Raw genomic sequence first — 56,330 nt, 5'->3', positions numbered from 1 at the left:
GTCTCCACGGTGACCGGTCCGAGGTGGCCGAGGTGGCTGAGCGTGCCGTCCAGGGCCACCAGTCGCAGGTACGGGCCGAGGTCGTGCGGGGTGGAGATGGTGTCGATGACGACGTCGAACCCGTCTCGCGCCCGGGCCAGATGGATCGGGTCCGTGGAGAGGACGAAGGCGTGGGCGCCGAGACGGCGTGCGTCGTCGGCCTTGCCGGGTGAGCGGCTGATGACCGAGGTGGTGGCGCCCAGAGCGACGGCCATCTTGACCGCGAGATGCCCCAGGCCGCCCAGCCCCGCCACGGCGACGCGGCTGCCGGGGCCCACTCCCAGGGCGTGCAGGGGCTCCCAGACGGTGACGCCGGCGCAGAGCAGCGGAGCGGCGGCGGCCGGGTCCAGACCCGGGGGAAGCGGGTAGGCGAACCGGTCGCGGACGACGTACTCGCGGGAGAATCCACCCAGGGTGGTGGATCCGTCCCGCCGGTCGGTGCCGCCGTAGGTCAGGGTCGGGAAGGCGTGGCAGAAGTTCTCCTGGCCGGCCCGGCACATGGGGCACTCGCCGCACGAGTCGACGATGTTGCCGACGGCGACCCGGTCACCGGCGGCGAAGCCGGCGACCGCGGGCCCGGTCTCGGTCACCACGCCGGTGAACTCGTGCCCCGGCACCAGGGGCCCCGCCGCGCTGTCGTGGTCGCGCAGCGCGTGCAGGTCGCTGTGGCACACGCCGCAGTAGTCGATCCGGATCGCGAGATCGTCGGGGCGCAGGTCGCGGCGCTTCAGCGGTGTGCGCCGCAGCGCCGCCGCCGGGCCGTCCGCCTGCCATCCGGTCGTGGTCCGCACGGCACTCCTCCTCAAACAGACTGTTCGGTTTATTTGATGGTAGGCGCAGCCTGGCGCGCAGAGCAAACCAACTGTTCTGTCTGGTAGCGTCGCGGGCATGGCGGACCAGCCCCTGACCTCGCGCGGAGCCGCGACGTACCAGCGCATCCTCGACGTGGCGACCCGGGAGTTCGCCGAGCACGGCATCGCCGGGGCGCGCATCGAGCGGATCGTGTCCGCCGCCCGCACCAACAAGGCCCAGCTCTACGCCTACTTCGGCAGCAAGGACAGGCTCTTCGACACGATCTTCTTCGGCTCGCTGGAGCGGATCGTGAACGTCGTCCCGATCGACGCCGACGACCTCGCGGACTGGGCCGTGCGCCTGTACGACGAGTACCTCCGCCGTCCCGACCTCATCCGGCTGGCCACCTGGGCGCGCCTGGAACGCCGGCCGGCCGGCCACCTCGTGGAGGGCCACGACCGCCTCGACGACCAGAAGCTGCGCGCCATCGCCGAGGCCCAGGCCGCCGGGCGGGTGCGCCAGGGAGACCCGTTCGACGTGATGGCCATCGTCATCGCCATGTCCATGGCCTGGTCACCGGTCAGCAACGTCTACGCGGCCACCGCCGAGGAGCCCGCCGAGGTACACGAACAGCGCCGCGCCCTGCTCCGCGACTGCGTCCGCCGCGCGGTCGCGGCCGATTGACGGCGTCGAACGGCACGCCCCCGCCGCCGATTGACCGCGTCGAACGGCGCTTCTCCCCGCCGCACCCGGTCAGGGAAGGACAACCTTCCCAACGTTCCGGACCTCCACTCCCCCGAGATCTTGCTCGCTGATCCGCGCGTTGTGAGGGTCGTTCCGGTGGCGGGATCCCGCCACCGGAAAAACCGCAAAAGGGGAGGCTCATGAAGGCGACGCTTTTCAAGCGGGCCATTGTCGTGGTCGTGCTCATCGCAGCGGGACTGCTCTCGACCGGGACCACCGCGAGCGCCGCGCCACCGGACGGCGGCGCGGCGCAGGAGGCCGGAGAGGTAGGGGTGGCCGGTGCCCTGGTGTCGGTGAGTCCCAGCGCCGAATACACGGAGGACCCGCTCGGAATGGGGCGCGCGGCCTGGACGAAGCGCTGCCCGGCGTACAGGTTCTGCACCACCCAGGTGGGCAGCGGCGGGCAGAGCATCGGCTTCCAGTTCTACAAGTGCACGACGTACGCGCTGACCAATTGGGGCGTCAATGGCGACGACTCCCACAGCCTGGTCTACAACCATCAGAACGTCACGGTGAAATATCTCGACCGACGGTACGCCGAGATCCAGTCGACCCCGCCGGGCTATTTCGAGATCATCGATTTCAAGCCGGTCTGGTACATCAGTCTCTGCAATTGACGTCAGTCGGTGGCCCGCGCCGGCCTGTACGGGCCGCCGACCTCATCTCCCGCCCCCCGTTCAGGACCGATCGCGATCATCGTCACTGGACGGCGGGATGGTGTGGTTGATGCGGAAAAGGTGGTCCGGGTCGTAGGTCGCCTTCAGGGCGGCGAGGCGGCGGTAGTCCGTCTCGGTGTAGGCCCGCCTGACCCGCTCGGGAGCGGAATCGGGGTCGAACAGGAACCCCGGAAGCATGGCGCCGGTGTCCCACCGCCGCAGCCGCTCCAGCGCGGCGTCGGCGACCTCGCGTACCGTGTCGGCCTGCTCGGCGGGAGCCGGCATCCGCAGCCACAGGTGGAAGGCCGCGTCCTGGGTGCTGACCGCGTGCGGGCGGGCGGGCGGCCGGTTCAGCGCCCCGCCCAGGTGGCGTAGCTCGATGCCGGGGAACGGCCCCCCGGGCGCCGACGGGTCGATGAACGAGACCAGCTCCCGCACCGCCTCCTCGTCCAGTTCGTGGAGCAACGCCCCGCGCAGGTGCACCCTGACCGGGTTCTTGGGGTCCTGGAAGATCTCGGTGATCTGCGCGTACGGCAGGGCGCCGCACGTGTCCTTGTCCGGGCCGAGCGCACGCAGCGGCTCCACCAGCCGCGCGCCCCGCTCCTCCTCCCCCACGTACACCACCCGGACCTGCACGAACGATCGACCGCGGAACTCCTCGGGCAGCTGCGGCGCGTCGGGGAAGCGCAGCAGCGACACGGACGACGACATCTCGTCCGGCTGCTCCTTGGTCCAGGCCAGGTAGGTGCCGAGCACGTGGGCGGCGGTCCGGGAGTCTCTGACCGGGAAGGACAGCTCGCCACCGTAGATCGTGCGCAGCGGCAGCAGCTCGATCTCGGCCGCGACCACCACCCCGAAGTTGCTCTTGCCGCCCCGTACCGCCCAGAACAGGTCGGGCTCCCGGGCCGGCGAGACGGTGCGGAGCCGGCCGTCGGCGGTGACGATGTCGAGCGAGCGGACGCGGTCGGCGGCGAAGCCGTACGTACGGCCGGCCAGCGGGAGCCCGCCGCCGGTCAGGAAGCCCATCACCCCGACCCGGCCCGAGGAGCCGCACAGCGGCGCGAGCCCGTGCTCGGCCGCCGCGGCGAGCACGTCGTCCCACCGCAGCCCGGCGCCGATCCGCGCGGTGCCGGCACCCGGGTCCACCGACAGCTCGCGCAACTGCCCGGTGGCGATGAACACGGCGCCGTCCGCGGGCACCGACGTGCCGTGCCCTGTCGACTGCACCGCGACAGGAAGCCCTGCCCGCCCCGCGAAGCGGACGGCGGCGGCCACGTCCTCGGCGTCGGCGGCGACCACGACCGCGGCGGGATGGTGCTCGACCGTCAGCAACCAGCCAGAGCAGGCCTCCTCGAATCCCTCGTCACCGGGGTGGAGCGTGCGTCCCCGGATCTCCGCGCCCAGGGTCACCACCTCGTGCCAGGCCGCCCGCCCGCCGGCGCGGCGCTCGGCGGTGAACGTCGCCGAGGTGGTGGTGTGCGGGAGAACGCCGTCGGGGGCGTACGTCTCGACGGTGCCGATCCCGTGATACGCGGCTCCCTCCAGGTGGGCATCCACGTGGATCTGCCGGCGGCCCGCCTGGTCCGCGGCCGGGGTGAACGTCTCGGTGAGGTCGTAGGAGAAACGGCCGGGCTCGCCCGCGCGCCAGGCCCCGGTGCCCACGCTGTGGGGTGAACGCAGGGCGATCGTGCCGTCGGGGGCGAACGACATCACGGTCTGGTTGTCGTGGTGCGCCGGACCGGCCCAGACGCCCGTGAGGGTCTGGAGCGGGCCGGCCGCGAGGTTCGTGTCAAGCATGTCGTCATTCACCCTTGCTGCAAATATGTTGGACGAACCAACGTTGGCAGGGCCAACACTAGCATCAGAATCATAGGTCCGGCCAACAGTCTGTGGAGCCGCCCAATCGGGGCGCAAACAGAACAGCGATTCTGTTATCTTCTTCCCCAAGAAGAATCATCATTCTTTTTGTGGAGGTGTGGTGCCGCGGCTCACCGACGCGCGCAAGGAACTCCGGCGTGCCCAGATCGCCGAGGCCGCCGTACGCTGCTTCGGCCGCAACGGGCTGGAGCGGACCTCGATCGCCGACATCACCGCCGAGTCCGGCCTCTCCGCCGGCTCCATCTACGCGCACTACCTCAACAAGGCCCACCTGGTCCGGGCCGCCGCCCGCGAGGTGCTCGCCGAGCGCGACGACGTCATCGGCGAGTACGCGGCGGACGACGCCCCGCCCGGCCCCGACGAACTGCTCGCCCGCCTGGTCGCCGCCATCGACCCGGCCGAGGCCCGGGTCGGCGTGCAGGTCTGGGGCGAGGCGACCACCGATCCGGCCATCCGCGACATCGTCGTCGACATGACCGGCCGGATGCGCGCGATGCTGCACGACTGCCTCACCGCCTGGCTCGTCAAGGTCGAGCACCACGAACCGGTCGAGGCCCGCGAGCGCGCCGCCTCGCTCGCCCACCGGGTCATGGCGCTGTACCAGGCCGAACTGCTGTACACCGCCTTGCGATCGGCGGCCGAGGAGCCGGCTTCATGACCGCCGCGTCGCCGGCCGGCCGCACCGTCGCCCGCCGGGAAACCCCTCCACCAGGCACAAGGAACGGATCATGAAGGCCATCATCTACCGCGACAACGGCGCTCCCGACGTCCTGCGGCTCGTCGAGCGTGACCTGCCCGAGCCCGGCCCCGGCGAGCTACGCGTCCGGGTCGCCGTGTCCGGGGTCAACCCGACCGACTGGCAGGCCCGCTCCGGCAACGCCCACCCCAAGCAGTTCCCCGAGGTCACCCCGCACCTCGACGGCGCCGGCACGATCGACGCCGTCGGTGAGGGGATCGACCGGAGCCGGGTCGGAGAGCGGGTCTGGCTGTTCATGGCCGCCGCCGGGCGGCCCACGGGCACCGCCGCCGAGTTCACCGTCGTACCCGCCGAACTCGCCGTGCCGCTGCCCGACGAGGCCGGCTTCGACGTCGGCGCCTCACTCGGCGTCCCCGCCCTCACCGCGCACCGCGCACTCACCGTCGCCGAGGACGGCCCGCGCCGGCTGCGGCCCGGCGCGCTCGACGGCAAGGTGGTGCTGGCCGCGGGCGGGGCCGGGGCGGTCGGGCACGCGGTGATCCAGCTCGCCCGATGGGCCGGCGCCACCGTCGTCAGCACGGTCAGCGGCCCGGAGAAGGCCCGGCTGGCCACCGCGGCCGGTGCCCACCACGTGGTCAACTATCGCGAGGGCGACCCGGCCGCCGAGATCCGCGCGTTCGCCCCCGGCGGCGTCGACATCGTCGCCGAAGTGGCGCTGGGCGCGAACCTCGCACTCGACCTGGCCGTCCTGCGGACGCGCGGCACGATCTCGACCTACGCCAACGACGGCGGCGCACCGGTCGACCTGAACGTGCTCCAGAACATGGTGCTGAACACCCGCCTGCAGTTCCTGGTGCTCTACACGGCCGGTCCTGAGGCGCGGGCCGCAGCCGTCGAGGACGTCGCCGCCGCGGTCCGCGACGGCGCGCTCCCGGTCGGCGAGGAGCACGGCCTGCCGCTGGTCCGCTTTCCGCTCGACCGCACGGCCGACGCGCATCGAGCGGTGGAGGGCGGCACGGTCGGCAAGGTCCTGGTGGACGTCACGTCGTGACGTCCGGCTTGCCGACCGGCGCATTCGGCGCTTCCGTTCGATTCAGGGCATGCCACACGCCGATCAGCCGGCGACCCGCGTGATCAGGTGGAGACGGCTCACCGGGTGTACATTCGCTTCTCATGCTGTTTCCCGACGCCGACCGCACCCTCGAACTGGTCCCCCATTGCTCGTCGGTCTCCCGGAACGGGTGGGTCGGCGATCATGACATCCGCCCGCTGTCGGATCACGGCCATCAGCAGGCGGATGCGCTGGTGGCGGCGCTGGGAACCGATGTCGACGCCATCTTCTCGAGCCCGGCACTGCGTTGCCGGCAAACCGTCGAACCACTGGCCCGCGCAGCGAACCGGCCCATCGAAACGCTGGAGGAGCTGGCTGAAGGTGATGGATTCCGCAAGCCGGAGGCCTGGACGGAGGGGCCGCTCGCCCCGATGGCAGGACCCGTCGCCGGAGCCTGGGCCGCGGGACGGATGCTCAGGGCACTGACGATCATGGTTGACCGCGGTGCGGGCGGACGCGTTGTCGCCTCCTCGCACGGCGACGTGATCCCCGTGCTCCTGGCAACGCTCTCCGGCATCTCCTCCACGCCACTTCCGCGGCTGGTCCCTCGTGGAGGGTGGTTCCGCATCCGCCTCGTTCAGGGCACGGTCGCCATCACCGCGCACGATGGAGTGTCGACGTACGCCTCGGGCTGAAGGAGCCCACTTCGGCGTTACGGGCTCGAACACCGGGCCTCCAGGACGCCCCGCTCTCACCACGATCCACCGGGCCGCCGACCTGGACACCGCGCCTTGCGGCTGTTCACTGAACGGGCGGGCGGCCGAGCTCGCCCCCGTTAATTGCGTGGCGCCGAGACGGGCACCAGTGCCACGATTCGGACACTCATCGTCTCGCCTCGCCGGGCCGGATCGAGTTCGGTGTGGGAGCTGCCACAGCCCTGCCCGAGCGTGACCAGGAATGCGAGGAGCCCGCGGTGCCCGCGGCTGCGTTGCCGCCGCTCGCGGGCCGGGAGTTCCCCGGGATGGGTGGAGTACCTGCAGCCGACCAGGAGGAACGATGCCAAGCGCCCAGGTACGGGGCACGATCGCCCGTACCCCCGACGACGGGGGGCGGGCGTGACCTCGGACGCGAGTCGGCTGCCTCCCCCGGCGACGCGGTGGGTGATACCCGCCCTGGTCGGCTACTCCTTCTCCGTGGCACCGGCCCTGACCACCTCGACCGCGCTCCTGGCCGTCCTCGCCGGTGCGGCCCCGGTCGGCATCACTCTGGGGATCGGCGGGCTGGTGGACGGGCTGACCTCGGCGATCGGCCAGGGGCTGGACACCCCGGCGGCGCGGGAGTGCTATCGCTGGGTCGTCCTCATCGTCGTGCTCCTCCTCTTCACTCATGTCACCGAGTCCGCACGGACGGCGCTGGGCCGGGCGCTCGGCCGCCGGGTCACCGGCCGGCTCAGCGAGCGGGTGATGACGGCCGCCTCCGAGCCGGCCACCATCGCCCACCTCGAGGACCCGGCCTACCTCGGCCGGCTCGAGCGGGCACGGGGCAACGGGACCATCGACATGCCGCCCGGGGAGGCGATCTTCGGCTTCTCCGCCAAGGCCTCGCTGTGGGTGACCAGCGTCGGCTCCGCGGCCCTGCTCACCCGGGTCACCTGGGGGCTGGGGCTCGTCGTCTTCGCCGTCTTCGTCGCGATCCACTCCCGGCTGGTCCGGAACTACCGGATCGCCGTCATCGAGACGGTGAGCCAGACGACGAAGCTCCGCCGTACGTCCTACTTGCGGGACGTGCCGACCACCCCGGATGCGGCCAGGGAAGTCCGGCTCTTCGGCCTCGCGGCCTTCTTCCGCGACGCCTACCAGTCGGAGTGGCTCGTGAACATGAGGGAGGTCTGGCGACGGCGGCGTGAGCACCGCCTCTTCGTCGTGGTGGTGGTCGTGAGCACGGGCGTCACGGTGGCCTCGGTCTTCTTCTACCTGGGGCACCGGGCGTCGACCGGAGAGTCGACGGTGGGCGATCTGGCGCTCGGTGGCCTTGCCGTACGGGCGCTCCTCCAGGTGCTCCGGGCGGACGAGGACGACCTCCGCATCGGCTTCGGCTCGAAGGCGGCCGCCGAGGCGTTCGCTTTCCCGGCCGTGGAGGCGCCGGCCGGGCCGGACACGGTTCCCCGGCCGGCGCCGGTCCGGCCGGACACGGGCCTGCGGCGGGCGCCGGTCGCGTCCCTCTCCTGCGAGAACCTGCGCTTCCGCTACGGCGGCGCCTCCGACGAGGTGCTCCACGGCATCGACCTGGACATCCCCGCAGGTCAGTCGCTCGCCATCGTCGGCCTCAACGGAGCCGGCAAGACGACGCTGGCCCGGCTCGTCGCCGGCCTGGACGCTCCGGGCGGAGGTTCCGTGCGCGTCGGCGCGACCCCGATCGAGGACGCCAACCGCCGGAGCTGGCAGCGTCAGGTGGTCGCCGTCTTCCAGGATTTCGCCCGCTACGAGCTGACCGTGCGCGACAACATCGCCTTCGGTTCGCTGGCCCACGCGGACGACGAGGCGGGCCTGCGCGCCGTCGCGCGCCAGGCCGGGCTCCTGGCGTTCATCGAGGGACTCCCGGACGGCTGGGACACGGTGATGTCCGGCGGCCACACGGGCGGGGTCGGCGCGTCGGGCGGCGAGTGGCAGCGCATCGCCATCGCCCGGGCGCTGTTCGGCCTGCGGCACGGCGCACAGCTGCTGATCATGGACGAGCCGGCCGCGAGCCTTGACGCCCGCTCCGAGGCCCGGCTCTACGACACGTTCCACGAGCTCACCGCGGGCGCGACCACCATCGCGATCTCGCATCGGTTCGCGACCGTGCGCAAGGCGGAGCGGGTGGTCGTCCTCGATCACGGCCGGATCATCGAGGACGGCACGCACGATGATCTGATCGCCGCCGGCGGCCGGTACGCCGAGCTGTTCCGCCTGCAGGCGAAGCGCTTCGAGGAGGCACCGTCTTGATCAGCGCGCTGCGCTTCGCCCTCACGACCGGACCCCGCATCGATCCGTTGCGCTCCCTGCTCGTGGTGGCGGTGGCGATTCTCGAGCAGGCCACCGGGATCGGCCTCGCCGTGCTGCTCGGGCTGTTCAGCGAGGCCGCGAGCCGGCACTCGACCGGCGGCGTGGTGGCGCTCGCACTCTGTACGGCGATCTTCGTGATGCTCACCCAGGGCACCTTCATCGCCGGCTATTTCACCCGCCTCCGCCTGCAGGAGGAGATCCAGAACGAGGTCGAGCGCCAGTTCGTCGACGTGGCCGGCATGACGCCGACGCTGGAGATCCACGAGCGTTCGAGCCGTTCCGACAGGGCGGCGGTGGTCCGTGCCGCGCGGGGCGACATCGGGCCGGCCTTCGACCGGCTGCTGTGGCTGGCCGGAGCCGCGCTGGCCCTGATCGCCTCGGCCGTCCTGATGGCGTCGGTCGTTCCCGTCCTCGCCGTACTGCCGCTCTTCGCCGTCCCCGCGGTGCTGGCCACCCAGGCGGCGGACAGGAAGCGCGGCCAGGCCGTGCAGCGCGCCACGCCCCTGACCCGGCTGGCCGGTCATCTGTTCACGCTCGCGACCACGGCCGCGCCCGGTCGCGAGACCCGCCTGTTCGGGCTGGCGAGCGAGCTGCGGCGAAGGCACCGCGAGGTGTGGGATGCCGGAGGCCGGGACATCGCCCGGACCGATGGGCGGGCCCGGGTGCCGGTCGCGCTGGCCTGGCTGTTCTTCGTGCTGGCGTACGCGACCGCCATCGTGCTGATGGTGCGGGCCGGCCTGGCCGGCGACGCGTCGCTGGGCCTCATCGTCGCGGCCGTCGCCGTCACCAGCCAGATCACCGGGCAGGTGCAGGGCCTGCTGACCCTGACCTTCTGGACGCTGGAGTCGCTTCGGGCGACCCGGGCGTTCCTCGACGTCGTGGAGGACGGCGCCGCCGAGCGGGCCACCGTCGTGCCGGCCACGCCGGTCACCGTGCCGGCTCGCCTGGACGGCGGCATCAAGGTGGAGGGGCTCGGCTTCCGGTACTGGAACCGCGATCGGCCTTCACTGATCGACATCGACCTCGAACTCCCCGCCGGCGCCGTGGTGGCCCTGGTCGGCGAGAACGGCGCGGGGAAGTCGACGTTCGTCAAGATGCTCTGCGGCCTCTACCGGCCGAGCGCGGGGCGCATCCTGGTGGACGGGGCCGATCTCGCACACTTCACGCCGGAGGACTGGCGCGCCCGCATCACGGCGGCATTCCAGGACCCCGTCCACATCGAGATGTCCCTGAAGGACACGATCGGGCTGGGCCGGCTGGAGCATCGCGACGACCCCGACCGGATCCTCGAGGCGCTGCGGACGGCCGGCGGCGACCAGCTCCTCGCCTCGCTGCCCGAGGGCCTGGAGACCCGGCTCGGGCGGAAATCGTGGGACGGCAAGGGGCTGTCGGGGGGCCAGTGGCAGACGGTGGCCAACGCCCGGGCGGCGATGCGGCCGGCGCCGCTGCTGCGGGTCCTGGACGAGCCCACCGCCAGTCTCGACGCACGGGCCGAGGAGCGGCTGTTCCAGCGGTACGCCGGCTTGGGCCGCCTGGAGGGCGGCGTGACCATCCTCGTCACGCACCGCCTGACCAGTGCCCGGGCGGCGGATCTGATTGTGGTCCTGGACGGCGGCCGGGTCGCCGAGGTCGGCACCCACGACACGCTGAGCGGGGCCGACGGGCTTTACGCCGAGCTGTTCCGCCTGCAGGCCCGGTACTTCGTCTGAGTGAGCGGCGTCCTCGATCGGATGTCGTTTCCGTCCAAGACGGCCACCGTGGCCGTGACCTAGCGTGGACCCGGCAGCCCGCCCGAGCTTGAGGAGACGGCACAGTGCGTACGTTGGTCTACACCGGTTTCATGTCGCTCGACGGCATCGTCGACTCGCCTGGCGGGCCGGGGGAAGGACACCGCAGCGGTGGGTGGGTGGTCAAGGACCTCGAGTTCGTCCCCGAAGCCTGGTCGCTGAAGGGTGAGGAGCTCGCCGACACGACGGCGCTGATGTTCGGCCGTCGCAGCTACGAGGCGTTCGCGCCGATCTGGCCCGGCTCGGAGGACCACGCCGCCTACAAGGAGCTGCCCAAGTACGTGGTGTCGACCACGCTGCCTGACGACGCCGTCGTCGACGGGTGGGGGCCGACCACGATCCTGCGCTCGGACAAGGACGTCGCCGCACTCAAGGAGAGCGAGGGCGGCTCGATCTACATCCACGGGAGCGCGGAGCTGGCTCGGCGGCTGTCGGACGCGGGTCTGATCGACCAGTACAACCTGCTCGTCTTTCCCGTGCTGCTCGGTGCCGGCAAGAGCCTGTTCGGCCGGGCCGACCGGGACAAGCACATGCTCACACTGCGGGAATCAGAGAGCTACTCGAACGGGATCCTGAAGCTGGTTTACGACGTCAGGCGCTGATCCAGGTCGAGGGCGATCGCGCCGCCCGCGCCCTCGCGCAGCTGCCTGACGGTGCGTCCGACGTAGGAGCGCAATGCGCGCGCCAGGTGCGGCTCGTCGAAGTAGCCCAGCTTGGCGACGACGTCGGCGGCCGGCGCCCCGGCGGCCAGCAGCTGCGCCGCCGTGCGGGCGCGCTCGATCTGCCGGACGGTGCCCTGCGTCAGCCCGGTCGCGGCGCGGAACCGGCGTTCGACCGTACGCCCCGAGACGGCCGGGCGGTGGCCCCGCAGCACCTCGACGAGAAGCCGGTCGCGGACCACGATCCCGGCCCGCACGAGACGCTCGACCAGAGCCTCGGCGTCGTCGGGGCCGGGCGTCTCCCAGCGCGCGCCGTCCAGCCGGAACGTCCGGCGCGTGGTGTCGGGGAGCCCGATGCCGCCGTCGACCAGTGCCGGAGTGGGCACGGCCCGCAACGAGGTGCCGACGGCGAACTCGATGCCGGTGAAGGTCGCGCCCTCCGGCACCGGCGCCGTGCCGGTCCGGGTCTCGGGACCGGTGATGGCCGCGTACGCCCGTCCGGCCTGTTCCCAGAACACCAGCCCCCAGCGCACCCCTGCGACGGACGTCATCGCGGTGACCTGCTCGCTCGTGCATGTCCACACGGTGTCGACCCACGCCGAGTCCGACTCGCGCGTCGTGAACCGCAGTTTCATGGGCGAAGAATACGTCGCTCCGCGTTCTCCGTGGCTTGCCCGGCCATGCGGCGACGCGGGCGCAGCCCGTTCAGAGCGGTCTCGACGATGCTGTCGGCATAGTCGGCGGTGAGCGCTCCGGTGCGCTGCAGCCATCGGTTGAGCAGAGGCCCCCAGAGCATGTCGACGGCCACATCGAGGTCGAGGTCCCCGGCCAGCTGTCCGGCCCGCTGGGCGCTGCGCAGTCGTTGCTTCTTCAGCTCTCTCATCGGGCCGTCCAGCCGTTCCGCGTAGAGAGCGGCGAGCGCCGGATCATGGGTGATCTCGGTGTTCAGGGCGCGCATCGGCTCGTCGTAGCGCGGATCGTTGAGCTCTTCGACCGTGGCCCGGAGCACCGCCTTGAGGTCTGCCTCCAGGTCGCCGGTGTCGGGCAGGCCGGTCCCTTCGCCGTCGGATTGCTCGGCGAGCATGAGGAAGGCGTCGAAGAGGACCGCTCCCTTGGAGGGCCACCAGCGGTAGATCGTCTGCTTGCCGACACCGGCCCGGGCCGCGATGCCCTCGATGCTCAGCTTGGCGTACCCCACCTCCTGCACCAGCTCGAAGGCCGCGGTGAGGATGGCGCGCCGGGAGGCCTCGTTCCGGCGGGTCGTACTGGAGAGGGACTTGCGCGGTGTCGTCATGCCGTAAACCTAACAAACAAACTAGACGAGACGGTCCGTCTTGACGCGGCAGCGGGGGCTCGATACTGTCACACCCATCGAGACGAGACGGATCGTCTCGTCTGAGTATGACCGACAGGAGCCCGCATATGCGTACCCCGGATACCGTTTCTCCCCGCACCTGGTTCATCACGGGAGCCAGCCGCGGCCTCGGCCGCGCGTTCGCTCTCGCCGCGCTCGAACGCGGCGATCAGGTGGCCGCGGCCGCCCGTACGATCGAGCGGGCGGACTTCGACGAGCAGTACGGAGATCGGCTGCTCGCCCTTCCGCTGGACGTGACCGACCGCGACGCGGTGTCCGCCGCCGTGGACACCGCCGTCGAGCACTTCGGCCGGCTCGACATCGTGGTGAACAACGCGGGGACCATGTCATCGGGCATGGTCGAGGAGTTCACCGAGGCCGAGGCGCGCGCCCAGCTGGAGGTCAACTTCTTCGGGGCGATGTGGGTCTGCCAGGCCGTCCTGCCGCACCTGCGCGCTCAGGCGTCCGGGCACATCGTGCAGATCTCCAGCATCGCCGCCCTGGGCGGCTTCCCGAGCACAGGCATGTACAGCGCGAGCAAGTTCGCGCTGGAGGGCATGAGCGAAGCGCTGGCGATGGAGGCCGCGCCGTTCGGCGTCAAGCTCAGCATCGTCCAGCCCGGAGGCTACTGGACCGACCTGTACACCAGCATGACCACGACGTCGCCGTTGCCCGCGTACGACGCGTTGCGTGCGGAGCTGGAGAGGCAGTGGACGGAGGGCTCGATCGACAGCGAGCCGCGCCTGGCCGCCGGGGCGCTGCTGAAGCTGGTCGACAGCGAGAACCCGCCGCTGCGGCTGCTGCTCGGCAGCATGGTCTACGACCTGGCCTTCGACATCTCCCGGGGGCGCATGGAGACCTGGGCCGGCTGGGAGCAGGTCAGCCGCGCCGCCGAACACGCCGTACCCGCCCCTCGAACCGCCGGGTGAACCGGCGGACCGGCCCTGGAGGCGTTCGCGTACGCGTTGGCTGCGGCACAGCCCTCGACGTTCAATGTCGGATTGCCCCCGTCATTCGAGTAGGGGGCTACTCATGTGCCGGGGGCCTTGGGTGGTCACACTCTCTGGGGGCGGAGGTGGATCATGCGATATCGACTCGATCCGGCGGACGAGGCCGAGGCGGCGCGCGGCAACCTGCTGGGCGGCCTCTACACCGGCGGCGTGGCCGCACTCGCCCACGCCTACAGGAGCGGCTGGGGCCCCGAGCTGAACGGTTACGTGGAGATTCCCCGCGACTCGGACCTGTTCCCCCTGCTGTCCGCGGGCGCCGGCCTGATCTGCGCGCTGTTCACCGTCGCTCTGACCGTGCGCGTGGTCCGCTGGCAGATCGCGCTGTCGCAGCGGCGGCAGGCGCGTGATCCGGTCAAGGCGCTGCTGCTGCCGCCCTCGGCCGGGCACGGCGCCGCCCTGCGGAGGTCGAGGCCGGGCCGGGCCACGCTGAGCGCCGTCCTGACGCTGGGCGTGTCGTGGGTGGCCTTCCCGCTGGTGATCGTGGGACTGGGAATCCTGCTCACGCCCGAGCGGATGGGGCCGCGCCAGGAGGAGGCGATCGTGTTCGCCTCCGTGAGCACCGTGGCGGGGCTGGTCCTGCTGGTCGTGGTCGGCGCCGACGTCGCGCGCCGGCGGCTGCTGGCCGGGCAGGTGCGCAGGCTCTCGCAGGACCCGGCCTTCGCCGAGCTGATGCCGCCCACCACCGCCGCCCTGTCCCGCTATCACGCGCCGGTCATCCCCGAACTGAAGATCACCCACTACGCGCCGCCCAACGACATCATCTTCGGCCTGCCCAAGGTCAGCACCACCCGCAACATCTTCGGCCGGCCGCCGCTGAACATCGCCTACTTCCGGCTGTTCGAGAACGAGTTACGGATGCGTGACTTCGTCAAAGGGGCCTTCCGCCGCTGCGGGTACGTGCACCTGCTGCGCAGCGCCGCCTCCGTACGCCAGTCCGAGCTGGTGCGGATGCGGCGCGCCGGGACGCTCGGGAAGCTGTTCGTCGCCTCCGACCAGCGCATGCGGCGCGAACTCGACGCGCGGTCCTTCGAGGCGCTGCCGCGCGGGTTCCGCATCGTCAGGGAGACCGGCGGCAGAGGCCTGCCCGTCTGGGATCTCAAAGGCGGCTATCCCATGTCCGCCTACCTGTGCCATGGCGCCTACTGGAAACGCGCCGTCGACACCCTGCTCGATCTGGCCGACCTCGTCGTCATCGACCTGTCGGGCTTCCAGAAGGAGAACATCGGCACCGGTTACGAGCTGCAGCGCGTCATCGACCGCTACCCCGTCCACCGCGTCGTCGTCCTCGCCGACACCGGCAGCGACACCGACTACCTGGCCACGCACATCAGGCACGCCTGGTCGAGGATGGCGCCCGGCTCGCCCAACGCCGGCCGCGGCACCAGAACCCTGCTGGTCGGCCGGGTTCCCGTCGGCGGCCACAGAGCCACGTACCACATCGTCTCCTACGCGCACAAACGACTGACGCGCTGATGGACGGCGACCGCCCCGCGCGCCGAGGGTGTTCGCGCTGGTCGGCGTGGAGCCGTCGGAAACATGGCGCGTGCGGCCGTTCGGGGTCGTGGCGGGCCGCTACGCCGACCCCGGCGGCACCGGACGGATCGTGCCCGGCGTGTCCGTGATGCCGCATCTGCTGCCGCCGGCGGGCAGACTCCTGGCATGAGCTATCTGGACGCGGACGCGCACCTGATCCGAAGCCTGCTGCCGGCCCAGGCCGCGCCGCCGGACGACGCCGCCGGACTGTTCGTCCTGTACGCGGTGCTGCTGCGGGCCAAGGGCGAGGAGGTGAGCGCCGAGGACGTCCACGATGCCTGGTCGGCGTGGATGAGCACGCGCGATCCCGGCCACCCGGCGCTCGTCCCCTTCGCCGACCTGCCAATCTCGACCCGGGCGGCCGACGAGCCGTACGTCGTGGCCATCCGCGCGGCCGCCTCCCAGCGCCGCCGGTGACACCGGCCGCCGTCCCGCGGCAGTCGGGCCCCGCGCCCGGAGCCCGATCGACCGGCTGATCGCCCGCCGCGGCGCGCGTCCGGGAGAGGGCTCTCGACCGGCTCCCGCATGAGACGGCCGCACGGGCCGGAAGCAGATTTTCTGATTTCCGTGCGTTCCGGGTGTCGAGAACGCGTCGGTGGCTCCGTCCTAGGTACACCAGTGGCCACGACGGGCCGCGCGATGAAGGAGGAGACCCACCATGACGATCAAGCGGATGGACAACATCGGCATCGTCGTCGACGACCTCGACGCTGTGATCGCGTTCTTCGTGGAACTCGGCATGGAGGTGGAGGGCAAGGCGCTGATCGAGGGGCCGTGGGCGGCACGTCTCGTCGGGCTCGACGACCAACGGGTCGAGGTGGCGATGATGCGGACCCCGGACGGCCATGGACGGATCGAGCTGGCGAAGTACCACGCGCCGGAGGCCGTCAGCGGCGTGCCGCAGGACGCCCCGGCGAACACGCTGGGCATTCGCCGCATCATGTTCGCGGTCGACGACATCGACGACGTCATCGCCCGCCTGCGCACCCACGGCGCCGAACTCGCCGGCGAGGTGGTGCGGTACAAGGACCTCTACCGGCTCTGCTACCTCCGCGGCCCCGAGGGCATCGTCGTCGCGCTGGCCGAGGAGCTCCGCTGACGCTCCGTCGCGGCCGGCCCGCGACCGGCCAGAACGATCCCCTCGATCGACCGACAACCACAACGGGAGAGGCAACCGTGGAACCGAACGAGATCACCGAGGTCCTGAACCGCCCGCTCAGCCAGGAGATGCTGGCTCGCGACGTGGCCCGCCTGGCCTACGTCGCCAAGGACGGCACACCTCGCAACATCCCGATCATCTTCGCCTGGAACGGCTCGGAGATCGTCATGTGCACGCCGAAGAACGCTCCGAAGCTGCGGGCCCTGCGCGCGAACCCGATGGTCGCCCTGACGATCGACACCGAGGTGCACCCGCCCAAGATCTTGCTCATCCGGGGCCGGGCCGAGCTGGACTACGTCGACGACATCCCGGACGAGTACCTCCAGACGACCAGCACGTACCAGATGACGCCCGAGCAGCGGGTCGAGTGGGAGGCAGAGGTGCGTTCCCTCTACCACGACGGCATGGTAAGGATCGTCGTGACCCCGAGCTGGGCGAAGCTGATCGACTTCGAGACGACTCTGCCGAGCCCGGTCGAGGAGCTGATCCAGCGGCGTGAGGAGCGCCGGCACGCCTGAACGGAGCCAGGTCGCTCGCCCGCGGATCGCCCCCCGAAATCTGTGACATCGATCGGAAAATGCCGCGAAAGGATGTCGAGAACCCGCACGCGGCTCCGTCCCCGCAGTGAAGACCGCCACAATGAGCCCACAGCACACCAAGGAGAGACACGATGGCCAAGTACCTGCTGCTCAAGCACTACCGGGGCGCGCCGGCACCGGTCAACGACGTACCGATGGAGCAGTGGACGCCGGAGGAGCTCACGGCCCACGTCCAGTACATGCGTGACTTCGCCGCCCGGCTCGAGAGCACCGGCGAGTACGTCGACAGCCAGGAGCTCTCCCCTGAGGGCACGTTCGTCCGCTTCGACGGGGAGGGACGGCCGCCGGCCACCGACGGCCCGTTCGCGGAGACCAAGGACCTGATCGCCGGCTGGATGGTGATCGACGTCGAGACGTACGAGCGCGCGCTGGAGCTGGCCGCCGAGCTGTCCGCGGCTCCGGGCGCGGGCGGCAAGCCGATCCATGAATGGCTCGAAGTCCGGCCCTTCCTGGGCGGGGCGTGCACGGTGACCGAGTGAACGAGCTGCTGCTGCGGGAGCTGGTGCCCGCAGTGATCGGTGTCCTCGTCCGCCGCGGAGCCGACTTCGCGGCCGCCGAGGACGCCGTACAGGACGCCCTGGTCGAGGCCGTACGCGTGTGGCCGGACGACGCGCCGCGAGACCCCAAGGGCTGGCTGGTCACCGTGGCCTGGCGCAAGTTCCTCGACTCCGCCCGCGCCGACACCTCGCGGCGGCACCGCGAGGTACGCGTCGAGGCAGAGCCCGTGCCCGGTCCGGTCGAGGGGGCGGACGACACGCTCCGGCTGTACTTCCTGTGCGCGCACCCGTCCCTGACCCCGGCCTCGGCCGTCGCGCTGACGCTGCGCGCGGTCGGCGGTCTGACCACGCGCCAGATCGCGCAGGCCTACCTCGTGCCGGAGGCGACCATGGCCCAGCGCATCAGCCGGGCCAAGCGGACCGTCTCGGGCGTGCGGTTCAACCAGCCCGGCGACGTCGCCACCGTGCTGCGCGTGCTCTACCTCGTCTTCAACGAGGGTTACTCCGGCGACATCGACCTCGCCGCCGAGGCGATCCGGCTCACCCGCCAGCTCGCGGCCAGGATCAAGCACGAGGAGGTGGCGGGCCTGCTCGCGCTCATGCTGCTCCACCACGCGCGGCGCCCGGCACGCACGACCCCCGACGGCAGGCTCGTCCCCCTGGCCGAGCAGGACCGCGGCCTGTGGGACACCCGCATGATCGCCGAGGGCGTCGACGTGCTGCAGGCCGCGCTCGCCCGCGACCGGCTGGGCGAGTTCCAGGCCCAGGCCGCCATCGCCGCCCTCCACGCCGACGCCCAAACGGCCGAGGAGACCGACTGGGTGCAGATCGTCGAGTGGTACGACGAGCTGGTGCGCCTCACCGGCAGCCCGGTGGCCCGCCTCAACCGCGCCGTCGCGGTCGGCGAGGCCGACGGCCCGCGGGCCGGCCTGGCCGCCCTGGCGGAACTCGACCCCTCGCTGCCCCGCCACACCGCCGCCGCGGCGTACCTGCACGAGCGTGACGGTGACCCGGTGACCGCGGCGCGGCTCTACGCCGAAGCCGCCCGGGCAGCGCCCAGCCTCCCCGAACGCGACCACCTCACGCGACAGGCCGCCCGGCTCAACGCGCGACTGCGCGGCTGACCCGACCGCATCAGCCCGGCGTGACCAGGTAATCGCCGTGCTCCAGGTCTTCGAGCAGTGTCGGGTGTGCGGGTGACCAGCCGAGCAGCTCCTGGGTGTAGGAGCTGGAGACAGGCCCGTCGAAGCCGTAGGCGATGGCCATGAACGGGCTGACGAAGTGCGTGGCGGCCTCGTCCGGGGTCAGCGAGACCGTGGGCACGTCCAGGCCCCGGGCGATCACCTCTGCGATGCTCTTCAAAGTGACGCCGCTTTCGGCCACTCCGTGCAGCACGCTGCCCGCGGGTGCCTGCTCCACTGCCAGACGGAACAGGACCGCCGCGTCGAGCCGGTGCACCGCAGGCCATCGGTTGGTGCCGTCTCCCACGTAGGCCGAGACGCCGGTCTTTCGCGCGGTGGCGATGAGCATGGGGATGAAACCGTGGTCTTCGGGACCGTGGACGGTGGGAGCCAGGCGCACCACACTGGCACGCACTCCCCGGGTGGCGAAGTCCAGGCAGGCTCGCTCACCGGCGACGCGGAAGGCGGCGATCCCGGTCGCGTCGGGCTCGTCCTTCTCGGTGCTCTCCCGGCCGGCGGGCATGACCAGAGTGCCCGAGGTGACGACGAGCGGCTTGCCCGAGTGTTCCAGCGGCCGGCCGAGCGTCTCGATCGCCGTCCGGTCGCGCCTCATCATGTCGTCGAGGTCGGAAAAATCGCCGCCGTAGGCCATGTGCAGAACTCCGTCGGCGGCTTCGGCGCCGCTGCGCAGACTGTCGAGGTCGTCCAGGGAGCCGCGATGTGGTGAGGCCCCCAGCGACTTCAGCCGGGCGGCCGCGGCATCTGAGCGCGCCAGACCCGTGACGGCGTGGCCGGCCGCGATCAGCTCGGCGACGACCGCGGGGCCGGTCTGGCCGGAACCCCCCGTGACAAAGACATGCATGAAACTCCTCCACTTAACGTCAGTGACTGGCACTACATCGCGCCAGTGCCGACTGTAGGTAGCGCCAGTCACTGGCGTCAAGTAGCGCCAGTAGCTGACATATGCGGTATCCTGCGGAGCGTGCCACGGAACGGAGCAGAAGCGCGCCGCCGCCTTCAGCAGGCGGCCCTGGAGCTGTACCGGGAACGCGGGTTCGACCGGACCACCACGGCCGAGATCGCCGCCCGGGCCGGCCTCAACGAACGCACCTTCTTCCGGCACTTCCCGGACAAGCGCGAGGTGCTCTTCCACGGCGAATCCGACCTGCGCGCGGTCCTGACGCAGGCGGTGGCCGAAGCACCCGGCGGTCTCCAGCCGCTCGACCTCCTGCTGTACGCCTTCCGCAAGGTCGAACACATCCTTGAGGACAATCGGCCCTTTGTGGAACCACGCCTACAAGTCATCGCGGCGACGCCGGCGCTCCGCGAGAGAGAACTGGCCAAGAGCGCGTCGATCACCGCTGCCGCAGCGGAGGCGCTGCGGCAGCGGGGTGTCGCCGACCGGCTGGCCGGCCTGGCCGCCCAAACCGGGTGGGCCGCCTTCCACCAAGCGGCCCAAGCCTGGATCGACGACCCCTCGCAGAGCCTGGACGCACACCTCCTCCAGGCCTTCGACGACCTGCGCACCCTCTCTGCGACCGCCCTGGCCGGCGACTCCGGCCGATAGAGCACTCCGCCGGTGTCCGGCCCGCCTCTGATCGGATCTGCGGACGGTGTCAGGCCCCAATTACGAGGTGGTGATGATCGCCCGCATCGTCACCGCGATCGGGGCCGGGATCGTCACCTCCGCCGCCTCCAGCTCGGAATCGTCGTCGGCCTACCCGGCGTGAGACTCCCCGCATAAGCGCACCACGTCCACCGCAGCCGCCGGGCGTATCGGACGACCCATCGCCCACCCCGACGAGGCGATCGAACACCCGGCCCAGGACCTTGACCGAGCACCCGGCCCAGGACCCTGACCGCACACCCAGCCCGAGACCCGACCGCACACCCAGCCCGAGACCCTGACCGCACACCCAGCCCGAGACCCGACCGCACACCCGGCCCGGGACTTTGACCGAACACCCCACCCGGGACCTCACGACGGCGAACGCAGCTCCGCGGCCACCGCCCGCTCCCGCAACTGCGCCGCCTCCGCCCGTACCGCCTCCAGCTCGGCCCGCAGGTCCTCCAGCCGTACCCGCTCCAACCTCAACTCCCCCAGCGCGCGATCGCGCTCCTTCACCGCGGCGTCAGCACGCGACTTCTCCCGCGAGACCAGCCTCCGCTCCTTGGACGAGGTCGCCGAGGCCTCAGCCAGCCTCCCCTCCAGCCGCGTCACCTCGGCCGCCGCCCGCGCCGCATCCTTGAGCGCGACCGCCCGATCCCGCTCCGCCCCGGCCGCCGCCCGCTCGGCGGTGACGGCCCGCTCCAGGGCGCGGTCCCGTTCCTGCGCCGCCGCCTCGGCGCGGGCCTGCGCTCCCACGACCTCCCGCTCAGCCAGCTCGCGTGCCCGTACGGCCGCTGCCGTCTCCTCCCGGGCGCGATCACGTTCGGCCCGCGCCAGGTCGGCGTCCTCCCGAGCCTGTACGGCCTGCGCGCCCCCCTCAGCGGTACGCCGCTCCGCGAGCTCCACCCGCTCGGCCAGCTCCTGAACGGCTTGATCCCGCACCCGCTCCGCCAGCTCCACCCGGTGGAGCGCCTCCTCGGCCCGCCGCTCGGCCGCGTCCGCGCGCCGCTGCGCTTCCTCGGCGCTCTGCAACGCCTGCCGTTCGGTGCTGGCCGCCTCCCGCAGCGCGGCGAGCGCCTGCTCCCGCGCCCGCTCCGCATCGCCGAGCGCCGTCTCGCGCTCGCTTTCCGCCTCCTCCAGCCGCGCCCGCATCTCGGCCGTCTGCCTGCGGGCGTGCTCGGCGGCCTCGCGCGCCAGCCGTACCTGCTCGAATGCCTGCTCCCGCTCGGTACGCGCGATCGCCACCCGCGTATGCGCCTCTGCCTGCACTGCGCTCAGCTTCGCCTCGACCCCGGCCGGGCTCAGCTCCTCGGCCAGCGCCCGCGCCAGCGGCTCGATGGCCGCGGCCAGCCCGCTCTCCATCCGCTCGTACAACTGCTCGGCCCTGGCCAGCGCCCCCTCCAGCCCCGGGGTTGCCCGCCGCAGCTCCCGCTCCCGCTTGGCCGCCGCCTGACAACCCTTCTCCGGACAGTACGCCTTGGGCCGCCCTCTCCCCCGCCGCTGCTCGATCGGCGCTCCGCAGTGCTGACAAGGCGTCACCAGGCTGGCCTCTGTAGTCACAGCGGCAGCCTAACATTTATGATTTTCCAGAAAATAGAAACCAGAAATAGCTGATCCTTGCGTTCCGTGCGAGGTCAGCACCCCTTCGAGGAGGCACCCTTCCCGAAGGATCAAGGGTGTACCGGCGGTTGGCCCTTCGGCCCGGTCCCATCCTGACGTCGGGGTGGGCGACGAGCCCGGCGAAGGCCGTGATCGGCGGGTCCCGTCCATTCGGGCATGTCTGCCTGTTCGGGCAGATGTCGCGACCGTTCAGGGCATGTCCCGGGCCGTTCGGGCATGTGTAGCGACCGTTCAGGGCATGTTCCCGCCGTTCGGGTACAAGCCCCGCACCGTGGATCCGGCCGGCAACCGTCCCCCGCACACGGCGCACCTTCGGACCTTGCCCACCACACCGGTCATCCTCCGCCCAAACCCTCGGCGACGGCCAAGGGCAGCGGATTCCGAGGGAGCTGACTTGACTACTCGGCAAGAGCGACGCCGCGGCCGCCGGGTACGCGGTTCCTCAAACTTTGAGCAGCCCCGACGGGGGCACACGGCAGATGGATGCAGGATGCGCCCCTGGTCATCGAAGCCGTGTGTCGCTCGACCGAGGCAGGAACTGCGGGGTGTGCATCGTCGCCGCCGTACCACTGACCGGATCCTTCGCTCGCGGCATGCGACCTCGTGCCGCACCTTGTCATTGCGGGCGGCGCAGCCCGTCCAGCACGAGGGTGATGACGTCGTCGGCCTCGGCCCGCCAGTTGGGGCGGTCATGGGCCGCGCCGATGCCGTGCAGCGCCATCATCACGGCACCGGCGTCCACGTCGTCGCGAACTGCGCCCTCCTGTACGGCGGCGGCCACCAGGTCGGTGACCGCCTGCTCCAGCGCCCGGCTGCCCTCGGCGGGGGCACCCGAGCGATCGGCCCAGAGCGTGGCCAGCGTCCGGGCCAGGCCCTCGTGGGCAGCTATGTGGTCGACCATGCCGCGCAGGAAGGTCGCCAACGCCTCCGCCGCGGGCAGCGTGGCCTGTAGCCGGTGGGCGCGGTCGCACAGCGCGGCGACCTCGCCGTGGTAGACCGCCTCGGCCAGCGCCTCCCGGGTGGGGAAATGGCGATACAGCGTGCCCGTACCCACCCCGGCCAGGCGGGCGAAGTCATCGAAGCGCAGGTCGAAGAAGCCTCCGGCGTCGAAGACCTCCCGGGCCGTGGCGAGCAGGGCCTCGCGCTTGCGTTGGGCGTCGGCCCGCAGCGGCTTGTCGGTGGTCATGCGCTACTCCCGTTGACAAAATGGAGATGATCTCCATATTTTTGAAAGTGGAGATGACCTCCAAATCGATCGTACCCCACGAGGTGCAGCGTGAAGATCCTGATGTTCGGCCGAGGCGTGATCGCCACCATCTATGGCTGGGCCCTGGAACGGGCCGGGCATGATGTCGAGTTCTACGTCCGGCCGGGTCGCGCGGAGACGTACGGGGACGCGGTGGACCTCGACCTGTTCGATATGCGGCGCCGGGTGTGGGGGCAGCGCGTCGTCGAGAAGTGGCCGGTGCGCTACCGCGAGGCGCTGGAACCGGACCACGACTTCGACCTGATCATGCTCAGCGTGCCCCACCACCGCCTCCCGGGCGCGACGGCCTTCCTGGCCCCGCGTGTCGGCCAGGCCACGGTGCTGATCTTCGGCAACCTCTGGACCGAGCCGCTCGCCGCCATCGGCACGCTCCCCGCCGACCAGATCGCCTGGGGTTTCCCCCAGGCCGGTGGCGGTTTCGGCGCGGACGGCGTACTCCACGGGGCACTGCTGCCGTCGGTCATCTTCGGCACCCTCGACCGGCCCCCGACCGACCGGGAACGGGCCGTGCGCCAGGCGTTTCGCGAGGCCGGGCTCCGGATCAAGGAGCGGCCCGACTTCCGCGGCTGGCTGTGGGTCCATTTCGCGTCGGATGCCGGCATGTTCTCGCAGGGCCTGCGGCTGGGATCCCTGTCCCAACTGGCCGGGGCAACGGGCGACCTGCGCGAGGCGCTGCTGGCCGGCCGCGAACTGCTGCCACTCCTCCAGGCGCGCGGCATTGACCTGCGACGTCACCGGGGCGGTGTGCTGCCGTTCCGGGCGCCCTGGCTGACGGCACCCGTGCTCGCCTGGCTGTCCGCTCATGTCGCGCCCGCGCGCGTGAGCCTCACGGCGCACTCCGACCCCGACGCCGAGGAGCCCCGTGAGGTCTGCCGGGACGCCCTGGCCGAAGCACGACGGCTGGGCATCTCGGTACCACGACTGGAAGCGGCGGAACCGCACTTCGCCCGTGAGGGGACGAGTCGAGTCTGAATCCACCGATGTTGTCGGTCCCGGCGGTCCATTGCGCGGCTCCTTGGTCCGTCGCATCCCAGAGCCAAACCCGGTCGCACCGGTCGACCAACTGCCGTACGCGACGGCGATCAAGCAGGGCACCGCCTCCACCGAGGCGATCCTGCGCCGGTTCACCGAGTCCGCCGCCCATCCGACCTACCAGGCCATGCTGGAGGTCGGCCGGGCACAGAAAACAATCTTCGTCGCCCGCTATCTGCGGCTGCGTGAGATCCAGGAAGGGCTCAACGTGGTGGAGTCCTCCAACGGAGCGAACTCGGCCATCTTCTACGGCAAGGGCGGCGACATCGCCAAGCGGCTGCCCCTCGGCGGAGACTCGGTTTCGGGCCGGTCCGAAGGAGATCAGGATCGTGCTTGAGATGAGCGATGGGCCCGAACGCGGCAGTTGGTGTCGACGCAGGAGGCGAGCTCGGTCTCGATGGTTGGCACGTCGAGGGCCTGTTAGCGAGAGCAGGGTCCGGCCTGGTCGAGGACGGTGAGCCAGTCGCGCCAGGCGACCACGGGGTCGGTGAGCGGGTGGGTGCCGCGCGGGATGGCGATGGTCTCGCCGACCGAGTCCTTGTCGGTCTTGGAGGTGCGGATGGTCACCTCGAGCCCGTCGGGCACCTCGCGCACGTCCTCCCGCTGCAGGGCGACGAGCTCGCTGCGGCGGCCCATCAAGGCCAGGCCGAGCACGAGCAGGAGCCGGTCGCGCCGCCCGATCGGGGTGTCGAGGTCGCAGGCGGACACCATGGCGCGTAGCGCGTCGATGGTGATGGGCGCGGCCTCTCGCTGGCCACGGCCCCCGGCTTCGGCACGTTGGCGTTTGTAGGCGCGCAGGGCCAGGCGGGCGGATTCGGTAGCAGGCTGTCCGGTGTGGCCGGCCAGGCGATGCATGGTGCGCACCGCGGCGATGGCTTGTTCGATGCTGGCCGGGGCCTGGCCCGCTTCGCACAGCTGAGAGGTGTACTCGGCCAGTGTGTGTGCGGTGGCGGGCAGCGCGATGCCGGGGTTGGGGAACCGGCGGACAGCCGTTATCGATGAGAACGATCTTGCTGGGGCGCCGAAGAGCAGAAGCGGGATGCGGGTGGGGTAGTTGCTAATCAGTGTCCCGCGAGTACCGCGTAGGCGGTGGAGCGGCCAATTTTGAGGGTGCGGGCAGCCTCGGTGACCGAGACACCGTCGTCGACCAGGCGGCGTAGTGTGGCCAGCTCGGCGGGGCCGATGACGCGCGGTCGGCCGGTCTTCTTCTTGCCGGGCAGCATGGCGCCGGTGGCTTCGCGGCGCCTGGCGGCCGCGATTCCCTCGGCCTGGCGCTCGGCGCGCAGCTCCAACTCGTACTCCGCGGCCGCGGCCAGGACCGCGAACATGAAACGGCCCTCCTTGGTGCCCAGATCAAAGTTCTCCGTCAGCGACACCACGGTGATGCCGCGGTCGCGGAGCTCGTTGACGGTGGTCAGCACGTGTCCCGCTGAGCGGCCCCACCGGTCGGACTTCCAGAACTTCAGCGTGTCGCCCACCTTGGGCAGTGCCATGAGCGCCTCCCAGGCCGGCCGCGCAACGCCACGCTTGCCCGACTCCTTCTCCATGACCAGTTCGTCGTAGCCGCTGGCCGCCAGGGCGTCGAGCTGGAGCTGCGGGTTCTGATCTCGCGTCGAGACCCGTGCGTACGCCCAAACTGTCACCGGCTACCTCAGCAGCGTCCAGAAACGTCTACCTTTTTGGACACTCTAGTGACCAGGCACGATGTCGTCCAGAAACCTCCATCCAGAAAGTCGCAGCGGCGCGCTGGCGGCCGGTAAGAGATTTGGGCCGGGAATCCGGCGTTAACGCGGTTTCCGCTGCTCCCTAGGCTCTGCTTTGGGGCAGCCAAGATAAGTCCGAAAGGGGAATGCCCAGGTTAGAGAGGGCCTTGGCTGGTGAGACTGGCGGCGTACGTTCCCGTTCCATCGTACGGTGACCCCGATTCCCGAACTCTGTCACCCAAAGGCGCCTCCCAGGCGGTAGTTCCGGAGAGAGCGTCGTAAAGGGAGTGGGAGATGGTGGACGGGTTTGCTTGGTATGTCGAGCAGCGGCATGAGCGGCTGTGCCGTACGGCGTTCCTGCTCACCAGGGACTGGGCGGCGGCGGAAGATGTGGTGCAGACCTCGCTGATCAAGGCGTGGGGAGCCTGGCGCAAGATCGAGAGCAACCCAGATCCATATGTGTACCGGATCATCGTCAACACGCACGCCTCCTGGTGGCGGCGCCGATGGCGGGGTGAAGTGCCCACCGAAACGATGCCGGAGGGACCCGAGCAGCGGGACATAGCCGGGACGGTGGCCGACCGCGCCGCCTTGTGGGCGGCGACCGGCGCCCTCCCGGCTCGGCAGCGAGCGGTCGTCGTCCTGCACTACTTCGCCGATCTGCCGCATGAGCAGATCGCCGACGTCCTCGGATGCTCACTCGGAACGGTAAAGAAGCAGCTCAGCCGGGCGTTGGCGCGGCTTCGTGTGGATCCGGCGCTGCGCGAACTTAATGTGGAGGCGAAGCAATGACTCAGTACACCGAAAGTGACCTGCGCGCGGTGTTCGAGGAGTACAGCACCGAGGGGCCGAGTGGACCCGCGCACCTGCAGGAGATCACCCGGCGGGGACGGGTCGCCCGCCTGCGTAAAAGGGGGATGGCCGGGGCGGTGCTGGTCGGGGCCGCCGCGGCGACCGTCGGTGTCGTCGCGGCCTTCGGACCGTACGGCGGTGCGTCCGCGCCGGGCCCAGCCTCCGCGGTGCGGGTGACGAACGGCGTCGATCTGCCCGGGACAGCCGTCGGCATGAACGGAGACACACTGGAGTTGATTTACTCCGAGAACCACTCGACGGTCGGCGAAGGGGTGAAGGTGACCTTCCAGCCGACCACCTACAACACCGGCTACTCCATCCGCTGCGCCGATCCCAACGTCTGGGTGCTGGTGAGGCAGGGCAACGAAACGGGCTTCGACCGGTGCGGGGATCGTCATGGAGACCGTCTCGACGCCCAGTACGACTGGCAGTCCGCCGGCCCGGGATGGCTCGGCAAACCTCAGCACCTGGAGATCTGGATCTTCCCTTCCGACGCCCCCCTCGGCCAGAAAATCGAGGACGGCAGCGGCACCTACGACATGGATACGATCGTCACGAAGCCGGAACGCCTTGCCAAGGTAGTGAACCAGCGTCCCAGCGAGTGGACGATCGGTGTCTACGACAAGCCGGCCCCACAGTAACCAACGTCACTCAACGCGCGTGCGAGGAAGGCTTCGACCCGGCTGGGGACCGGCGCGCCGACCGCTGCGCCCAAGATCACTGTACGGATCCCTGCGGGTTTACACGCCGTCCTCGTCCACAACGGCGGAAGATGCGTCCTGGGGCAGCGCCGCCACTCCGAGCGGCCGCAGGCCCTTGTCCGGGGCCGAGGAAGCGATCGCGTAGCGGCCCAGGCAGTTGAGGTTGGCGTGGCCCAGCGGGCTGAGCCGGGCCACATCCTCGTCCTTGACCGGCACGCCCTGGGCACGCAACTGGTCCAGGATCGCCGACAAATACTTCGAATTCCACAAAACCACAGCATTGAGAACCAGCCCTAACGCCGCTAACTGATCTTCCTGGCCCTCCCGGTAGGCCTGCCGAATCTTCCCGGCGTTGCCGTGGCAGAGCTTGCGCGCCAGGCGGTGCCGGGACTCCTGGACCGACAACTGCTTGCCCAGGCTCCGGCGGTAGCTGGAATCGATCGGGGTCCAGCATGCTGAGCAGGTGCAACGTCTTGTCGATGCGGCCGTACTCGGCGAACGCCTGCCCCAGCGGGGTCGGATGGCCCTGGCGGGCGAACATGCGCAGCAGGTCGTAGGCGCGCACCTGGTTGGTCACCAGCGACCCGGCGACCCGCACCATGTCCGGCCACTGCGTGAGCACCTTCTTGATGTTCACCTTGTTCCGGGCGATCGCCTCCAGCACCCCGTACGCGCCAGTGCTGCCGTCGGGCAGATCGGCCCGCCAGAACCGCTGGTCGCCCAGGTCGGCGAAGCGGGGCGCGAACCGGTAGCCGAGCATGGAGAAGATCCCAAACACCATGTCGCTGTCACTGGCCTGGTCTGTCGTGACCACCTCGGGTTTCGGCCCGGCGTCCAGGTTGATCAGGCAGTCCAGGATGTAGAGGGAGTCGCGGGGCGTGCCCGGCACCACCATCTGCCCGATCCCCGCCACTTGATCATTAACCGCGTTGAGCCAGGTCAGACCTCTTTTGTAGCCGTAGTACTTGGGTGAGGGCCCGGCGTTGATCGTCTTGACCGGGACGACGAACCGCAGCCCGTCCACCGAGGCCAGCAGCCCGCCGCCCCACGCCGCGACGATCAGTACCCGGCCCTGGTGCTCGATCAGGATCGCGTTGGCCGCGGCGTGCGTCTCGCCGCGCACATAGTTCTGGTCCACGTGCGAGAGCCGACCACGGGTCAGCGCCTCATCCCCGGCCTTGATCACCGGCGTCAATCCGACGTTGCACGCCTCGCTGACCAGCAGCGCCACCACCGATCTCGGCAGGTCGTTCATGCGGGTGGAGATGTCGGCCAGGTGCACGTAGGCGTCCAGGAACCCGGTCCAGGCATACACCTCCAGCAGCAGCTCGGGCAGGTCGATACGGGGCAGCATCGCCTGGCAGGCGGCCCGAAGCCACGCCAGGGACTCGCTCTCGCCGAGCGCGCCGAGTTTCTCCACCGACAGCCGAGCCCGCCCTCCGCCGGCCGGGGTCACCACCGAGACCAACGCGTCCTCGCCCGCCTCCTCCAGCCGGGCGGCCATCTGCCGCCAGGCCGCGTCCAGGGCCATGACCTTGCCGTTCAGATGCTGCTCGACCGGGTCGGTGAGCGACAGGGAGGCCAGCACATCCTCGGCGATCGCCTCCCACTGCGAGCCGGCCAGCAGATGCGCGCGCGGGTCGGCCCAGCGCAGCGACGGCGAGGCGAACACATCCCGGACCGTCAGGGCCCGCATCAGGTGCTCCAGCACGCACACGACATACGCGTCGCGATCCACCGCCCCCTGCGCCAGGTCCGGGTTGGCATACACCGCCCGCTTCCACGACGCGCTCACCAGCGCGGCGTCGATCTCCTTGGGCAGCAGCGGCTTCTTGCTCACCTGCCGTCGCGACAGCTCCGGCAGCCCGCGTACCGCGGCCAGCACCCGGCGCCCGCCCGGTGCCGCCGACAGCGCCTTGGACTCGCCCAGCAGCCGTAGGAACGGGCGCACGGTGTGGTACTTCTCCACCAGCGCGGCGCGCATCGCCGCCTCGGCCGCGCCGTCGTCCTCGGGGACCAGTTCCTCCACCATGTCCAGCGCCGCGCGGACCTGCTCCTTGCTGACGCCGGCGATGTCGGCCACCGCGGCCCACATCGCCGCCACATCGAGGTCGGCCCCCTCCTGATCAACCAGGTCGAGCTGGTCGACCAGGACGCGGCCCACCTTGGCCACCAGCTTGGAGGCCCGCTCCAGCCGGGGCAACATCCGCAGCCGCTCACCGGCGGACTTGCGGCGGGCCGGGCTGATCAACCTGGTCGCCATCAGCAGCGCGAACAGATCCAAAGCGTCGTCGATCGCCTCGGCCTCCAGGCTCCGGGTGACCGCCAGCAGCGTCGCCGTCCGGCGAGGCTCGACCAGCCGGTCCAGCGCCGGCGCCTTGCTGCCCGCCCCGTACTTGGCCAAGATCTTCATCCGCCGCACCGGCACCTTCGACACCGCAACCCGGCCCAGCCCGAAGCCGGCCAGATTGTCCACCCGCTGCAGCGCCCGCACCATCTCCGTCCCCGACGTGCGCTTGGGCGCCTGCCGCAACTTCTCCAACTCCGAGACGCGCGAGCCCTCCGGCACCACCAGCAGACCCGACAACGCGGCCGGCAGGCCGGGATAGGCACGGCGCACCTGCTTGGCCACCACGGTGTACATGCGGACGTCGGCCTGTTCCCGCACGCTGCCCACCAGCCGCTCCAACACGGTCACCCCGGGCAACAGCACCCGATGCCGCCGCAGCCACGCCACCGACTGCTCGAACAACGCCACCGGCCCCTCAGCATGCGTCCACGCCCGGCCATGCAGGAAGGTCCGAAACTGGCGCGTCAGTTGCCGCCCCTTCCAGCTGTCCCGGTCGTCGAAGGTATGGAAGCCGTAAGTGTCCCGGATCACCCACGCGTGGTCATAGGCCGTCTGCGCACGAACGGCGTACTTCTTGACCTGCGACGCATCACCGATCCCCAGCTGCTCGGCCAGGTAGTCCACCACCGGCCAGGGCACCGCCAGCGGATCCTCCAGGAACAACCCCTTGTAGTGCACGGTCCCGATCTGGACAGCGACGCCTAGCCGATGCGAATCGGCCCTCGACTGTGCGATCACGTTCCGGTCGAAGCTGTCGAGGAAGAAGAACTTCTCCAGATCTGACAGCGACGGCATCTCGGCGAACGATGCGTAGGCCGCTCTCTGCTCAGCAGACAGGAATTCCGCAGGCATGCCAGCAAAGTAGGCCCAGCCCACCCGCAATCAACTCACAGCGATCAACCTGTTACAAAAGCGAGCGTTCCAATCTTCCGCAGTTCCATGATCGATCTCACCGATAACGGCTGTCCGTCGGTTCCCCAACCCCGGATGCGGCCGTGCGCGGTGCACCAGGCGGTGAACAGCGCCCACTGGCGGGCGCAGGCGCCCCGCGTGTTCGCCCGGCACGCCGTCGGCGATCCGCTGCTGGGCGGCCGCGCTGAGCGTGTAGTCCGCGGCGGTATGCCCGCTTTCGTGCGCCGTATTTTCTGGCAGCGCGTAAATCGACAGCCGCTCCCCCGCCGCTGGTGCCGGCAGCGCCTCCCGCTCGTCGTGCACGCCCGTCTCCCGCCTGCTCCCGCGCCCGTCCGGCACCCGGCCCGGCACCGTCACTGACCCGCGATAAGGGAGCAGGGCGTCCGTGCCTTCCCTGCGCCATTCGACGATCGCGCCCCGGCATGGCCTCGCTTCTCCGCCGGTTTCGTCATGACATCGGGCGGGCGGCAAGTCCGGCGAATGGCGTGATTGGCGGGCCCTGGCTGTTAGGGAGGGGATCATAAGCTCCGGGCCTCGCCTCTGTTTCACGCGTCCCGGGGCACCGCTATGTTGACCGTGCGCTGTTGGCATCGGTTGTCTTCGCTCTCGCGGCCTGACGCGTTTACGCACGTCGAAGGCCCCGTGGCGCGCATGGCATGGACGCGCCCTCAGGCGGGTGGTGGGGCGGTGACGGCCTGGAGGGCGGCGCTCAGTGCTCGGGCCTGTGCCGGCGACTGCGAGGTGTCGCCGAGGGGGATGGCGCTGTCGTCGCGGTGCAGCGTCACCACGCCGTCCTGCAGGGTGACAGCGTCGAAGGCCCCGCCGGGCAGCCGCACGCCGGGCCGGCCGTCGACGTCGGCCAGCGGCGGCACCACCAGGCCGGTGGCCGCCTGGGCGGCGGCGAGCTGACGGCGCAGCGTCTGCAGCTCGCGTTCGGCCATCTCCAGTCGGGCTTCCGCGGTGGCCTGGCTCAGACGGGCCTCGTCCCGTTGGGTCTGTAGCTGGTCGCGTTGTTCGTCGAATCGGCGCTGCTGACCGGCCAGATCGCCGCGCACCGCGCGGGTTTCGGCACGGGCTTCCTCGGCGGCGGTGGTGGCCTCGTGAAGCTGTTGCCGGGTGGTGGTCAGGTGCGCGGCGGCCTGCTCCAGGTGCTCCTGCAGGCTGCGGACCTCGGCGCGAACCTCGTGCAACTGGGTCTCGCGCTCGGCCAAGGCGGCCGCCCGTTCCTCGGCCAGGCCGGTGGTGCGGGAGAGGTCGGCGCCCAGGGCTCCCAGTTGCTCGGCTTGGCGCTTGGTCAGGCCTTGCTCGTCGTGCAGCTGGGCGGTGAGCTGGCCGATCTGCACACCGAGGCGTTCGGCGTTGGCGCGGGCTTCGTTGTGGATGCGGTCGCGGTGCTCTTCGGCCTGGCGCTGGGCGTGGAGGGCCTCCTGCTGGTGGCGCAGGGCCGCATCCCGTTCCTGTTCGGCCGTCTGGCGCGCGGTGTGGGCGGCGCGCATCGAGGTACGGGCCTGCTCAGCGTCGGATTCGGCCTGCTGCGTGCCCCTCTCGGCCTGGGCCAGCTGGGTGGTGATGGCCTCCCATACCTGCGTGAGGCGCTCATCCAGCTGGTGCAGGTCCTCGCGTTCGGCGGCCAACTGGGCGTCGCGCTGGTGCAGCCGGGCGCGAATCTGGCCGGCCTCGGCGGTGAAGGCGCTGACGGCGGTGTGCGTGGCCACCGCGGCGGGGGCGCTGTCGGCGGCCCGGCTGGCCTCGTTGGCGCACAGCTTGCAGCAGTACTTGCTGGGACGGCCGCCCTTGCCGGGCTCGCGTTCGTGCTTCGCGCGGTCGCAGCCGGGCCGGGCGCATTGGCGCAGCGGGTCGTCGGTGTCGAGAGCGAGGCAGTCGCGGGTGTGGCCCCGGCCGCCGCGGGGCGGCTCCTCCTCGCTCGGCCCCATGCTCGGGCCTGAGTGCGCCGGGGCCTCTTCCCGTTCGATGTGGAGCCCGGCCGGCGTCAGCGGTTGGGAGGCCGGTGCGGCGGGGTGGTCCTGGTTCGGGGCGGGGCGCGGCTCGCTGGGGTCGAGGCTGATCTCCGTCACCGAACGAATTTAGCATCAGCACATGCTGTACTTCTGTCGATTAAGCATATCGCTCATGCGTTTCTTTTATGATCACTGAGAACTGAACTTCTCAAAGATCATCTCTGTTAGGGTGGATCCGTGATCGACGCCGACCTGGCCCCAGGGCCGGAATCTCGCCCGCTCCCCGCAGCCGCCTTCCCCGCCTCCGCCGCCGGATTGACGCCGGGTGCCGCCGCGGCGGTCGCGCCCGCCCGGGACCCGTACCTGCTCTATCTGGGGCGCCTCGGCAGCGCCGACTCCCGCCGCGCCATGCAGATCTGCCTGGACCACATCACCCGCATGCTCACCGGCGACCGACTCGACGACGCCACCGTCACCGGCCAGGGCCAGCCCTGGCACCACCTGCGCTACGAGCACACCGCATGGATCCGCGAGCAGATCGACCAGATGGACTGGTCGCCCGCCTACCGCAACAAGCACCTGGCCGCGCTGCGCGGCGTACTCAAGGAGGCCTGGAAACTCGGCCTGCTCAGCACCGACGACCACCAGCGCGCCGTCGCCCTGACCTCCTTCACCGGCCACCGCGAGCCGGCCGGCCAGCACGTCCCCGACACCGTCATCGGCGCCCTCATCGCCGCCTGCGACGCCGACCGCTCCCCCACCGGCACCATCACCGGCGCCGGACTGCGGGACGCGGCCGTCATCGCCGTGCTGGACGCCTGCGGCCTGCGCCGCGCCGAACTGGTCGCCCTGCAGTACGCCGACTACGACCGGGCCCGGCGCATGCTCACCGTCATCGGCAAGGGCGACAAACAACGCCGCATCCCCGTCAACACCTTCGCCGCACGCCGCCTGGAGGCCTGGCTCGCCCACCGCGGCACCCACCGCGGCCCGCTGTTCCCCCGCCTGACCCGCGGCGGCGCCCTCCGCACCACCCCCGATGGCCGCCCCTGGCAGATGAACCCCCAGGCGGTACGCGACATCCTCGCCAAACGCACCGAACAGGCCGCCACCACCCCGGTCCGGCCGCACGACCTGCGCCGCACCTTCATCTCCAACCTCCTGCCACAGGCCGACGCGATCATGACCGCCCGCCTGGCCGGCCACGCCAGCCCCAGCACCACCCTCGGCTACGACGTGCGCCCCGACGAAGAAGCACGCGACGCCGTCGAACGACTCCGCGTCCCCACCGTCGCGCCCCTGCTGTCCGAGACCTCCGCTGACCATCGGCCTCCCGCCGCGCCCTGACACGGACACCGCGTCAGGCCCGGCATCCGCCCGCCCGCCATCCCGGTCGTAGCGCTTCGCGAGGTGCCGCCGATAGGACGGCCGGCGTGCCGGGGCCGTCGGCTCACGCCTGCGGTGACTCTTTCAACCAGCAGCGGGCCTGCACGTGCCAGCCCTCCAGGCCAGGTGCGAGCATGGCCGGTCGGAGCCGTAGCCCGCATTGCCGGGCGGTGTCGGCCAGGATCTGGCCGGTCCGCCCGATGCCCCGGCTCAGCAGAGGGCCATCGCCAGGGTGGTGGCCGGCAGCGTGGACACGCGCGGCGGCAAACAGGTCCCGGCCCCACTCCGGAACGAGATAATCGATCCGGAACGGCAGATAGCTGCTCAGCATGGCAGCATCTGGCGCCAGGTTGGACAGCCGCATCAAGCCCAGCAGGGCAGGCCGCAGGCCGGTCACCAAAAGCGCCGCCACGGCGCACGCGTGCACCGGGTCGACGACCCGGCTCCGGATCTGCTCAGCTAACGGGGACGTGACCGGAGGGTCCGTGAAACCCGGCCCACTCCACCGCTCAGGTCGCCCTGGCAGCCGCAGATGAAGGCCATGCCGCAGCAAGCCCGCCTGCGCGCCGCGCAGCACCGCCAAGCTGTGCGCCCTCGACGACATGCCAGCAACCAGCCCGACCAGGAAGCGCACCAGCGACCTCCGGTCGCACTCCTGAACCTGCGGCGAGGCTGCCGGCTCCGGCGGGCTCAGCAGCGCGGCCCAGCGCGCTCGCACCCTCTCCCAGCTCGGCACCTCCCACAGCCCGGGCTCGCGCGCCGTCGCCCGGCTCGTTGGGCCGCCTTCCGCGAGCCTGGCTTCGTCTCGAGCCCGGAACTGACGGCAGCACTCGGCCAGCGGCCGATCCAACTGCCCTGCGACGGCCGACGCGAAGGCACAGACCGCGTCTCCGCCGTAGTCGTACAGCACCTCCGCGCGGCAAAAATCCTCGCGCTGCAGCAGCCGCTGAGCATCCGCGCAAAACCACGGGGCCTCGCTGTCGGGCAGCGAGGGCAAGGCTTGCGAAAGTACGTGGCTGAGCGCTTGGTCCTTCTGCTCACGCCGCTCACCGGTCACCACCGGCGCCGCACCCGGTCCCGGCCGCCGTGCCACCGCGACCGCCTCGGCCACCTGCCGCGACAGGCAGATAGTGGCCGCCGGCAGGGCCGTCTCCCACGACGGCGGTGGTGGCGCGTGCCACACCACCGTGAGCGCCACGCGGGCGTCGGCGGCGAGCTGCGGCAGCCGGGCCAGCGCGCGCTGCGGCAGCCGGTGCGCACGTAGCACCACCAGGCGCCCGATGCCCGCCGCGGCGAGCCAGGCGGTGGCCGCCTGCCACATCGCCGCAGTGCCGATGCGGCTGCTGACCACGGCGGCGGGCTGTTTGCCCAGAGCAACCAGAATGTCCCGGGCCAACGACACCACCGCCGTGGTCCCCACTGAGGCGCCACGATGATTCCGGACGGCTGTCTTATGGGCGTAGCCTATGCTGCTGTTTGTGATGAAAGGGACTCGTTGAGTACTTCCAGGGGTGGCCGGTAGCCCAGCGCGGAGTGCAGGCGCCGGCGGTTGTAGAACCCTTCGATGTAGCGGATGACCTGCCGTTTCGCTTTTGCTCGGGTGGTGAAGACGAAGCGGTGCAGCCATTCATTCTTGATCGCGCTGAAGAACGATTCGGCCATCGTGTTGTCGTAGCAGATGCCGGTGCGGCCGACCGAGCGGCGGATCTGCAGGTTGGTCAGGAAGCGGCCGAAATCGTCGCTGGTGTCGTTCGAGCCGCGGTCGGTGTGGAACACGGCGCCGGGCTGGAGCAGGCCGGTACCGGCGGCCATCCGGATCGCGTCCTTGACCAGGCCGGTGCGGTAGTGATCGGCCATCGCCCAGCCCAGGACCGCCTTGCTGTGGCAGTCGATGACCGTGGCCAGATACAGGAAGCCCTCCCACGTGCGGACGTAGGTGATGTCGCCGACCAGCTTGGTGCCCGGCCGCTCGGCGGTGAAGTCGCGGCCGACCAGGTCGGGGATGCCGCGAAAGTCGCCCTGCACCGTGGTGACCGGCCGGAACGCCCGTACCTGGGCTGGGGTCAGGCCCTGTTCACGCATCAAGGCGCGCACCAGTTCGGCCGAGCAGTGCTCGCCACGGCGCAGCAATGCGGTGTGCACCCGCCGGTAGCCGTAGGTTTCGTGCGAGTCGGTGAAGATCTCGGCGACCAGCCCGGCGAGCATGGCCCGGCGTTGTGCGGTGGCCGAGGCCGGTCGCTCGCGCCAGTCGTCGTAGCCGGAGCGGGACACGCCCATCCAGGCACGCATCTTCAGCTGGCGTTGATCCCGAACTCCCGCGCCACCGACGCGACCGTCCGCTCGCCCTCCAGCACCATCCGGACAGCTTCTTCCTTGAACTCCGGCGAGAACTGCCTGCGACGCCTCGTCACGTACCTACCTCTTCCAGACTTCCGTCAGCTTATGTAGCCAACTGTCCGGAATCTGCGAGGAGCCTCAGAGGGCCGGTGGCGAGGTGGCCGCCAGCGGCTCCTTCGCTCGTCCCATCCGTCCCGCCTGGCCGGGCCAGGACGGCTTCACCGGCCAGGTGCTGCACGTGGCCGACTATCGCGATCCCAAGGACCTGGCCGGGCTGCGTGTCGTGGTGGTGGGGCGTGGCAACTCGGCCGTCCAGGTGGCCTACGAGTTGGGCGAGGTCGCGCAGGTGAGCATCGCCTCGCGTCGGCCGCTGGCGTTCCTGCCGCAGCGGCGCGACGGGCACGACGTGCATCACTGGCTGGCCAGCAGCGGTTTTGACGACCTGCCGCCTGAATGGCTGATCCACAGCGTGCAGCAGACGCTGGTGGTGGACACCGGCGACTACCGCGCCGCGCTCGAGTCCGGCCGGCTGCAGCGGCGGGAGATGTTCACCGGTTTCGACGGCGACGCCGTCGTCTGGCCTGGCGGTGAGCGCGAACCGGTGGACGTCGTCCTGCTGGCCACCGGCTACCTGCCGAGCCTGGACTACCTGCGTCCGCTCGGCGCTCTCACCCCCGAAGGTCTGCCCTTGCACCAGGGCGGCGTCTCCACCGTGTTGCCTGGGCTGGTCTATCTGGGGCTGGAGTTCCAGCGCTCGTTCGCTTCCAACACGTTGCGCGGCGTGAGCCGGGATGCCGCCTATGTCGTCGGCCCGCTGGCCGCTCACATGCGGGACGCCCATGCACAGGTCGGCCTCTGATCAGCTATTTCGATACTCGGCTAATTTGACAAATATCTAAGCAGTGCTGCATGATGGCCACTGCTTAGATGGACTTCTATTCAAGAGGCGGGCGATGCGTGCTCTGTTCACCCGCCTGCGCCGGCCCGCTTCGCCCACTTCGGACGTCACCTTCGACGAGGGGTCCGCTCAGGTGTGCGGCACCGCCTGCCGAGCCAGCGCCGCCATCGAGTGCGCCCGCACCTTCAGCCTGTCGCACCATTAACCCACCCGCCCACCTGGAGAGCAGTCATGAGTGACAGTTGCTGCGGCACCACTGCCATCGAGATCGAGCAGTTCACCACCACCCAACAGGCCAGCGCGCTGCCGGTCGTCGTAATCGGCGCCGGACCGGTCGGGCTGGCCGCTGCCGCCCACCTGGCCGAACGCGGCATCGACTTCACGCTCCTGGAGGCCGGCGACCGGGTCGCCGCCTCGGTGGCACAGTGGGGCCACGTGCGAGTTTTCAGCCCGTGGAAGTACAACGTCGACGCCGCCGCCCGCCGCCTGCTGGAGGCCGACGGATGGATGGCCCCGGACGCCGATTGGCTGCCGACCGGCGCCGAGCTCATCGACGACTACCTGGCCCCGCTGGCCAAGCTGTTCGGCGGCAAGATCCGGTTCGGCGCGAAGGTGAGCGCGATCAGCCGCCTCGGCTATGACCGGGTCCGTACGGCCGGCCGCGAGCAGGCCCCGTTCCTGATCCGGCTCGACGACGGCACCGAGCTGCAGGCGCGGGCGATCATCGACGCCTCCGGCACCTACACCAGCCCGAACGTGCTGGGCGCGAGCGGCCTGCCCGCTCACGGGGAGGGCGAGGTGTTCGTCGACCACACGCTGCCCGACGTGCTCGGCGCAGACCGCGACCGCTTCGAGGGCAAGCGGGTGCTGGTCGTCGGCGCGGGCCACTCGGCCGCCACCACCCTGCTCGCGCTGGCCGAACTGGACGACACCCCGATCACCTGGGCGATCCGCGCCGGCAACGCCACCCGCGCCTACGGCGGCGGCGACGCCGACGCGCTGCCGGCCCGCGGCGCGCTCGGCACCCGGCTGCGGGCCCACGTCGAATCCGGCCGTATCCGGTTGCTGACCGGCTTCTTCACCCACCGCATCAACGCCACCGGCCAAGGCGTCGAGGTGGTCAGCCGCGACCCCTCCGGCCACGAACAGAGCGTCACCGTAGACCGGATCGTGTCGGCCACCGGCTACCGCCCCGACCACTCCATCGCCGCCGAACTCCGGCTCGACCTCGACCCGGTGCTCGGCTCCACCCGCACCCTGGCCCCGTTGATCGACCCCAACCAGCACTCCTGCGGCACCGTCCCCGCCCACGGCGCCGACGAACTCGCTCACCCCGAGCCCGGCTACTACGCCGTCGGCGTCAAGAGCTACGGCCGCGCGCCGACGTTCCTCATGGCCACCGGTTACGAGCAGGTCCGCTCGGTCGTGGCGGCCCTGGCCGGGGACTGGCAGGCCGCCCGCGACGTGCAGCTCGACCTGCCCGAGACCGGCGTGTGCTCCTCCAACCTGGCCGAGGCCCAGGAACAGCGGGTCGGCCTAGCCACCGGGATCAGCGGCGGCCTGCTGTCTGCCTCGCTCCCCCTCGCCACCGTAAGCGCCGCCGAGTCCGGCGGCTGCTGCGGCTGAGAGGAGCACCCCGATGTCCGACGGCTACCCGACCGCCGCTCAGAAGGAGGCATTGCGCCTCATCTGCGACCATGAGCCAATGCCCGCCCACCAGTTGGCCGACGAACTGGTCGCGGCCCGCACGCCCAGCACCAACCCCGGCTACGCTCCGGCGATCGCCCGGATGGCGGGAACGCTCGCCTGGCGCCGGCAAGCCCAGGGCTTCATCGCCGAGACCCGCGTGGGCGGCTGGGCAACCACGGCTGAGGGCCGCGCGCTGATCGCCTGCCCAGCATGAGTTTCCCCGCCAAGACCGCCGCCCTCGAACTCGGGGCGGCGGTCCGCCGCGTTCCGGACATGGCTGGCGGGTCGTCGCTGCGCTTGCCATCACCCAGACCATCGGCTACGGCGTGCTCTACTACGCCTTCTCCGTCTTCCTCGCCCCCATGGCCCGCGAGCTGCACGCCTCCAACGCCCAGATCGCCGCGGCGCTCACCCTGTCCATTCTGATCGCCGCGTTGTGCGCGCCGCCGGTCGGCCGCCTGCTGGACGCTCGTGGCGGTCGCGCCCTGATGACCGCCGGGTCGCTGCTGGGCACCGTGGCAGTGCTGGCCTGGTCGCGGGTGGAGAGCCTGCCGCAGTTGTACGCGGTGTTCGCGCTCGTCGGCGTCGCCTGCTCCCTGGTGCTGTACGAGGCGGCGTTCGCGGTCATCGTCTCCCTGTTTGCCGGCAACGAGCGCGGCCGGGCGAACGGGCTGCTGGCACTGACCATCGTGGCCGGGTTCGCCTCCTCGATCTTCCTGCCGCTGACCGGCCTGCTGGTCGACCGGCACGGCTGGCGTACGGCACTGGTGATCCTGGCCCTGATCTACGGCCTGGCGGCGATCCCCCTGCATGCCCTCGTACTGCGTCGGCGCGCCCGCACGGCCAGCACGGTGGCGTCCGCCGCGGCACAGGAGCGGGCCGCCATCGTCAAGGCGGCCACCCGCGCCCGGCCGTTCTGGCTGCTGGTGATCGCCTTCACCGCCAGCGGCGGTGCGGTCGCCACCGTGGCGGTCCTGCTCATCACCTACCTGATCCACCTGGGTCACCCGCCCGTGCTGGCCGCCACGCTGGCCGGGCTGCTGGGCGTGCTGTCGGTGACCGGGCGGCTGATCACCACCGGCCTGCAGACCCGGCTGCCCGCCGCCCTCATCGCCGCCGCCATCTTCGCCCTGCAAGGCGTGGCCGCTCTGCTGCTGCCGCTGATCGGCCGCAGCGTGGCGGGCGCGATCGGTGCGGTGCTGCTGTTCGGGCTCGGCTTCGGCATCGCCTCGATCACCCTGCCGCACCTGCTGGTCGGCCGCTACGGCACCGCTGCCTACGCCTCCCTGGCTGGCCGCATCGCCGTCTTCTCCGTCGCGGACAAGGCGCTGGCTCCACTCGGCGCGGTCGCGCTCGCCCAGGCCGCCGGGTACGGCTGGGTGATGGGCGCGGTGGCCGCCGCTTGCGCCCTGTCGGCGTTCGCGCTGCTGGCCTATCACCGCCTACAATTTAGACAGCCGTCGAATTAAGGAGTCGCGTCATGGCCGCCCTCGCGAACACCCAGTGCTGCGCGCCCATCGCCCGCGAACCGCTGGCCGAGGCCGATGCCGCCGAGCTCGCCACGCTGCTCAAGGCCGTCGCCGACCCGGTACGGCTGCGCCTGCTGTCGATGATCGGCTCCCACGCCGGCGGCGAGGCGTGCGTGTGCGATCTGACCGGCACCTTTGATCTGTCCGCGCCCACCATCTCCCATCACCTCAAGGTGCTGCGCACGGCGGGGCTGATCGACGGGGAGCGGCACGGCACCTGGGTCTACTACCGCATCATCCCCGAGGCGGTGAACCAGCTCGGCGCCCTGTTCACCCCGCTCATGGAATCTTCTCCTGGGTCCGCTCCCCAGCCTGCGGCGGGACGCACTGAGCTGGAGCTGCTGCCCGCATGACGGCCGCCCCCCGGCCCGTCGACGTCCTGGTGATCGGCGGCGGGCAGGCGGGCCTGGCCGCCGGCTACTACCTGCGCCGCGCGAAGGCCGACTTCGTCATCCTCGACGCCCAGGACAGCGCCGGCGGCGCCTGGCGGCACACCTGGGACAGCCTGCGCCTGTTCTCACCCGCTCAGTACAGTTCGCTGCCCGGCCGCATGATGCCCATCCCGCCCGGCGGCGGCTACCCGAGCGCCGCTGAGGTCGTCGCCTACCTGGCCGACTACGAACGCCGCTACGAGCTGCCCGTGCTGCGCCCGGTGACGGTGCACGCGGTGCGGCGCGGTGATGGTCACCTCCTGGTCGAGACCGATCACGGCGCCTGGCAGGCCAAGGCCGTGATCAGTGCGACCGGCACCTGGTGGCGCCCATACATCCCGCACTATCCCGGCCTGCGCGACTTCGGCGGCGAGCACCTGCACACCGCCGGCTATCGCGGCCCGGAACCGTTGCGCGGCAAGCGCGTGGTCATCGTCGGCGGCGGCAACTCCGCCGCCCAACTGCTGGCCGAGCTGTCCACGCTCGCCGACGTCACCTGGGTGACCCAGCGACCGCCACGCCTGCTGCCGGACGACATCGACGGCCGCGCCCTGTTCGATCTGGCCACCCGCCGCCACCGCGCCGCCCAGGCGGGCGAGCAGACCGAGGGCATCGCCGACCTGGGCGACATCGTCGCCGTCCCACCGGTGCGCGAGGCCCGCGACCGCGGCGCGCTCAAGGCCGAACCCATGTTCACCCGCATCACCCCGCATGGCGTCGCCTGGGCCGACGGCAGCGCGCTGGCCTGCGACGTGATCCTGTGGTGCACCGGCTTCCGGCCCACCCTGGGCCACCTCGCACCCCTAGGCCTGCGCGGCCCGGACGGGCTCATCCCCACCCGCGGCACCCAGGCGGTCGGCGAACTGCGCCTGCACCTGCTCGGCTACGGAGACTGGACCGGGCCCGCCTCGGCCACCCTCATCGGCGCAGGCCGCACCGCCCGGCAGCTCGCTGCCGAGATCATCGCCCAGCTGTAGAGAACTCCGCGCGACACCTGGCGAACTCCCGACCACCCTCTAATTAGATTTGCATCTATCTTGACGAATATCGAAACAGCATGAGATTGTGGCGACTGCTTAGATATCCATCTAATTCTTAGGGGGTGGGGTGGGCGATCCCCCCTGCCCGGCAGGGAGACCACGATGACGAACCAGACCAGCGGCGGCTTCCTCGGCGACCTGGACGAGGCCTTCACCCCGCCCGCCGCCGGAGGCTGCTGCGGCTCCCCTTCCTCCGCCAGCGAGCCGTCCGGCGTCGCCGGGCAGGCGGTCACCGAGCCAGCTGCCGCGGCGACGGCCTGCTGCGGCAGCCCGGCCGCCGCCGAGCAGGCCGCCCAGAGCGGTTGCTGCGGCCAGGCCCCGGCTCCGGTCGGCTCCCAGGCCGGATCTCAGGCCAGCGTTCAGGGCGGCTCCGGGTGCTGTGGATGATCAGCACAGCAGCCGGCCTCGGCCAGGGCGGGCCTGATCTGGCCGCCCTGGTGGAGGCGGTGTCGGCCACCCGCATGCACGCTACGGTGCGCGAGTTGGCGGATGACCGCTATGCCGGGCGGCGCGTGGGCTCGCCCGGCGGCCGCGCCGCCGCCTCCTGGCTCGCCGAGCGACTCGGCGACCTGGGCGCCCAGGTGCAGGTGTTGGAGTTCGACGTGGCAGGGGTGCGCGAGCTGTACGCGACGCCCGTGCTCGAATGGAGCGGCGCCGGGCAGACGCGGCACCTGGAGCACCGCCGCGACTTCGTCGAGCACCTGGCCTCCGCCGAACTGCCACACCCGCGCACAGCCCTGCTGACCAAGGTCCCCAAGACCGACTCCGGGACCGGCTCGGAGACCGGCTCGGAGACCGGCCTGCGCGGCCGATGGGTGCTGGCCGACGCCACCACCTGGGGACGAGCGTGCGAGCTGGCCGAGGCGCAGAGCGCGGCCGGGGTGCTGACCGTACGCGGCACCGACGCCGACGGCTGGATGCCGAAGATGATCGCCGGGCCGCCTGCCCGCGCGGTGCCCATCATCGCCGTGCGCCCCGAGGTCCACCGGCATCTGGGCGAAGCCCTGGACAACGGCCTGGTCCAGATGACCGGCTCAATGCCGCTGCGGCAGATCACCACCCGAGGCCGCAACGTCTACGCCCGCTTTCCCCGCACCGAGACCGGCAGCCACCGAGGTGGCGACGGGTCCGTCGGCGGGAACGCGGGGCTGCGGGTAGTGCTGAGCGCGCACTACGACGGCGTCGGCGACGATCCCGACCGGCGCCTGCCTGCGGCGGCGGACAACGCCTCCGGGGTGGCCGCGGTCCTGGAGGCCGCCCGCGTGCTGGCGGCCGCGCCGCCCGGGGCACCGGAGCTGACGGTGGCCTTCCTGGACGCGGAGGAGGCGGGCGCGTGGGGCTCGGTCCACCACGCTGCCGCTCTGCCGCCGGACACGCTCGTGATCAACCTCGACGGTGCCGCGCAGCTGCACGAGGCCGCCGCCGTCGAGGCGGGCGGACCCGCTCACGCGTTGCTGGCCACCCTGGACCGGGCCGCCCGCCTGACCGGCGTGCCGCTGAAGGCGGGCGCGATGGCCTCCGACAACCGCCGCTACGCCGCCGCCGGCCTGGCCTCAATCGGCGTCGGCATGGGCATGCCCGGCTACCAGACTCCGGCCGAAACTCCAGATCGCGTGCAGCCGGACACGCTGCTGGCCGCCGCCCGGCTGCTGGTGGCGACCGTCATGCTGCTCACCACGTAGGAGGACCGCCAGAACGGGGAGACAGCTCCCCTCACCTGGACTATCGAGCCGGCCAAGGCCAGTTCGACGGCAGGCCGCAGAGCTGGCCGGTTCGCGGTCAGGACGATGGTGACGCACGACGGCCGGCGTGCCGCGGGCGCTATCCGGTCGGCGGCACGCCGTCTCGCGCGGCGAGAGCGGCGAGGGCCTCGGCGGCCGATACGGCGGTGATCAATGCTCGGTCGGTGGAGCCAGGCAGCAGGCGGATGCTGTCGCCGGCCTGGGCCGCTGCCGCTTCTGCCGGATCAGCGATCCGCGCGACGAGGTAGGTGACGCACTGGTACATGCCCAGAGGGATCTGGCGGCCGCCCACCCGCGCGTTCAGCTCGTGCAAGATGGCGACGGAGAACTCGCCCTCAGGTGGCGGGCCGGCGTTGGCGGGGATCGGGAAGTCCACTTGCGGCCACGTCGCGTCGACCTGAGCGCCCTGCAGCAGGTGGGCCAACTGGATGATCCCGGCAAGTTCTTCGTTGGAGGTGCGGCTGGGCTCGGGGATCACGATGCGCTGGTAACTGTGGGACTGGATCACCTGCAACGCCTCAAGGACGCGGAGCTGCCGGCGGGCGTGGAGCGCCAGGGAGGACGCCTCAGGCTGCCAGCGGGGCGAGTACGCGGGGCCGCCGCGCACGGCCAGCAGGAGGGCGGTGTCCGGTGCCAGGGCCGCGAGCAGGCGCATCGCCGGCAACACCTGAGCCGGGGTCTTGCCGACCAGATCGTCCAGGTCCACCTGTAGGCGGAAGGTGTCGCGGTCACCGGCGTTGATCAGGAATTGCAGGTGCAGCAGGCCGCCCGAGTCCTGGCCGGCCAGCCAGATGCCGGGGCCGTCCACACCGCGTGAGGCGCGCACCTGCACCAGATCCAGCGCATGCAGCACGGTGCCGTCCGCGGCGACCAGGCGGACCTCCAGATCAGGCCGATCACCGGCCGCACCGGCGGCGACCATGAAGCTCAGCCGGCCGGGGCCCGACTCATCCGGCAGGCCGGGCGGTCCCGAGTTGTGGGTGATCGTGCCATCGATGTCGGCGAAGGGTGCGCCGTAGTGGAGGAACTCCTCCACCGCCTGCCGCTCGGCCGAGTCGACCGGCACCTGCAGCTCCAACGAGCCGGTGATCGGACGCAGGCTGAACGACTCCACCGCTCGCGCCACCAGGCGCATCACCAGGTAGTGCCGCTCGTTGAGCTGCAGGTAGCGCACGAAGGCGGTCAGATCGTCGCCGAGCACGTCCCCGTCCCAGGGCTGCTCGCTCACCCGTCCTTCGCGTACGTCGAAGGAGTAGCGGTAGAACGGATCGACGTCGGTCAAGGCCGCGGCCAGGCCCTCATAGCGCTCGATCGCGGCTGTCAGCAGGCTCTCGGCCGGAACCCGGCCGGGGTCGGGCATGTCTCGCCCGCCCTGTAGCGCCTGCGCCATCAGGTGCTGGATCCGCTCGCCGTCGTCGCCGAAGTAGTAGGCGATCAGCGCCGGGTGGTCGGCCGCCATGCCGTCGAGGTGATCGCGGTCCATCCAGCTGATGCGCAGCCCGCTGCCCGCGGTCAGCCGCTCCAGCCACTCCAGCCGCTCATGGGTGGGATTCCACGGTGTGACCAGCGTCCAGGAGCGGACCGGCAGCGCCGGCAGCGTCTCATCGACGAAGCGCTGCCAGGAGTTCTCCACGTCGGTGACCTGCCGGGAGGTCAGCGGCCGGCAGAAGCGTTTGACCTGGTAAACGTTCGTAGCCATCCGGGTTGGCGATCCGAATGTCAACGCCGCGGTCCCCGCGTGAGGGTGTGATCCGGTTGCCGTGCGGATGCCGGAGCAGCAGCATCGCCGCGCCGAACTCCTCCACCGTCTCACCCGGTAAGCGCTCCCAATTCACCAGCGTCATACAGCACAGCAAACCACCCAGCACCGAAAGTCGCCTTCGGCCCGGACATGACGCAGGCCCCGCCATCTGATCACGGCGGGACCTGCGGCGCAGGATCAGGCCGACACGAGTTCCGCCAGCAGCTTCTCGATACGACGGCGGATGTCATCGCGGATCGGCCGGACGACTTCGATGCCCTGGCCGGCCGGGTCGTCTAGCTTCCAATCCTCGTAGCGCCTGCCGGGGAAGATCGGGCAGGCGTCGCCGCAGCCCATGGTGATGACAACGTCGGAGGCCTGCACGGCGTCGACGGTCAGGACCTTGGGCTGCTCAGCGGTGATGTCGATGCCCACCTCGCGCATCGCCTCGACCGCGACCGGGTTGACCTGATCGGCGGGCGCCGATCCGGCGGAGCGGACCTCGACGCGGTCTCCTGCCAGATGGGTGAGCCAGCCGGCGGCCATCTGGGATCGGCCGGCGTTGTGCACGCAGACGAACAGGACGCTGGGCTTGTCAGGCACGTACGGGCTCCTTGGCAGTGAACGGGGGGCGGCCGGCCAGGCTGACGTAGACCAGGGCGACCAGGACGGGGACCTCGATGAGCGGGCCGACCACGCCGGCCAGGGCCTGGCCGGAGGTGATGCCGAAGACGCCGACCGCGACCGCGATGGCCAGCTCGAAGTTGTTGCCGGCGGCGGTGAAGGCGAGCGTGGTGGTCTTGTCGTACGGCAGGCCGATCGCCTTGCCGGTCAGGAAGCCGCCGCCCCACATGAGGGCGAAGTAGGCCAGTAGCGGCAGCGCGATGCGGGCCACGTCGCCGGGCTGGGAGGTGATGGTGTGGCCTTGCAGGGCGAACAGGATGACGATGGTGAACAGCAGCCCGTACAGGGCGATCTGGCCGATCCGTGGCAGGAAGCGCTGCTCGTACCAGGTACGGCCACGGGCGCGCTCTCCGAGCTTGCGCGAGGCGTAGCCCGCAAGCAGGGGGATGCCGAGGAAGACGAGCACGTAGAAGGCGATGTCGAAAGCCGACACCTCCAGCGCCGACTGGGGCAGGCCGAGCCAGCCGGGCAACACCTGCAGGTAGAACCAGCCCAGCGCGCCGAAGGCGATCACCTGGAAGACGGAGTTGAGCGCGACCAGGACGGCGGCGGCCTCGCGGTGGCCGCAGGCCAGGTCGTTCCAGATGAGCACCATGGCGATGCACCGGGCCAGCCCGACGATGATCAGGCCGGTGCGGTACTCGGGCAGGTCCGGCAGGAAGACCCAGGCCAGCGCGAACATCAGCGCCGGGCCGAGCACCCAGTTGAGCAGCAGCGAGGAGATCAGCAGGCGGCGGTCGCCAGTCACAGTGCCGAGCCGGTCGTAGCGGACCTTGGCCAGCACCGGGTACATCATCAGCAGCAGGCCGAGCGCGATCGGCAGCGAGATCTCCCCGATCTTGACGGCGTCCAGCGCGGCATCCAGGCCAGGCACCAGACGCCCGAGCAGCAGCCCGGCGCCCATGGCCGCGATGATCCACACCGGCAGAAACCGATCCAGTACCGGCAGGGCGCCGATCACGCCGACCGGTGGCGCGGTGGCCTGTGCGCCTTGAGCCGACATCACCGCGGCACCGCCGCTGCAGCGGCCGACGGCGAGCTGACGGGCTCGTCGGCGGGCCCACCGGTGGGCCCACTGGCGGGCAGGGTCAGCAGCGCCGACAGCTCGCCCAGTGTCTCGGGCACCAGCCGGTAGTACACCCAGGAGGCGCGCCGCTCGGAGGTCAGCAGCCCCACCTCCTTGAGCACCTTCAGGTGGTGGCTGATGGTCGGCTGGGACAGCTCGAACGCGTCGGTGACGTCGCACACGCACACCTCGCCCCCCGCGCGGCTGGCCACGATCGACAGGATGCGCAGCCGCACCGGGTCGCCCAGCGCCTTGAAGACCCGCGCCACCCCGGCCGCCTGCTCGGCGTCCAGCGGCTCGCGGGTCAGCGGCGGGCTGCACTCCAAGATCTCCAGCAGTTCCATCCACTACCCTTCCGTATAGACGTCCATCGAAATAGGTGCACGTCTATATTGACATGCGTCTTGCCTGTTGGGAACAGGGAGGATGCTCTCAGCCGGCCGGGACACCGAGGTCGGCCAGCAGGGCGCGGACCCGGCGCTCGATGTCGTCGCGGATCGGGCGGATCTGCTCGACCGTCTTGCCGTCCGGGTCGTCCAGGTCCCAGCCCAGGTAGCGCCTGCCCGGGTAGACCGGGCAGGCGTCGCCGCAGCCCATGGTGACCACCACGTCGGCGGCCTGACGGAACGCTTGAGCAGATCACGCTCGTCTTCCAGCTCGGCGCGTTCCTTCTCCCACGCCGCCTTCTCGCGGGCGTGTTGCTTGGCCAGCTCGGCCTTCTCCCGCCGCAGCCGGGCCAGCTCCTCCTGCTCGGACTCCTTCAGCGTTCCGCTCCCGTTGCCTCCGCCGTTGTACTGCTCGGCGAGCCGATCCATCTGCACCCAATTGTGCAGCGTGTACGGGCTGATCCCCAGATCTCGCGCCACCTGGGCCACGGGCTTGCCGGTCTCCTTGACGATACGCAACGCCCCAGCCCGGAACTCCGGATCAAAGCGCCGCCGCGTGACTGCTGCCACGACCAAACCTCTCCCGGTTCGGTCTCCACGCTACGGGGGGATGCACAGATGGCGACGGTGAGCCGTAGGTTGCCGACCGGGCCTTGCTCCAGGAGATGGAGAACCCGTCCTGCGGGCAGCGGGCGGAGATCGCGTAGAACGGGGGAGACGGGCTCCTTGGTATCCAAGGTACCTCTGGCTATACCCCCAGTGGGGCGTACGCGGGAACGACGGAGAAGCCCGCGACTGGTGTGCTGATCACTGTCCATCAAGCACTCCCCAAGGGAAAACTGAAATGGCAGTGAACAGCCAACCGGCGGCCGGGCAACACAGCAGTGAGACCGGGCTTCGGAGCTTCATCCGCCGCCGTCCGCTGATCAGCTTCTTCGTCCTGGCGAATCTGATGAGCTGGGTCGGCTGGTTGCCCTACATCATTTCGGCGACCGGCCTCGGGGTCGTCGATTTCACCTTCCCCGCGCTGCTCGGCACCACGCAGATCCTCGGTGTTCTCCCCGGCGCCTATCTCGGCCCCATCTTCGCCGCCTATATCGTGACCAGAGTCGCGGACGGCAAGGAAGGCGTCCGTGAGTGGATCCGGCGGATGACCAAATGGCGGGTGAGCTGGGTCTGGTACCTCGGGACCGTTCTCGGCGTTCCCGCCGCCATCATCATCACCGCCATCGCGGTGACCGACGGACAGGCCCAGTTGCCGTCCGTCGCCGCGCTGGTGGCGTACGTGCCCGGCCTGCTGTTTCAGATGGTCACCACCGGTCTGGCGGAAGAGCCCGGCTGGCGTGACTTCGCCCTGCCCCGCATGCAGCGCAGGTTCGGCCCGTTCGGCGCCACGATCATTCTCGGCCCGCTGTGGGGCATCTGGCACCTTCCGCTGTTCCTGAGCGAGTGGGGCGGGTGGCCGGACGTCACCTGGATGAGGGTCGGCGAGTTCATCGCCTTCTCCTGCGCCTTCAGCGTGGTCGTCACCTGGGTGTTCAACCGGACCGGCCAGAGCCTGCCGCTGGTCATGCTCCTGCACGTCAGCGTCAACAACTTCATGTCGATCCCCTTCTCGGACATGTTCCCGTCGGTCGCCACCGCCGCGCATGCGTCGCGGATCACCCTGCTCGCGGGCCTCACTGCGGCAATAGTGGTGCTCATCGCGACCCGTGGCCGTCTGGGCTATCGTCCAGCCGGGGAACCCGCCCTTCGGAACTGAGGGACCGCACGACGAAGACGGGTGAGATACCGGTGCCCAGCCCTCGGCGCAGACGACTTCTACGCGTTTTCGAGATACCGCAGCGCGGCCGCGACGCGCCGGTCGGTGCCGTCGGCCGGCGCCAGGTCGAGCTTGGCGAAGATGCTGCGGATGTGCTTGTGAACCGCTCCGCCGGTGACGAAGAGCCGCTCGGCGATGGCAGCGTTCCCCAGTCCTTCGGCCATGAGGGCCAGCACGTCATGCTCGCGCGGGCTAAGCCGTTCCAGCTTGTTGCCGGGCCGGCTGCGGGTCAGGAGTTGCGCCACCACCTCCGGGTCGATCGCAGTGCCGCCGCCGGCCACCCGGTGCAGCGCGGTCATGAACTCCTGGACCCGCCCAACCCGCTCCTTGAGCAGATATCCCAGGCGTGAGCTGCCGTATGAGAGCAGGTCGGTGGCGAACGCCTGCTCGACGTACGCCGACAGCACGAGCACGGCCAGCCCGGGCAGCCGCCGCCTGGCCTCGACGGCGGCCACGATGCCCTCGTCGGTGTGGGTCGGCGGCATACGTACGTCCACGATGGCGACATCCGGTTCATGGGCGTCGATGGCCGTCAGGAAACCGACGGCATCGGAGGCGGTGGCCACCACGTCGAGCGCCTCGGCACGCAGCAACAGCGTCAGACCCTCACGCAGCAAGGCATCGTCTTCGGCGATCACAATCCGGTAGGGCTTGAACTCATCCAGCTTGCTGGAGCGAGCGAAGGGCGCGGCCAGAAGTTCGTCTGCGCTGGTGGCGTTGGCGTACTTGCGGATGGTGCGAAAGGCCAGGCCGAGTTCGCGGCTGATGGCGTTCAGCGACAGGCCCTTGGCCCTCAGCGCCTGGACCTGGGCATGGCGTTCATGCGTCCGCGCTACCATCGGCCGTTCGTTGTAGGAGTCCAGGGTCTTGGGCCGCTGCATGGGTTCCTGGACGGGTTCGGTGCGGCTGCCGATGTCGTCCATGAGCGTGGTGTCGTGGCCGGGCACTTCCTGCAGGCAGGATCGGTGCGAGCGGATCGTCTTCTCCAGGGCCGTAGCCAGGTTTTGCCACAAATGGAAGCGATCGGCGACTTGCGTGGCCTCGGGAGCGCCCTCACGGGCGCCGTCGGCGTAGGAGCCTGCCCTATCTCGGCAGATCACCTGCACCCCAGGGTGGTCCCTCAGCCACGTGGCCAGGTCATCGGCGGTCCGGCCGTCCAGCAGATCGATAGGACGGTGGGTGTCCATGTCCACCAGAACGGTGCCGTAGGAGTTGCTGTCGGCGTACTGATTGAAGTGCAGAGCCGCGTACAAGTAAACGTGCAGAGATGATCAGCGAGTCTGCCTCTGGCACTGAAGAACGGGCTGCGAATGGTGCTGATCCGAGAACCGTTCGAACGTGGATACCGCGGTCAGGAGGAGCTGACCAGGTCGTGCGCGGCCTTGGCGAAGGCGCGGACCCGAGCGGTGGCGCCGTCGGTCCGCCACAGCAGGCCCCATTGCAGTGGCGGGGCGTCGCTGATGGGGATGTAGGCGACGTCGGGGCGTGCGTAGTAGCGCCTGGCCTGGGCGCCGACGAGGAAGGCGCCGTGGCCGGCGCCGATGAGGGTGAGCATCTCGTTGAACGTCGAGGCCAAGGGGCCGGGGTCGATCGGCCGTCCGGCAGGAGTGGCGCGCGGAGTGCGGTCCTCTCGCAGCGAGATCGGCAGGGTGTCCGGCAGTTGGAGGAGCTTCACCCTGGCGAGATCGTCGAGCGAGACCGACGTACGACGGGCGAACGGATGCTGGGACGGCACGGCGAGCATCCGCATTTCGGACACCAGCACCGGACCGGTGACGATGCCCGGCTCGTCGATGGGGAAGGTGCCCAGCGCAAGGTCGACCTGGCCATCGCGCAGCCAGGGCATCAGGTCGACTATCTGCGCTTCGCGGAGCTGAACATCGCAGTCCGGCAGGCGACGGCGGAACAACTCGGCGGCCCCGGCGAGCAGCTGCCCACCTGCCGCGCCTACGAAGGCCACCCGCAGGGTGCCGGTGAGGCCGCGCCCGGAGTCGATCGCGCGCGCGAACGCCGTAGTGATCTGGTCCCAGGCGGGCCGGACTTCTTCGTACAGCTGCCAGCCAACTGCGGTCAACTCCACCCGGCGGCTGGTGCGGGTGAACAACGGCACGCCAGTTCGGCGCTCCAGCTTGGCGATCGTTTGGCTGATCCGGGCGGTGGACACGCGCAGGCGCTCGGCGGTGCGGCCGAAGTGCAACTCCTCGGCCAGGGTCAAGAACGCCTCCAGCTCGTGGCGCTCCAGCATGTCACCCCCAGATCGTTAACTCCAGCTTCACGATTCTTCCACAGAGTCGCATTGATCTGCCCGTCACTCCCCAACGAAAGTGGAGCACACCAATCGTCACTGTGACCTGCACGGGAGCAAGCATGTACGTCACCGCAGAGCACGCCCTGTCCGCTCCGGCCACCGACGCGAACGCAGTCGTCCAGGAACTACGGGACCGCGCCGAGATCCTCGACGCGCTGTACCGGTTCGGCCTGGGTCAGGACCTGAAGGACAAGGCCCTGTTCGCCTCGGCCTTCGCCGCCGACGCCGAACTGGACTTCCGCCCGGCCGCCGCCAAGTGGGGGGCCAAGCCGCCGCTGATGTCCGGGCGCGACACCATCGTCACCACCATTCTGGCCATGTTCACCGGCCGGGTGGACACCACACACCAGGTCACCAACACGCGGATCACGATCGATGGCGACACCGCCCGGCTCACCGCCCTGGTGGAAGCTCAGCACCTGCTCATCGCCGACTCCACCACACACGCGCTGCTGAAGAACCCCTACGACGTCGACCTGGTCCGCGACGGCGACCGCTGGGTGATCCGTCGGCTTCGCATCGACAACACCTGGTACACCGGCGACCCCACCGCGATCTTCGGCAACTGACGATCCCCTCCCTCCATCCAAGATCGGAAGAAAGATGACCAACAAGGTCAACGACCTGCGCACCATCGTCCGCGGACGGGTTCTGCTTCCCGGAGACGACGGTTTCGACCAGGCCCGGCGCCCCTGGAACCTCGCCGTAGAACAGGCTGTTCCCGCCGTGGTCGAAGCGGCTGACGACGCCGACGTCGCGGCCGTGGTCCGCTTCGCCCGCGCCCGCGCCATGGCCGTCTCGGCCCAGCCCAACGGCCATGGCGCCACCACCGAACTGGACGGCGCCATTCTGCTGCGCACCCGCCGTCTGGATTCCCTCCAGATCGACCCGGCCGCCCGACGCGCCCGCGTCGGCGCGGGCGTGTCCTCGGGCAGCCTTCAGGCCGCCGTGGCGCCGTACGACCTGACCAGCCTGCCCGGCAGTTCCCCGGTCGTCAGCGTCACCGGTGTCGCACTTGGCGGCGGACTGAGCTGGTTCGGCCGCAAGTACGGCTGGATCGCCGACAGCGTCACCGCGTTCGACATCGTCGACGCCGAAGGGCGGCAGCGGCGCATCACCGCCGACATCGACCCCGACCTGTTCTGGGCCATGCGCGGCGGTGGCGGCTCCTTCGCGATCGTCACCGCCCTGGAACTCTCCCTCCACCGCGCGCCGCACCTGTACGGCGGCCGGCTCCTGTGGCCCATCGAGCACGCCCCGGACGTGATGGACGCCTACCGCCAGATCACCACCGCCGCCCCCGACGACCTGACCGTATGGCTGGACCTGCTGCACTTCCCCGGCTCCGGCCCCATGATCGCCGTCGATACCGCCTACCTCGGCCAGGCCGCCGCCGCCCGCGACCTGCTCAGCCCCCTGGACCGCCTGCCCCGCCCCCTCACCGACAGCAGACGGACCATGACGGTCGCCGAACTCGGCACCATCACCGCCGAACCGACCGACCCCAGCGCGGGCTCCTCACGCGCCGAACTGCTCACCCAACTGGACGACACCGCCGCCAAGACCCTGCTGGCCGACCCGATCGCCCCGCTGATGAGTGTGCAGATACGCCACCTGGGCGGCGCGTTCACCCGCCCGTCCGACAGCCCGCACGGCCCAATCACCGAGCCCTACGCGCTCTACCTGTTCGGCGTGCCGGCCGACCCGGCAACCACCGAGGCCATCACCGCCAAACAACGCGCGCTCACCGACGCTCTCCCGGTAAGCGGCCGCAAACCCTTCACCTTTCTCAGTCCCGGCGAATCGGTGGCCGACGCCTTCCCTCCCGCTGCGCTCCGTCGCCTTCGCGACCTCGAACGCCACCACAACCCGCGCAACACCTTCCGCGCCAATTTCCCCATCTCCGGCTGAATGCATCCCCTTTATGCCATCAGACGGCTGCAACGAAATCGCTCCCGACGCCTCTGCACGTTGACGTGTACGTGAGGTGCCTCGCAGATTCCGGACAGTCGGCTACATAAGCTGACGGAAGTCTGGAAGAGGTAGGTACGTGACGAGGCGTCGCAGGCAGTTCTCGCCGGAGTTCAAGGAAGAAGCTGTCCGGATGGTGCTGGAGGGCGAGCGGACGGTCGCGTCGGTGGCGCGGGAGTTCGGGATCAACGCCAGCACGCTGGGCAGTTGGGTGCATCGGCATCGGATCGTGCAGGACGAGGCGAAGCAGCCCATCTCAGGGCCGGAACGGGCCCGGATCCGGGAGCTGGAGCGAGAGAACGCCGAGCTGCGGGAGAAGCTGGCGTTCTTGAAAAAGCAGCCGCCCTCTTCGCGGCCGATCATCGATGATGCTCGCCACGTACGAGCTGATCGACGCGGAGAAGGCGTATCACCCGATCGTGAAGATGCGTGCCTGGATGGGCGTGTCCCGCTCCGGCTACGACGACTGGCGCGAGCGACCGGCCTCGGCCACCGCACAACGCCGGGCCATGCTCGCCGGGCTGGTCGCCGAGATCTTCACCGACTCGCACGAAACCTACGGCTACCGGCGGGTGCACACCGCATTGCTGCGCCGTGGCGAGCACTGCTCGGCCGAACTGGTGCGCACCGTGATGCGTGAACAGGGCCTGACCCCAGCCCAGGTACGGGCGTTCCGGCCGGTCACCACGGTGCAGGGCGACTTTCGCGGCATCCCCGACCTGGTCGGCCGCGACTTCACCGCCGAGCGGCCGGGCACCAAACTGGTCGGCGACATCACCTACGTCCGCACGTGGGAGGGCTTCCTGTATCTGGCCACAGTCATCGACTGCCACAGCAAGGCGGTCCTGGGCTGGGCGATGGCCGATCACTACCGCACCGGCCTGGTCAAGGACGCGATCCGGATGGCCGCCGGTACCGGCCTGCTCCAGCCCGGCGCCGTGTTCCACACCGACCGCGGCTCGAACGACACCAGCGACGATTTCGGCCGCTTCCTGACCAACCTGCAGATCCGCCGCTCGGCCGGCCGCACCGGCATCTGCTACGACAACACGATGGCCGAATCGTTCTTCAGCGCGATCAAGAATGAATGGCTGCACCGCTTCGTCTTCACCACCCGAGCAAAAGCGAAACGGCAGGTCATCCGCTACATCGAAGGGTTCTACAACCGCCGGCGCCTGCACTCCGCGCTGGGCTACCGGCCACCCCTGGAAGTACTCAACGAGTCCCTTTCATCACAAACAGCAGCATAGGCTACGCCCATAAGACAGCCGTCCGGAATCATCGTGGCGCCTCACCGGGAAACGAAGCATCCGCGCCGGACAGCGGTCGCCCAGCTCGCGCTACGCCTGTGATCACCATCTTGCCAGATAACAATCGTTATCCCGCAACCCTTCGGCGGGCGAGGCGTTCAGGCTGGAGCTGTGGATCTTTTCAGACTTCACGGTCACGTCCACGGACGTGGTGTATGAATCGATCTTCGCGTGATCCTGTTTCTGCAGGTTAAGCGGTAAGTGTCTGCGGGAGTGGGTTCGGGGTGGGTGTGTCGCCCGGGATCACGCGGATGCGGGCCTTGGCCAGCACGTCGAGGGCCATGTAGCGGCGGGCTTCGACCCACTCGTCGGTCTGCTCGGCCAGCACGGCACCGATCAGGCGGATGATGGCGGGCCTGTCGGGGAAGATGCCCACCACATCGGTGCGGCGGCGGATCTCTTTGTTCAGCCGTTCCTGGGGATTATTGGACCAGATCTGGGTCCAGATCTCGCGGGGGAAGGCGGCGAAGGCGATCAGGTCTTCGCGGGCGGCGTCCAGATGCTCGGCCGCGGCTGGGTGTTTGGCCTCCAGGGTTTGCACGACCCAGGCGTGCTGGGTGCGCACCGAGGCGGCGTCTGGCTGGTCGAAGATGGTGCGGACCAGGGTGGCCACGAACGGCTGAGAACTCTTGTTCACGCAGGTCAGCAAGTTGCGCAGGTAGTGACTGCGACACCTTGCCAGGCCGCGCCCGCCAGGGTGGCGCCGATCGCAGCGACGAGTCCGGCGTGGCAGTCGGAGATGACCAGTTGCACCCCGGAAAGGCCGCGGGCAACCAGGCCGCGCAGAAACGCCAGCCAGCCCGCGCCGTCTTCGGCGCTGGTGACGTCCATGCCGAGGATCTCGCGCCGGCCGTCGGCGTTGACGCCGGTGGCCACCAGGACGTGCACGTTGATGATCCGGCCGCCCTCACGCACCTTCTGGTTCAGCGCGTCCAGCCAGACGAAGGTGTAGGGGCCGCTGTCGAGCGCGCGGGTGCGGAACGCCTCGACCTGCTCATCCAGCACCTTGGCCATCTGCGAGACCTGGCTCTTGGAGATGTGCTTGATGCCCAGCTGCTCCACCAGCTTGTCCACCCGCCGGGTCGAAACCCCGAGCAGATAGCTGGTCGCGATCACGCTGATCAGCGCCTGCTCGGCCCGCCGCCGACGTTCCAGCAGCCAGTCGGGGAAGTAAGAGCCTGAGGGGCTCCGACTATTCCGGACTCGACCCAAATGAAACTATATCACGCCGCAACCAAATTCCCGAACCATTCCTCCAGCACTTCTGAGGGCGGGCGATATCCTAACCCAGAGTGAAGTCTCCGCC

Annotated in this window: 52 protein-coding genes and 6 pseudogenes (1 of these 58 running past the window's edge); 34 read left to right on the top strand and 24 right to left on the bottom strand. The window is 70.3% G+C overall.

What is annotated here, in order from left to right; genetic code table 11:
• Positions 1 to 830, bottom strand: partial view of an NAD(P)-dependent alcohol dehydrogenase gene (locus FH608_RS48205; protein WP_139637937.1) — the 5' portion only. 238 nt of this gene lie to the left of the window's left edge; the window shows 830 of its 1,068 coding nt (coding positions 1–830); the start codon lies at positions 828 to 830; the stop codon falls past the left edge of the window.
• A 97-nt stretch (positions 831 to 927) separates the two neighbouring features.
• Between FH608_RS48205 and FH608_RS48200 the strand changes: the two genes are divergently transcribed.
• The gene (locus FH608_RS48200) at positions 928 to 1,515 is read left to right on the top strand and encodes a TetR family transcriptional regulator (RefSeq protein ID WP_139637936.1); all 588 of its coding nucleotides are present in this window, start codon (positions 928 to 930) and stop codon (positions 1,513 to 1,515) included.
• Positions 1,516 to 1,715: 200 nt separating this feature from the next.
• On the top strand, positions 1,716 to 2,192 hold the full coding sequence (locus tag FH608_RS48195; protein WP_139637935.1) for a hypothetical protein: 477 nt from the start codon (positions 1,716 to 1,718) through the stop codon (positions 2,190 to 2,192).
• Between the two features lie 60 nt (positions 2,193 to 2,252).
• Here FH608_RS48195 and FH608_RS48190 read toward each other — a convergent pair whose 3' ends face one another.
• Positions 2,253 to 4,028: an FAD-binding oxidoreductase gene (locus FH608_RS48190; protein ID WP_226900547.1), complete on the bottom strand. Its 1,776-nt coding sequence runs from the start codon at positions 4,026 to 4,028 to the stop codon at positions 2,253 to 2,255.
• 181 nt (positions 4,029 to 4,209) lie between these two features.
• Here FH608_RS48190 and FH608_RS48185 point away from each other — a divergent pair, with 181 nt between their 5' ends.
• The 6 genes from FH608_RS48185 (at position 4,210) to FH608_RS48160 (ending at position 11,290) form a co-directional block, all read left to right on the top strand.
• On the top strand, positions 4,210 to 4,767 hold the full coding sequence (locus tag FH608_RS48185) for a TetR/AcrR family transcriptional regulator (RefSeq protein WP_139637934.1): 558 nt from the start codon (positions 4,210 to 4,212) through the stop codon (positions 4,765 to 4,767).
• A 70-nt stretch (positions 4,768 to 4,837) separates the two neighbouring features.
• On the top strand, positions 4,838 to 5,857 hold the full coding sequence (locus FH608_RS48180) for an NADPH:quinone reductase (RefSeq protein WP_139637933.1): 1,020 nt from the start codon (positions 4,838 to 4,840) through the stop codon (positions 5,855 to 5,857).
• Positions 5,858 to 5,979: 122 nt separating this feature from the next.
• Entirely contained in the window at positions 5,980 to 6,552 is a 573-nt protein-coding gene (locus FH608_RS48175) for a histidine phosphatase family protein (protein ID WP_139637932.1), read from the top strand.
• Positions 6,553 to 6,972: 420 nt separating this feature from the next.
• Positions 6,973 to 8,841, top strand: coding sequence for an ABC transporter ATP-binding protein (locus tag FH608_RS48170; RefSeq protein WP_139637931.1), 1,869 nt, complete (start codon positions 6,973 to 6,975; stop codon positions 8,839 to 8,841).
• Complete coding sequence (locus FH608_RS48165; RefSeq protein ID WP_139637930.1) at positions 8,838 to 10,610, top strand: ABC transporter ATP-binding protein; 1,773 nt, start codon at positions 8,838 to 8,840, stop codon at positions 10,608 to 10,610. Before FH608_RS48170 ends, FH608_RS48165 begins: the two co-directional genes overlap by 4 nt.
• Positions 10,611 to 10,714: 104 nt before the next feature.
• Entirely contained in the window at positions 10,715 to 11,290 is a 576-nt protein-coding gene (locus FH608_RS48160) for a dihydrofolate reductase family protein (protein WP_139637929.1), read from the top strand.
• Here FH608_RS48160 and FH608_RS48155 read toward each other — a convergent pair.
• Positions 11,272 to 11,982: a helix-turn-helix domain-containing protein gene (locus FH608_RS48155; protein WP_139637928.1), complete on the bottom strand. Its 711-nt coding sequence runs from the start codon at positions 11,980 to 11,982 to the stop codon at positions 11,272 to 11,274. The genes FH608_RS48160 and FH608_RS48155 overlap by 19 nt on opposite strands.
• Positions 11,979 to 12,641 carry a TetR/AcrR family transcriptional regulator gene (locus FH608_RS48150; RefSeq protein WP_139637927.1) on the bottom strand — a complete coding sequence of 221 codons (663 nt, stop codon included), beginning with the start codon at positions 12,639 to 12,641 and terminating at the stop codon, positions 11,979 to 11,981. Before FH608_RS48150 ends, FH608_RS48155 begins: the two co-directional genes overlap by 4 nt.
• A 128-nt stretch (positions 12,642 to 12,769) precedes the next feature.
• Between FH608_RS48150 and FH608_RS48145 the strand changes: the two genes are divergently transcribed.
• The 8 genes from FH608_RS48145 to FH608_RS48115 all read left to right on the top strand — a co-directional run bounded on the left by FH608_RS48145 (position 12,770) and on the right by FH608_RS48115 (position 18,623).
• Positions 12,770 to 13,630 carry an SDR family oxidoreductase gene (locus FH608_RS48145; RefSeq protein WP_139637926.1) on the top strand — a complete coding sequence of 287 codons (861 nt, stop codon included), beginning with the start codon at positions 12,770 to 12,772 and terminating at the stop codon, positions 13,628 to 13,630.
• 153 nt (positions 13,631 to 13,783) lie between these two features.
• Positions 13,784 to 15,184, top strand: coding sequence for a hypothetical protein (locus FH608_RS48140; RefSeq protein WP_139637925.1), 1,401 nt, complete (start codon positions 13,784 to 13,786; stop codon positions 15,182 to 15,184).
• A gap of 28 nt (positions 15,185 to 15,212) precedes the next feature.
• Positions 15,213 to 15,374: a hypothetical protein gene (locus FH608_RS52260; protein ID WP_193319052.1), complete on the top strand. Its 162-nt coding sequence runs from the start codon at positions 15,213 to 15,215 to the stop codon at positions 15,372 to 15,374.
• Positions 15,371 to 15,661, top strand: a complete 291-nt coding sequence (locus FH608_RS48135; protein WP_139637924.1) for a DUF7701 domain-containing protein — start codon at positions 15,371 to 15,373, stop codon at positions 15,659 to 15,661. Before FH608_RS52260 ends, FH608_RS48135 begins: the two co-directional genes overlap by 4 nt.
• A 256-nt stretch (positions 15,662 to 15,917) precedes the next feature.
• Entirely contained in the window at positions 15,918 to 16,343 is a 426-nt protein-coding gene (locus tag FH608_RS48130) for a VOC family protein (protein WP_226900553.1), read from the top strand.
• 77 nt (positions 16,344 to 16,420) lie between these two features.
• Complete coding sequence (locus FH608_RS48125; RefSeq protein WP_139637922.1) at positions 16,421 to 16,921, top strand: pyridoxamine 5'-phosphate oxidase family protein; 501 nt, start codon at positions 16,421 to 16,423, stop codon at positions 16,919 to 16,921.
• A gap of 152 nt (positions 16,922 to 17,073) precedes the next feature.
• Positions 17,074 to 17,481 (top strand): YciI family protein, encoded by a 408-nt coding sequence (locus tag FH608_RS48120; RefSeq protein WP_139637921.1) that lies wholly within the window; start codon positions 17,074 to 17,076, stop codon positions 17,479 to 17,481.
• The gene (locus FH608_RS48115) at positions 17,478 to 18,623 is read left to right on the top strand and encodes an RNA polymerase sigma factor (protein ID WP_139637920.1); all 1,146 of its coding nucleotides are present in this window, start codon (positions 17,478 to 17,480) and stop codon (positions 18,621 to 18,623) included. The genes FH608_RS48120 and FH608_RS48115 overlap by 4 nt, the downstream gene beginning before the upstream one ends.
• 10 nt (positions 18,624 to 18,633) lie before the next feature.
• Here FH608_RS48115 and FH608_RS48110 read toward each other — a convergent pair whose 3' ends face one another.
• Positions 18,634 to 19,542 carry an SDR family oxidoreductase gene (locus FH608_RS48110; RefSeq protein WP_139637919.1) on the bottom strand — a complete coding sequence of 303 codons (909 nt, stop codon included), beginning with the start codon at positions 19,540 to 19,542 and terminating at the stop codon, positions 18,634 to 18,636.
• 120 nt (positions 19,543 to 19,662) lie between these two features.
• Here FH608_RS48110 and FH608_RS48105 point away from each other — a divergent pair, with 120 nt between their 5' ends.
• Positions 19,663 to 20,247, top strand: coding sequence for a TetR family transcriptional regulator (locus tag FH608_RS48105; protein WP_139637918.1), 585 nt, complete (start codon positions 19,663 to 19,665; stop codon positions 20,245 to 20,247).
• A 411-nt stretch (positions 20,248 to 20,658) separates the two neighbouring features.
• Here FH608_RS48105 and FH608_RS48100 read toward each other — a convergent pair whose 3' ends face one another.
• Together FH608_RS48100 and FH608_RS48095 are read right to left on the bottom strand one after the other, a co-directional pair.
• Entirely contained in the window at positions 20,659 to 21,849 is a 1,191-nt protein-coding gene (locus tag FH608_RS48100) for a hypothetical protein (RefSeq protein WP_139637917.1), read from the bottom strand.
• 676 nt (positions 21,850 to 22,525) lie between these two features.
• Entirely contained in the window at positions 22,526 to 23,095 is a 570-nt protein-coding gene (locus tag FH608_RS48095; protein ID WP_139637916.1) for a TetR/AcrR family transcriptional regulator, read from the bottom strand.
• A 90-nt stretch (positions 23,096 to 23,185) separates the two neighbouring features.
• Between FH608_RS48095 and FH608_RS48090 the strand changes: the two genes are divergently transcribed.
• Together FH608_RS48090 and FH608_RS48085 are read left to right on the top strand one after the other, a co-directional pair.
• A complete protein-coding gene (locus tag FH608_RS48090; RefSeq protein ID WP_139637915.1) occupies positions 23,186 to 24,148 on the top strand; it encodes a ketopantoate reductase family protein in 963 nt (320 codons plus the stop codon).
• A gap of 97 nt (positions 24,149 to 24,245) precedes the next feature.
• Positions 24,246 to 24,479 (top strand): annotated as a pseudogene (locus FH608_RS48085) (Tn3 family transposase); the annotation flags it as partial.
• Between the two features lie 149 nt (positions 24,480 to 24,628).
• On the opposite strand, the gene FH608_RS48080 reads toward FH608_RS48085, so the two are convergent.
• Positions 24,629 to 25,072 carry a site-specific integrase gene (locus FH608_RS48080; RefSeq protein ID WP_139637914.1) on the bottom strand — a complete coding sequence of 148 codons (444 nt, stop codon included), beginning with the start codon at positions 25,070 to 25,072 and terminating at the stop codon, positions 24,629 to 24,631.
• A 197-nt stretch (positions 25,073 to 25,269) separates the two neighbouring features.
• Positions 25,270 to 25,851, bottom strand: a complete 582-nt coding sequence (locus tag FH608_RS48075; RefSeq protein WP_139637913.1) for a recombinase family protein — start codon at positions 25,849 to 25,851, stop codon at positions 25,270 to 25,272.
• A gap of 354 nt (positions 25,852 to 26,205) precedes the next feature.
• On the opposite strand from FH608_RS48075, the gene FH608_RS48070 reads away from it, so the two are divergent.
• Together FH608_RS48070 and FH608_RS48065 are read left to right on the top strand one after the other, a co-directional pair.
• Positions 26,206 to 26,703 carry a SigE family RNA polymerase sigma factor gene (locus FH608_RS48070; RefSeq protein ID WP_139637912.1) on the top strand — a complete coding sequence of 166 codons (498 nt, stop codon included), beginning with the start codon at positions 26,206 to 26,208 and terminating at the stop codon, positions 26,701 to 26,703.
• On the top strand, positions 26,700 to 27,404 hold the full coding sequence (locus tag FH608_RS48065; protein ID WP_139637911.1) for a hypothetical protein: 705 nt from the start codon (positions 26,700 to 26,702) through the stop codon (positions 27,402 to 27,404). Before FH608_RS48070 ends, FH608_RS48065 begins: the two co-directional genes overlap by 4 nt.
• A 99-nt stretch (positions 27,405 to 27,503) precedes the next feature.
• Here the strand turns inward: FH608_RS48065 and FH608_RS48060 are convergent.
• The 3 genes and pseudogenes from FH608_RS48060 to FH608_RS54075 all read right to left on the bottom strand — a co-directional run bounded on the left by FH608_RS48060 (position 27,504) and on the right by FH608_RS54075 (position 32,801).
• A pseudogene (locus FH608_RS48060) lies at positions 27,504 to 30,666 on the bottom strand (Tn3 family transposase).
• Positions 30,667 to 30,696: 30 nt separating this feature from the next.
• On the bottom strand, positions 30,697 to 31,029 hold the full coding sequence (locus FH608_RS48055; protein ID WP_139637910.1) for a hypothetical protein: 333 nt from the start codon (positions 31,027 to 31,029) through the stop codon (positions 30,697 to 30,699).
• A 365-nt stretch (positions 31,030 to 31,394) separates the two neighbouring features.
• On the bottom strand, positions 31,395 to 32,801 hold the full coding sequence (locus FH608_RS54075; protein WP_139637909.1) for a coiled-coil domain-containing protein: 1,407 nt from the start codon (positions 32,799 to 32,801) through the stop codon (positions 31,395 to 31,397).
• 120 nt (positions 32,802 to 32,921) lie between these two features.
• On the opposite strand from FH608_RS54075, the gene FH608_RS48045 reads away from it, so the two are divergent.
• A complete protein-coding gene (locus FH608_RS48045) occupies positions 32,922 to 34,031 on the top strand; it encodes a tyrosine-type recombinase/integrase (RefSeq protein ID WP_226900546.1) in 1,110 nt (369 codons plus the stop codon).
• A gap of 103 nt (positions 34,032 to 34,134) precedes the next feature.
• Here the strand turns inward: FH608_RS48045 and FH608_RS48040 are convergent, their stop codons facing one another.
• Together FH608_RS48040 and FH608_RS48035 are read right to left on the bottom strand one after the other, a co-directional pair.
• Entirely contained in the window at positions 34,135 to 35,475 is a 1,341-nt protein-coding gene (locus FH608_RS48040) for a hypothetical protein (protein WP_139637908.1), read from the bottom strand.
• 59 nt (positions 35,476 to 35,534) lie between these two features.
• Positions 35,535 to 36,481: pseudogene (locus FH608_RS48035) on the bottom strand (IS3 family transposase).
• A gap of 83 nt (positions 36,482 to 36,564) precedes the next feature.
• Between FH608_RS48035 and FH608_RS48030 the strand changes: the two are divergent.
• The 8 genes from FH608_RS48030 to FH608_RS47995 all read left to right on the top strand — a co-directional run bounded on the left by FH608_RS48030 (position 36,565) and on the right by FH608_RS47995 (position 43,676).
• A complete protein-coding gene (locus FH608_RS48030) occupies positions 36,565 to 37,266 on the top strand; it encodes an NAD(P)-binding domain-containing protein (RefSeq protein ID WP_226900545.1) in 702 nt (233 codons plus the stop codon).
• A gap of 270 nt (positions 37,267 to 37,536) precedes the next feature.
• A complete protein-coding gene (locus FH608_RS48025; RefSeq protein WP_226900544.1) occupies positions 37,537 to 38,931 on the top strand; it encodes an FAD-dependent oxidoreductase in 1,395 nt (464 codons plus the stop codon).
• Positions 38,932 to 38,944: 13 nt separating this feature from the next.
• Positions 38,945 to 39,208 carry a hypothetical protein gene (locus tag FH608_RS48020; protein WP_139637906.1) on the top strand — a complete coding sequence of 88 codons (264 nt, stop codon included), beginning with the start codon at positions 38,945 to 38,947 and terminating at the stop codon, positions 39,206 to 39,208.
• Between the two features lie 112 nt (positions 39,209 to 39,320).
• A complete protein-coding gene (locus tag FH608_RS48015; RefSeq protein ID WP_226900543.1) occupies positions 39,321 to 40,463 on the top strand; it encodes an MFS transporter in 1,143 nt (380 codons plus the stop codon).
• Positions 40,464 to 40,474: 11 nt separating this feature from the next.
• A complete protein-coding gene (locus tag FH608_RS48010) occupies positions 40,475 to 40,876 on the top strand; it encodes an ArsR/SmtB family transcription factor (protein ID WP_139637904.1) in 402 nt (133 codons plus the stop codon).
• Positions 40,873 to 41,931, top strand: coding sequence for an ArsO family NAD(P)H-dependent flavin-containing monooxygenase (locus FH608_RS48005; RefSeq protein WP_139637903.1), 1,059 nt, complete (start codon positions 40,873 to 40,875; stop codon positions 41,929 to 41,931). The genes FH608_RS48010 and FH608_RS48005 overlap by 4 nt, the downstream gene beginning before the upstream one ends.
• Before the next feature lie 165 nt (positions 41,932 to 42,096).
• Positions 42,097 to 42,381 (top strand): hypothetical protein, encoded by a 285-nt coding sequence (locus tag FH608_RS48000; RefSeq protein ID WP_139637902.1) that lies wholly within the window; start codon positions 42,097 to 42,099, stop codon positions 42,379 to 42,381.
• Positions 42,378 to 43,676: a M28 family metallopeptidase gene (locus tag FH608_RS47995; RefSeq protein ID WP_193319051.1), complete on the top strand. Its 1,299-nt coding sequence runs from the start codon at positions 42,378 to 42,380 to the stop codon at positions 43,674 to 43,676. Before FH608_RS48000 ends, FH608_RS47995 begins: the two co-directional genes overlap by 4 nt.
• A gap of 139 nt (positions 43,677 to 43,815) precedes the next feature.
• Here FH608_RS47995 and FH608_RS47990 read toward each other — a convergent pair whose 3' ends face one another.
• The 6 genes and pseudogenes from FH608_RS47990 to FH608_RS54620 all read right to left on the bottom strand — a co-directional run.
• Positions 43,816 to 45,435 carry a hypothetical protein gene (locus FH608_RS47990; protein ID WP_139637900.1) on the bottom strand — a complete coding sequence of 540 codons (1,620 nt, stop codon included), beginning with the start codon at positions 45,433 to 45,435 and terminating at the stop codon, positions 43,816 to 43,818.
• Positions 45,436 to 45,675: 240 nt separating this feature from the next.
• Entirely contained in the window at positions 45,676 to 46,080 is a 405-nt protein-coding gene (locus FH608_RS47985) for an arsenate reductase ArsC (protein ID WP_139637899.1), read from the bottom strand.
• Complete coding sequence (gene arsB / locus FH608_RS47980) at positions 46,073 to 47,164, bottom strand: ACR3 family arsenite efflux transporter (RefSeq protein ID WP_139637898.1); 1,092 nt, start codon at positions 47,162 to 47,164, stop codon at positions 46,073 to 46,075. Before arsB ends, FH608_RS47985 begins: the two co-directional genes overlap by 8 nt.
• Positions 47,164 to 47,571, bottom strand: coding sequence for an ArsR/SmtB family transcription factor (locus FH608_RS47975; RefSeq protein ID WP_226900542.1), 408 nt, complete (start codon positions 47,569 to 47,571; stop codon positions 47,164 to 47,166). Before FH608_RS47975 ends, arsB begins: the two co-directional genes overlap by 1 nt.
• An 88-nt stretch (positions 47,572 to 47,659) precedes the next feature.
• Positions 47,660 to 47,836 carry a low molecular weight phosphatase family protein gene (locus FH608_RS47970; protein WP_317135625.1) on the bottom strand — a complete coding sequence of 59 codons (177 nt, stop codon included), beginning with the start codon at positions 47,834 to 47,836 and terminating at the stop codon, positions 47,660 to 47,662.
• A gap of 122 nt (positions 47,837 to 47,958) precedes the next feature.
• Positions 47,959 to 48,183, bottom strand: a pseudogene (locus FH608_RS54620) (transposase); the annotation flags it as partial.
• Positions 48,184 to 48,457: 274 nt separating this feature from the next.
• On the opposite strand from FH608_RS54620, the gene FH608_RS47960 reads away from it, so the two are divergent.
• Entirely contained in the window at positions 48,458 to 49,375 is a 918-nt protein-coding gene (locus tag FH608_RS47960) for a CPBP family intramembrane glutamic endopeptidase (RefSeq protein ID WP_139637897.1), read from the top strand.
• Positions 49,376 to 49,434: 59 nt separating this feature from the next.
• Here FH608_RS47960 and FH608_RS53565 read toward each other — a convergent pair whose 3' ends face one another.
• The 3 genes and pseudogenes from FH608_RS53565 to FH608_RS47950 all read right to left on the bottom strand — a co-directional run bounded on the left by FH608_RS53565 (position 49,435) and on the right by FH608_RS47950 (position 51,680).
• Positions 49,435 to 50,100 (bottom strand): response regulator, encoded by a 666-nt coding sequence (locus tag FH608_RS53565; RefSeq protein ID WP_226900551.1) that lies wholly within the window; start codon positions 50,098 to 50,100, stop codon positions 49,435 to 49,437.
• Positions 50,101 to 50,394: 294 nt separating this feature from the next.
• Positions 50,395 to 50,688, bottom strand: a pseudogene (locus FH608_RS53560) (ISL3 family transposase); the annotation flags it as partial.
• Positions 50,689 to 50,786: 98 nt separating this feature from the next.
• Complete coding sequence (locus FH608_RS47950) at positions 50,787 to 51,680, bottom strand: LysR family transcriptional regulator (protein WP_139637895.1); 894 nt, start codon at positions 51,678 to 51,680, stop codon at positions 50,787 to 50,789.
• 122 nt (positions 51,681 to 51,802) lie between these two features.
• On the opposite strand from FH608_RS47950, the gene FH608_RS47945 reads away from it, so the two are divergent.
• The 3 genes from FH608_RS47945 (at position 51,803) to FH608_RS47935 (ending at position 54,964) form a co-directional block, all read left to right on the top strand.
• Positions 51,803 to 52,312, top strand: coding sequence for a nuclear transport factor 2 family protein (locus FH608_RS47945; RefSeq protein WP_139637894.1), 510 nt, complete (start codon positions 51,803 to 51,805; stop codon positions 52,310 to 52,312).
• Between the two features lie 34 nt (positions 52,313 to 52,346).
• Positions 52,347 to 53,654 carry an FAD-binding oxidoreductase gene (locus FH608_RS47940; protein ID WP_139637893.1) on the top strand — a complete coding sequence of 436 codons (1,308 nt, stop codon included), beginning with the start codon at positions 52,347 to 52,349 and terminating at the stop codon, positions 53,652 to 53,654.
• Between the two features lie 139 nt (positions 53,655 to 53,793).
• A protein-coding gene (locus FH608_RS47935) for an IS3 family transposase (RefSeq protein WP_139637892.1) occupies positions 53,794 to 54,964 on the top strand; the annotation gives its coding sequence in 2 pieces (ribosomal slippage) (positions 53,794 to 54,053 and positions 54,052 to 54,964; 1,173 coding nt in all).
• Positions 54,965 to 55,214: 250 nt separating this feature from the next.
• On the opposite strand, the pseudogene FH608_RS47930 reads toward FH608_RS47935, so the two are convergent.
• Positions 55,215 to 56,206, bottom strand: a pseudogene (locus FH608_RS47930) (IS256 family transposase); the annotation flags it as partial.
• Between the last annotated feature and the right edge of the window lie 124 nt (positions 56,207 to 56,330).

It is taken from the genome of Nonomuraea phyllanthi, from assembly GCF_006334985.2.
In the GTDB taxonomy this organism is placed as follows: Bacteria; Actinomycetota; Actinomycetes; order Streptosporangiales; family Streptosporangiaceae; genus Nonomuraea; species Nonomuraea phyllanthi.
Note: the sequence above shows the minus strand (reverse complement) of the source record. Positions and strands in the feature narration are given on the sequence as shown.

What these genes read in the sequence shown, in the direction of transcription:
- FH608_RS48010 (WP_139637904.1), top strand. Translation starts at nt 40,475, where the DNA reads ATGGCCGCCCTCGCGAACACCCAGTGCTGCGCGCCCATCGCCCGCGAA.
- FH608_RS47950 (WP_139637895.1), bottom strand. Translation starts at nt 51,680, where the DNA reads ATGCTGGAGCGCCACGAGCTGGAGGCGTTCTTGACCCTGGCCGAGGAG.
- FH608_RS48145 (WP_139637926.1), top strand. Translation starts at nt 12,770, where the DNA reads ATGCGTACCCCGGATACCGTTTCTCCCCGCACCTGGTTCATCACGGGA.
- FH608_RS48200 (WP_139637936.1), top strand. Translation starts at nt 928, where the DNA reads ATGGCGGACCAGCCCCTGACCTCGCGCGGAGCCGCGACGTACCAGCGC.
- FH608_RS48070 (WP_139637912.1), top strand. Translation starts at nt 26,206, where the DNA reads ATGGTGGACGGGTTTGCTTGGTATGTCGAGCAGCGGCATGAGCGGCTG.
- FH608_RS48025 (WP_226900544.1), top strand. Translation starts at nt 37,537, where the DNA reads ATGAGTGACAGTTGCTGCGGCACCACTGCCATCGAGATCGAGCAGTTC.
- FH608_RS48140 (WP_139637925.1), top strand. Translation starts at nt 13,784, where the DNA reads ATGCGATATCGACTCGATCCGGCGGACGAGGCCGAGGCGGCGCGCGGC.
- FH608_RS47995 (WP_193319051.1), top strand. Translation starts at nt 42,378, where the DNA reads ATGATCAGCACAGCAGCCGGCCTCGGCCAGGGCGGGCCTGATCTGGCC.
- FH608_RS48000 (WP_139637902.1), top strand. Translation starts at nt 42,097, where the DNA reads ATGACGAACCAGACCAGCGGCGGCTTCCTCGGCGACCTGGACGAGGCC.
- FH608_RS47940 (WP_139637893.1), top strand. Translation starts at nt 52,347, where the DNA reads ATGACCAACAAGGTCAACGACCTGCGCACCATCGTCCGCGGACGGGTT.
- FH608_RS48130 (WP_226900553.1), top strand. Translation starts at nt 15,918, where the DNA reads ATGGACAACATCGGCATCGTCGTCGACGACCTCGACGCTGTGATCGCG.
- FH608_RS48005 (WP_139637903.1), top strand. Translation starts at nt 40,873, where the DNA reads ATGACGGCCGCCCCCCGGCCCGTCGACGTCCTGGTGATCGGCGGCGGG.
- FH608_RS48180 (WP_139637933.1), top strand. Translation starts at nt 4,838, where the DNA reads ATGAAGGCCATCATCTACCGCGACAACGGCGCTCCCGACGTCCTGCGG.
- FH608_RS47960 (WP_139637897.1), top strand. Translation starts at nt 48,458, where the DNA reads ATGGCAGTGAACAGCCAACCGGCGGCCGGGCAACACAGCAGTGAGACC.
- FH608_RS48020 (WP_139637906.1), top strand. Translation starts at nt 38,945, where the DNA reads ATGTCCGACGGCTACCCGACCGCCGCTCAGAAGGAGGCATTGCGCCTC.
- FH608_RS48120 (WP_139637921.1), top strand. Translation starts at nt 17,074, where the DNA reads ATGGCCAAGTACCTGCTGCTCAAGCACTACCGGGGCGCGCCGGCACCG.
- FH608_RS47945 (WP_139637894.1), top strand. Translation starts at nt 51,803, where the DNA reads ATGTACGTCACCGCAGAGCACGCCCTGTCCGCTCCGGCCACCGACGCG.
- FH608_RS48175 (WP_139637932.1), top strand. Translation starts at nt 5,980, where the DNA reads ATGCTGTTTCCCGACGCCGACCGCACCCTCGAACTGGTCCCCCATTGC.
- FH608_RS48065 (WP_139637911.1), top strand. Translation starts at nt 26,700, where the DNA reads ATGACTCAGTACACCGAAAGTGACCTGCGCGCGGTGTTCGAGGAGTAC.
- FH608_RS48150 (WP_139637927.1), bottom strand. Translation starts at nt 12,641, where the DNA reads ATGACGACACCGCGCAAGTCCCTCTCCAGTACGACCCGCCGGAACGAG.
- arsB (WP_139637898.1), bottom strand. Translation starts at nt 47,164, where the DNA reads ATGTCGGCTCAAGGCGCACAGGCCACCGCGCCACCGGTCGGCGTGATC.
- FH608_RS48095 (WP_139637916.1), bottom strand. Translation starts at nt 23,095, where the DNA reads ATGACCACCGACAAGCCGCTGCGGGCCGACGCCCAACGCAAGCGCGAG.
- FH608_RS47975 (WP_226900542.1), bottom strand. Translation starts at nt 47,571, where the DNA reads ATGGAACTGCTGGAGATCTTGGAGTGCAGCCCGCCGCTGACCCGCGAG.
- FH608_RS48110 (WP_139637919.1), bottom strand. Translation starts at nt 19,542, where the DNA reads ATGCATGTCTTTGTCACGGGGGGTTCCGGCCAGACCGGCCCCGCGGTC.
- FH608_RS48190 (WP_226900547.1), bottom strand. Translation starts at nt 4,028, where the DNA reads ATGCTTGACACGAACCTCGCGGCCGGCCCGCTCCAGACCCTCACGGGC.
- FH608_RS48135 (WP_139637924.1), top strand. Translation starts at nt 15,371, where the DNA reads ATGAGCTATCTGGACGCGGACGCGCACCTGATCCGAAGCCTGCTGCCG.
- FH608_RS48155 (WP_139637928.1), bottom strand. Translation starts at nt 11,982, where the DNA reads ATGAAACTGCGGTTCACGACGCGCGAGTCGGACTCGGCGTGGGTCGAC.
- FH608_RS47990 (WP_139637900.1), bottom strand. Translation starts at nt 45,435, where the DNA reads ATGGCTACGAACGTTTACCAGGTCAAACGCTTCTGCCGGCCGCTGACC.
- FH608_RS48195 (WP_139637935.1), top strand. Translation starts at nt 1,716, where the DNA reads ATGAAGGCGACGCTTTTCAAGCGGGCCATTGTCGTGGTCGTGCTCATC.